A 57,671-nucleotide genomic window follows, 5' to 3' on the forward strand; every position below is an offset into this window, starting at 1 on the left:
CAAAAAAAACGCGCCCATGCACAAGAAAGTTTTATTTTACACGATGGTCCACCCTATGCTAATGGGCATTTACACATCGGGCATGCTCTCAATAAGATTTTAAAAGATGTGATTTTCAAACACCAGTATTTTTTAGGCAAGTGCGCTAATTATGTACCCGGCTGGGATTGCCATGGCTTGCCTATTGAGCAACAGGTAGAAAAAGATTTTAAAACAGAGCAGCATAAATTGCCCCCAGAAAAGCGCCGCAATTTGAACGCTTTAGAATTTAGGGATCGTTGCTACAAACACGCGCAAAAATTTATCCATATCCAGCGCGCTGAGTTTTTAGAGTTAGGGGTGGTGGGCGATTATGATCACCCTTATAAAACTTACCAATATGCCTTTGAAGCAAGCATTTATGAAATGCTTTGTATTGCCGCACAAAAGGGCTTACTCAAACAGCGCTTTAAGCCGGTTTATTGGAGTTGGGCGTGTCAAAGCGCGCTAGCAGAAGCAGAGGTAGAATACCAAGATAAACAATCTGATTCGATCTTTGTAGCTTTCAGATTAGAGGAGCAGGCGGGGCAATTTTTAAAAGAGGAGGCGCATTTTAGCACGCAAAATATCCCCAGCCATTTTTCTGTAGTAATCTGGACGACTACGCCTTGGACTTTGCCGGCCAATGTTGCCCTTGCGCTTAAACCAAAAACCACCTACGCAATCACCTCCAAAGGGCATATCATCGCTTTAGAGTTAGCCCAAAAACTACTTGATCAAGGCATTTTAGAGGGCGAAATTATCGGTAGTTTTGCTAGCGATCTTTTAGAGCACAAGCGCGCTATCAACCCGCTTAACCAACGCTTTTCTTTAGTGGTGCTAGGCGATCATGTGAGTTTAGAGGAGGGCAGCGGGGCTGTACATACTGCCCCTGGGCATGGGGAGGAGGATTATCATTTAGGCTTGCTTTATAATTTAGAGGTACTGGTGCCGGTAGATGATAGGGGTTGTTATAATGAGGAGATTTTGCAAAAAAAGCTTCTGCCGGAGGCCTTTTTAGGCAAACATGTTTTAAAAAGCCAGCCCCAAATTTTAGAACTCTTAGGAGAGCATTTATTACACCACAAGATCATCACGCACTCTTACCCGCATTGTTGGCGTACGCACGAACCCATTTTATACCGCGCTACCACCCAGTGGTTTATTTTAATGGATACGCCTTTTTTACAAGCAGATGGGAGTTTGAAAACTTTAAGAGAGGTGGCGCTAGAGGCATTAGAAAGTGTGGATTTTTATCCAAAGCAAGGCAAAAACCGCTTAAAAGCCATGATTGAGCAGCGCCCGGATTGGTGCGTGAGCAGACAGCGCAACTGGGGCGTACCTATGGCTTTTTTTTTAGATAAGAAAACCCAAGAGCCCTTGTTAGAGGAGGCAATTTTAAAGCACATTAAACAGACCTTTAAAGAGCAGGGTTGTAATGTGTGGTGGGAGTTAAGCATTGCAGAACTTTTACCCCCTGAGTTTAAACATTTAGCCCCAACTTTAGAAAAAAACACGCATATTTTAGATGTGTGGTTTGATAGCGGGAGTACTTTTAAGGCAGTGTGTGAGGAGCGCTTGGGGGTTTATCCTAGCGATTTGGTACTAGAGGGAAGCGATCAGCACCGCGGGTGGTTTCAAAGTTCACTACTGCTTAGTTGCATCAAACACTCTAAAGCGCCCTTTAAAGCAGTGCTAACACATGGTTTTACCGTAGATGCTAAAGGGCATAAGATGAGTAAATCTAAGGGCAATGTCTTTTCTTTAGAGGAAGTGCTTAAAACCTATGGGAGTGATATTTTACGCCTGTGGGTGGTGATGAATGACTATCAGGATAATTTAAGTGTCTCTAGTGCCTTTTTCAAACAAACCTCTGAGAGTTATAAAAAAGTGCGTAACACCCTGCGCTTTTTACTAGCCAACATGGAAGGGCTACAAACTCTAACTCCCATGCAAGATTTAGGTTTGATTGATCGCTGGATTTTAGCGCTAAGCTCTAAGGTTTTTACACAAGTACAAGGTCATTTTAAAAACTTTGATTTTGTAAAGGGTTTACAAAAACTTCTCTCTTTCATGGCTAATGAACTCAGTGGCATTTATTTAGATATTTGTAAGGATAGCCTCTACTGCGCCTTTGAAAAAGATCCTAAACGACTCGCGATTCAAACTACAATGTTACACCTTGCCCACCAGCTTTGTTTTACCCTAGCCCCCATTTTGACCTACACCATAGAGGAGGTTTTCACACATGCTAGTGATCTGTTTAAAGAGGTAGCGCTAGAGGGAGGCGGGGTGTTTGATCTAAAAGAGCCCTTGTTATTTGAGGGGGATCAAGCCTTAAAAATTTTAGAGAATTTTAAACGCCCCTTAGAAGTACGCGCCCTCTTTAGCGAGGCTTTGGATAGCCTTAAAAAAGAGAAAAAGATCAAAACTTCTTTAGAATTGGAGTTAGGCTTTAAAAACCCTAAAGATTTAAAATTTCCCTACTATGAGGAGTGGCTTATGGTCAGTGCAGTAGGGAGTTTGCAGACAAAAGAGCCGCTTTTAGAAGGTGAGGGCTTTAGCCTTTATCTTGCTAGCAAGCATAAATGCCCGCGTTGTTGGCAGTTTAGCAGTGTGGATCAAGAAAATATCTGCCCGCGTTGTACAGAAGTCTTAAAAAAAAGCGCATGCAAGGTTTAAGCCATCTGGGGCATAAAACCCCCTATATTGACAAATATGACCCCAGTCTTTTAGAAGCCTTTGACAACCCCCACCCGCATTTAGATATTTTCACCCGCCTCTACACAGAGGAATTTACAAGCCTTTGTCCTATCACTTCCCAACCAGATTTTGCTAGCTTAAGCATTAATTACATCGCCCATTTAAAAATGGTAGAGAGCAAGTCGCTTAAACTCTATCTTTTTAGTTTCCGCAATGAGGGTATGTTTGGCGAGGATTGTGCGGGCAAGATTTTAAACGATTTGGTTGCCCTTTTAAAGCCTAAATATTTAGAGGTGCAAGCTAAGTTTAGTAAACGCGGGAGTATTGCCTTAGAACCTTTTGTGAGTTATGCAATAAAGGACTACCAAACTTTAAAGCAACAAAGACTTGCAAGGATTTATTAGGTCTTTTTAAGATTTTCATCAGCCTATGCGTAAACTTCTATTCTTTAGGCGTGGCTGGTTATTTAGCGGTTGCTAAGCAGATTAGTACGCCTGTACTATCTGTTAAAAAGGGCATTTTAGAAACTCTGCAAGAAATTATAACCTAGAGAACCTACGGTTCTTTTCCAGAACGAATCGTATCTGTTAAACCGGGGTAGGGGGCTTTGTTAATCACGGCCTCATTATTTTGCCCCCTATTTTTGGCATAGGTGATCGTGGCAAATTCAGAGACAAGGTATTTAGGGTAGGTGGCGTAAGTATCACGCGATTTTTCCATTAAAGGGATATGCTCGTTTTGAAAACACACTGTGATTTCTGGGTGTTCATGTACCCAGTTTAGGGAAGAAAATCATGCCATGGACGCGCTTTTCACAGGGCATAAAATCCAGAGCTACATCTGTACCTGTGGGTTCTGTCCAAGTGATCTTAAACACGCCCTCTATTAGCTGTACTAAATCCACCTCCTGATTTTTAACCCAGCGCCCCGCCACCATGCCCCCATGGATACGATAATCAATGGTGTGGCTGTTTTTCACATACAATTCATACTCCCACCCATTATCATAAGTGTAAATAAAATGCATGCCCAGAAAATCGGCTAAAGTCCTGCAATCCATTTTTATCCCTTATTTTTCTTTTTATTATAGCCAAGTAGATTTAAGGGCTTTGTGTTATCAATTAGTAATTTTTTGCTAAAGTTGAGGCCTGTATTTTCAGCCTAGCTAACAAAAGTTAGAAAGATTGAGATTGCAGCAATATTTTTAAACAAGGAGTTTATGATGACAACAACTGTAGGCCAGTATCTGCTGGATCGCTTGAAGGATTATGGGGTACGCCATGTTTTTGGAGTACCCGGGGATTATAATTTGGAGTTTTTAGATCTAATTGAAGATGATCCGGGCTTAGAGTGGGTGGGCAATTGTAACGAGCTTAATGGCGCATATGCTAGCGATGGCTATGGGCGTATTAACTCTATGGCTGCTCTAGTAACTACCTTTGGTGTAGGCGAACTAAGCGCTATTAATGGAATCGCGGGCTCTTATGCTGAAAGTGTACCTGTGGTTAAGATTGTGGGCATGCCCTCCAGAAATGCCTCTATCAATCGCCGCTACATGCACCACACTTTAGGCGATGGGGAGTTTATGAAGTTTTATGATATGTATCGTGCTATCACGGTTGCCCGCACGGTGCTTAACAAACAAAATGCCAAAAGCGAGATCGATCGCGTGTTGGCTGAATGTGCTTTGCATAAAAAACCGGTTTATATTGGTATCCCTGCTGATGTAGCACACCTCTCTATTGATGTTTCTACGCCCATGATTTATAAACCTAAAAGTGATAAAAAAATCTTAGACTCTTTTATAGAGGCGGTCGAACAAATCATTAAAAACGCCAAAGCGCCTCTTGTGCTAGCCGATTATGAGATCAAACGGTATAAACTCCAAGATGAATTGCTTGAATTCATTCAAAAGGCTAACCTCCCTATCGCCACGCTTGCTATGGGTAAGGGGGCTTTTCCTGAAACACACCCTAATTTTATAGGGATTTATAGCGGTATTTTAAGTGATGAGCGGGTTACTTCTATGGCAAGAGAGAAAGATTGTTTAATTCTTCTTGGGGTTAAATTTACAGACTTTTTAACGGCCGGATTTCACTATATCAACACAACCCCAAACTTTGGTGTGCCCGTTATAGAAGTCCACCCTCTTTATAGCCAAATAGGCCAGAAAGTTTATAGCGATATTTTAATGGCAGATGTGCTTAAAAAACTAGCCACCCTCAAATACAGCGCTAAAATGCCCCCCGCTGAAAAACGCGAACACACTAAACTAAGCGGCAAACTCACCCAGCATAAATTTTTCCAAGTCATTGAACAACATTTGCGCCCTAAAGACGTGTTGCTTACCGAAACAGGAACTTCCTTTTTTGGATCAATTGCAATCCATCTCCCTGAAAAAGTTACTTTTGTAGGGCAACCACTCTGGGGTTCTATTGGCTTTACCTTTGGGGCTTTGCTTGGGACTTGTCTTGCAGATAGAGAACGGCGCAATATTCTTATAATTGGCGATGGTTCTTTCCAGCTTACCGCCCAAGAATTATCCACAATGCTACGAGAAAACCTCACGCCTATTATCATCGTGATTAATAACGATGGCTACACTGTGGAGCGTTGTATCCATGGACCCAATCGCAAATACAATGATATTAATATGTGGCATTACACTAAATTAGTTGAAGTATTTGATGTACATCTCAAACGGCATGCCTTTAGCGCCACTGCCTCTTCTGTAGAGGAACTCAACCACGCCCTAGAGGAAGCGGATAAATCTAAAAAGCTCTCTTTTATAGAGGTGATTATGGATCGCGACGACGCCCCCGTTCTTTTAAAGAAATTAGGCGAAATTGCCTCCAAAAACAACCAACAATAAGGATCAATAGCGGGCGCTACCCTCTAAAAAATCAAAGCGTCCGCGCCATACTCAGAAGCGCTAGCTTCTTTTAAGATCACAAAATTTTGGGGGGTGAGTTTGAGTAGATTTTCAGCGTCTCTAGCAAGAAAAAGCGCCCTAGCTCTAGCAAAAACGGCTCTTTGTAAATCCTTACTACTGCTAACTTGTACAATAACAAGCAAGCCTAAATGCGTGCTATACTCCACCATTTGCTTTAAATTCTTTTCTAAAAATTGCGCTTCTAAAAGCAAAGCATCAGCCCCATACACTAGCGCCTCTAAAACTTGGTAGCGATCCATGAAAAGGTCTTTTTGGATAATAGGCTTACTACTTAAACGGCGGATATAACCTAATAAATCAAGCATTTCTAAAGACGGGGGGCTTTGATAGATTTGGCTAAAATCTAGCAAAAGGGCGGAGTAATTACTCTGCTGAGCCTCTTGTACTCTTTGTACTAATGTTTCTAAATCGTGGGTAGCGTTGAGGGTAAGGATTTTATGAGGTTTTTCAAAGCGCCTAAGACTTTCTAAATCAAGTCTTGGCAAATGCGGGTTATAGGCTAAACTTCTGCCCAACATCTCAAAGGGGCGTAAAGTTTGCCTTAGTTCAAGGGATTGCTTTAAATATTCTACCGACACTTTGCAATAGATTTAGAATGGGCTTTAAGCTCGGATTGAGAATTAATCGCCTCCTCAGAGATAGTTAAAAAGAGCTTTTTAGCCTCAGCACAATTACCCAGTTTATAATATCCCCAAGCTAGAGAATCAATATAAAACACCGAATCGGGTTCTATTTTTAAGGCCATTTTGACATAGTCAATACCCTTACGGATATTTAAATTATATTCAATCAGAGAGTAACCCAAGAAATTATAAAAGAAAGCATCTTGGGCGTCTAAATTGCCTTTACTGCGCCTTAATTGGTACTGGCGTTCTGCAATGGCTTGTTCTAATTTACGGGTTATGGGGAGAATTTCAGCCCTTTTAGGGGGTTTTTTAGCGCTTATATCCTCATAAGAATAAACAGCCTCTAGGGCTAAAAACTTGGGGTCTTTGCGCTCATTATAAAGTAACCCCGCCTGTTTAGAAGCAAGGGCAAATTTCTTTTGCGCTGTGTATAGATCAAGTAACAGCCGTCTATCAAAGGGATAATTTGAAGCAATTTTTTCTGCTTTATCAAATTCTTTAAGCATGGTCAAAATCCCGATATAAAGCTGGGCATTTTGCACCACTGGATCTTTTTCATAAAGAGTAGCAGAAGCTTCTTTGGCCTTTTGTAATTGGTGGAGTTGGATTAAAGTATTAAAACTTTTTTGGCACAACTCAGGCGAACAGCCATATTCCTCCAAATGCGAGGCGATCAAATCAGCGGCCTCTTGTTGGTTATTTTGAATCAAATAGAGGGTAATGAGTTTTTCTAGACTATCCTCGTCGTGTACTTGGTTATAAAGCTTACTTAAAACATCAAAGGCTTTGGTGTATTTTTTCTGGCTAATATAAAGCGATCCAAGTACATTATCTAGCATTAAAGACTTATCTTCTTTGCGGATTTTCTCTAATAGCGCAACCGCTTTATCTAGTTGACCGGTTTTAATATAGCCATCTACTAAATTACTAACCATCACAAAAAAGCGCGCATGTTCTAAAGTGGCGTAGATAACGATATTATCCTCTAACATGGGTTTGATAAAACTATACATCAATAAAAAAGGGAAAAAGAGATAATCAAATTCGCGCAAATCAGAATTAAAAGTGTTGACTTCTTGTTCTAAAGCCCTTTTAGTGATGAAAAAACAATAACCCGTCAATTTCAAGGATTATTAAATCCTTATAAGTAGTTTCAGGAGGCAAATGCCGCTCTAAATCTGTTTTTTTACACATGCCTTGTTCTGTACTCTTTGGCATGCCACATAAATAGGTGAAGGGATAGGTTGTAAAAAAAACACTCGCATCTTTGAGGGCTCTAATTGTAACAAGGCCATACAATCCATTAATCACAACACCCGGGCATAGCGCGGCTAGCTTTTCTAATTGTTGCTTTGATTTAAAACACTCCCAAAAGGGAAAAGTTACGCATTGCTTGGGGCGTACTGGATAAATGCGACACCGCTTGGTTTCTTCTTCTAAAAACACACAAGCCCACCCGTCTTTTAAATTATGGGCGGGTTTTTCTAAAAGGCTATAGGCATTTTGGACTTTTCTAATGTATTTTAAAGTGAAAGTTTCAAAGGGTAGATTCAAAAAGGCGCTAATGGCGCGCATTTGATCCACACTCACAAAAACATACCCCCTTTTGCCTAAACAACACCTAGCCCCACAGGCGCTACAAGCATTTGGATTAAAAGAAAAGGATCTCAACGCTCAATGGCTCCATAGTCAATGTGGATTCCAAAGGCTAGTATAAAGGCTTTTTTGGTTTTAGTAATGCTAAGGGGGAAATCTACTTGTACATGGGCACTCATACCCACGATACTATCTAAAAACTTATACAAATCATCTAAATGGTTAGCCATAGCCTTAATCTGTAATTCTTCATGGAAAAAACGCCCTGAGGGGTCTATTTTGCGGTTTTTCTCTTGGATTTGTACTTGGCTAAAATGCTGGTTTAAAATAGCGCTAATGGTATCAGCAACTCTTTCATAGCTAGGGGGTTTGAGTACATCGCTATTTTCTTGTCTAATGGCGTAGTAAGATCGAAATACACTAGCAAAGTTCTTTTGCCAGCGCATTTCAATGATTCGTTGTTGCTTGGCATCTATATCTTGAGTTCTAAAGTCTTTAATTTTAGGATAAAGCACCATGCTTATGCCCCCTGCTGCCACAATAACAAACAACGCGCCAAAGATGAGGTTTTTAACCATGCCTTGAAAGGCGATGTCTTTGTGGTAGTGGGTTTTAAAGAGGGCTTCTAGTTTTTGTGCTTCTTGCATCAGTTAACCTTTTTTGCAATGAAGGGTAAAACAGATGAATTAATAGAAACAAAGCTAAACCAGCCATTGCTTAGCGGGTAAAATTCTACATGGCTATTTTCAAAGATTGAGTCTAGTCTTTGTTGGATAGTTAATTCAAAAGATTGTTTGGAGGGGACAATTCCTTTTAGAGTGAGGCTAGAATAATCAATGGTGATAGATTGAATCGTAATGCTATCTGGAATCATCTCTAAAACGCCCTTGATAGACTCTTTAATGTTGACAATGTAGTTAGATTTATCCTGAACACCTTGTAAAGTTTGCATGGTGTTTGTAATGTCTTCTTTAAGCCGCAAAGTTTCATGGTTATAGATACTGCTTTGTACTTTTAAAATTTCTACATTACGGGCAACTAGCCAAGTGTATTTTTGTAAAGCATAAGCTGTAGCATAGATTACCAACATAGAAAGTACAATATAAAAAATCCAGATTTTGGTAAGCGAACTTACCATGCGCTTAACAACTGGATTTCTATAACTCAGTTTCACGATACTGCTCTTTTTTAGCCAAAATGCTCATTTGCTCCGTAAGAGACATGGGGATATTCACCACATCTAACATGATCTCTTCTGCAAGCGTTTCAATGAGTTGGTGGGAAATTTCATAAGTGTTTAAAATAACAACTTTCTCAATAAAATCATTGACACGGCAACTAGGATCGTCATAAACCGCTTTAATAGACTCTTGTAAGAACTGGACAATACTATTTACATGGAGCATGTTATCTACTAATGTCTCTGGATCGTCTGAGGGCTGTTCTTTAGTGGATACAGGTTGGCCAAAATCCATATTCATCAAATTTGCTTCAATGGATTTTAAAAAAGATTGGAGTTTATATTCCTCTCGTTCATAAGCTTCTTTATCCTCTTGTTGCATCTGCAACCCTAATTTAACGTATGTTTCAAAATGATAATATTTACTGTAACAAATCTCTTTTTGATTACTAACCATCACAAAAAAGCGCGCATGTTCTAAAGTGGCGTAGATAACGATATTATCCTCTAACATGGGTTTGATAAAACTATACATCAATAAAAAAGGGGAAAAGAGATAATCAAATTCGCGCAAATCAGAATTAAAAGTGTTGACTTCTTGTTCTAAAGCCCTTTTAGTGATGAAAAAACAATAACCGTCAATTTCAAGGATTATTAAATCCTTATAAGTAGTTTCAGGAGGCAAATGCCGCTCTAAATCTGTTTTTTTACACATGCCTTGTTCTGTACTCTTTGGCATGCCACATAAATAGGTGAAGGGATAGGTTGTAAAAAAAACACTCGCATCTTTGAGGGCTCTAATTGTAACAAGGCCATTTTTTACCGGGTAGATTTTATCCACAACTTCGCGGGTTTTCTTCCATTTTAAACGCTCAGCACGGCTCATAAAAATATCATGATCGTAGTTAAAGCATAAAAACACATCAGAGAAAAACAAACCCCGTATATTGTCATAAAAAGCATCTTTAAGAGATTGCCACACCCCCACTATTTAACAACCTCCATGTGTGCTGCAACCAAAGCCTTAGCCTCTGATAAACCCATGTCTTTTGGGATAAAGAAAGGCTCTAACATGTAATAATGGACTTTAGAAAAGGGTTTGGGTAGTTTAAAGCGATCCCAAGTGTTAAAAGTAAAGGCATTAGTAAAGATCACACGGCAAACCACAACCCCCACCCCGGTTTTTTGTGCTAAAGCCACCACCCCATCGGCGATACTATGATAAGGCCCTTTAGGGCCATCTGGTGTGAGCCCTACATCTGCTCCCTCTTTTAAATGTTTCATGCCCTCAACTAACACCCGCACACCTCCCCTTTTAGAAGAGCCTCTAATAGACATAAACCCAAAGCATTCATAAAGTTTTGCGGCTAAACTCCCGTCAAAATGTTGGCTAGCCACCACATACAAATTAGGCTTTTTTTTCAAACGCAAATAAGCAAAGGGCAACATCGCAATTTCTCCATGCCAAAAACTGGCGATAAAAGATTGTTTTTCTAACCCTTGAGCCAAATAAAAGCGGTTTCTACAGGTTTTAAAAAGGCATGTTAAAACCCAATAAATAAGCACCGGTACAGCCCGCAAAACAAAGCCATTTCTAAAGCGTTTTAACAAGATTTAAGCCCCATTAAACACCCCTTTAACCTGCCTTTATGATGCGCTACTACTTGCACGCGCACTAAATCCCCCACCCGTGCACTCAGCGCCTCAAAGCTTAATAGTCGTCCATTATCGCTACGGCCTTCTGCTAGGGGTTCTGTGATATTTTCTACCAACACTTGGTGGATTTTGCCTACCTCATCTCTTGCTTTTTGTTCTAAAATCTCTCTATGGCGGCTTTGTAACCGTTCTAAATTATGGTGGGCGATGTTTTCTGGTACTTTTTCTAAATGATAGGCAGGGGTGAGGGGGCGTGCTGAATAAATAAAACTATAAAGTGTATCAAAACGCACCTGTTCTAACACCTCTAAAGTTTGTTCAAAATCCTGCTGTGTCTCGCCCGGAAAACCTACGATAATATCTGTGCTAATCCCTACATTTGGTACAAGACTCTTTAAACGGGTGATGCGATCTAAATACCACTCTTTGCTATATCCTCTTTTCATCGCCTTTAAAATAGCATTTGATCCACTCTGCAAAGGGATATGAATACTCTTACACACTTTAGGATTTCTAGCAAAGCATTCTAAAAAGGCATTATCCATATGCAAAGGGTGGGGGGAGGTAAAACGGATGCGTTTTAAACCCTCTATCTGGCTAAGATTTTCTAAAAGGGCGCTAAAATTAACCTTTGGGTGCTTGATACTAAAGCGCACCCCATAATTGTTCACATTCTGCCCTAAAAGTAAAATCTCTTTAACCCCCTGTTTGGTTAGTTTTTCTGCCTCTTTTAAAATCAAATCCATAGGGATAGAAATTTCTTTACCCCTTGTATGGGGCACAATGCAATAAGTACAATGTTTATCACAGCCAATAGAAATATTTAAAAGAGCTTTAATTTGGCTAGGGGCGTGGGTGTTAAAAACATAGGTGCTATCATCATGATCTAAAGAAATCTCAACGGCTTTTTCTCGTTTAATAATATCTGTGATCTTAGAAACATTGCGCGCCCCTAAAACAAAATCCACACTCGGGGCTTTTTGTAGAATTTGTACGCCCATATGGCTTGCACTGCACCCACACACGCCAATTTTGGCATTAGGCTTTTTAATCTTAGCAAACTGCCCGATCTCAGAAAAAAGTTTTCTTTCAGGTTTTTCGCGTACGCTACAGGTATTAATTAAGATCAAATCAGCTTCTTTAGCCTCTTTTACCTCTACATAACCTATTTTACTTAACTCGCCTATTAAATGCTGGCTATCGCGGGTATTCATCGCACAGCCCATTGTTTCTATATAGACTTTTTGGTTTTGCATGGTTTAGATGATGTGGAGTTGGTAGATAAAATCCTTCTCATCTGAACTAACCTGTACTTCAGATAAATGCACACGGCAATTTTGCTTCTCTAAAAAAGCCACAGCTTGTAGCATATCTTTATGGGAGTTGGTGGGTGCAAAGTAAAAGATATGCTCTTTCTTAAGGGCTTTTTGGTAGAGTTCCTCTAGGCTAATGCTATAAAGTTTGCTTTGTTTTCTATCCATCTTAGCTAAACGCAATTCCATAAAACACCTCCAATAAACTAGCCGCCTAGCTTAGCGCATGTTGGCTTAAAAGCGTTTTTAAGCGCCTGCTATAACCACTCTCTCCCCCTGCACCCATAAATCCTTCACACGGCGCGCATGTAAAAGCCAGTTGAGAATATAAGGAAGTGTGGGCTCTATTTGTCCAGAGAGTGGAAAGAGTGCTAAATCTGCATCCTTGCCCTTTTCTAAACTCCCAGTATTTAGCCCTAAGGCTTTACTAGCATGCAAAGTTGCATCTAATAAAACCTCTGGTAATAAATCTAATAAGGGCTTTTGAAATGACCATAGGGCTATGCGCAATTCCTCTAAAAAATTGATATTGTAATTAGAACTCTCTCCGTCAGTAGCAATAGCTATAGGCATGTTTAGTTGCTTAGCTAATCCTGTTTTTAAAATCTTGCCACTTAAAAGGCGGTTAGAGCGCGGGCAAGTGATAAGGGTGGTTTGTGCGCTAATGCGTTTGGCATGTTTTAAATGCTGGCGGTTTGCAAATAAAGCATGCACAAGTAATAAGCGCTGGTTTTTAAAGAGATCTAAAAATTCAAAAGGGCTTGAAAAACTAGGTGAGGGTACAACTTTTAAAATCTCTCTGTAAAAATAATTAAACCAACCTTGTTGGCTTTCTAGCCATTCTAATTCGGCCTGTGATTCTAAAAAGTGGGTGGAGATCACAGAACTTTTAAAGGTGTGTAAAACCTGTTTGGCCAAATCTTTATGCACTGAATAGGGCGCATGGATAGCAATAGCCGGGATAAAACGCGCACTTTTAAGCTGATTAGTAAGGGTATGGCGCTGGCTAAAAGCTTTAAAATTAGAAGAAGTGGCCTGCCCTCCGATGAGCTCATCAAAAAAGACTACCCGCAAGGGCGAATCTCTAAGGCAATATCGATCCAGCCCATAACTGCTAATAGCCCCCACACTACCTACGCCGCTAAGCAGTTGGGCATTAATAGCCTTTTGCATAGAAATTTGTGATTTTTCTAAAACCCCTGTACGCTTTTTAAGCACAGAACTTAACCACCCCTCAAAACTCCCATACTCAAAACATCTTTGGCCGCTAAATTCAAAGTGCACATGCGGGTTTATAAAAGCAGGGAGTAAAAGCGCTTTTTTATCAAAGAAAACAGGGGCATTTGGATAGGTTTTACAAAGATATGCCATATCGCCCAATTCTATAATTGTGCCTTTCTGCATCACCACACCCGCATTTGTTAAAATATCAAAGTTAGGGTTACAGGTTAAAACAAGCCCTGCGCCAATGATTTTAGCAGGCATAAAGCACCCTTTCTCCTTGTAAAACTTGGCACACGCGCCCCTTTAAAACTTCCCCTTCATAAATGCTTAAGGGGTTATTTACGCGGGTATTCCCTTTCAAGTCTACTAACATCAAACGGGCTTCTTTTCCTAGCGCAACTTCTCCATAATTAGCTTTCAAAAAGCAAGCAGGATTAGTTGCCATTAAAGTGATTAATTGCTTGAGTGTGAGGGTTTTATTTTGCACAAGATGAGTATAAGCCAAAGGAAAGAGATAATCAATGCTTTGCATGCCAAAGGGGGCTTCTTCAAATATTTTTAAAGAGGGCGTGTGGGTGTAGTGTAGTGAGGTGAGCATGTCTATTTGGTCATTTTGCAAAGCGTGTTTGAGTGCCTCTTGTTGATCTTTGCTTTTTAGGGGGGGCAAAATTTTAGCGCGTGAATCATAGCGCCTATAAATTTGCTCCTCTAAAATTAAATGGTGCAGGGGGGTTTGTACCAAAAGAGGCGCGCCTAGAGATTTAAAAGCCTGCGTAATTTTAAGCGCTTCTAATTCCACTATACTATCTAACATGGTGGGTAGTTGGGTGTGTAAAGCCATAGCTGCATACTTGCCCACTTCTTTAATTTGAATCAAGGGGCTTACACTAGGCAAGCCTAATTCATAAGCTAAAGGGCTAGAGTCCATGATAGCAAGAGTAGGCCGCCCCTCATAGCCACGCACCCCGCATACCAAAGACAAATCAAGCATTTTGGCATAATCTAAAGCGGGTAAGAGTTTTTGCCCCTCTAAGTTATAAATATACAAACAAGCCGGGCTATTTGGGGGCAACTGTCCATGTAACATGGCTAGATTTTGTAACCGTTCTTTCGCATTTAAAGGGTGAAAACAAATGGGGTCTTTAAAGGTAATGGCTTGTTCTAATGCGGCTTCTAGGGGACTAGGGCTCTCTTGTTCTAAGCTTAGGGGTTGCATATCAGGTTCATTCAAAGAATACAAGGGGGTTAGATCAATGCCCATTAAAGTCCCCACACCCCCTCTTAAAGCCTGTTTCTTAAGTTTGAGATAGGTTTGGGCTTGCAAATTATGTAAAAACACGCCTAAATCTACAAAGCTAGGTAAGAGGGTATGTTGCTGGCAATCTATCACGATCTCATGCTGACTAGGGCTTAAAAAATTTTCTATTGCCACAATATAATCCCCCACTACCCGCACATCTACTCTCTCCCCCTCTGCTAATCTTGCATTTTTTAATACCAAAAAAATCTCCTATAATCGCAATAAAAAAGCGCCCAAACGATCCATCTGTCCGCTTATAATTAAAATCCCCATTAAAAGTAGTACCAACCCTGAAATCTTTTCAATCCAGTAAGCATATTGTCTAATTTTTTTAAGAAACCCTAAAGCTTGATTGATTACCAAAGCTACAATTAAAAAAGGCACACCAAAGCCTAGCACAAATACCCCTAATAATGCCATGCCATAGACATGCTGTGCCCCGCTTAATAATATAATGCTAGTAAAAATGGGGCCAATACAAGGAGTCCACCCTAGCGCAAAACTCATTCCAAGTACTAAGGGCACTAAACTTTGTAAAAACGGGTTTTTAAATTCCAAACGCATATCCCAAGTTTTACTTTGATACAACAATTTAATAGGTAAAATCCCTAAAAAGTGTAGCCCAAATAAAATCACTAAAGATCCAGAAATTACCCGTGTCCATGTGCCATTTAAGTAAGCATGCATGATTTTAGCCATAGAAACCCCAATGAGCCAAAAGATAAGCCCAAAACCTAGTACAAACAAACTAGCCTTAATCAAGATAGAAAAACGGCTAGCTTGGCCGTTTTTAAGGTCTTCTAGGGAGGTTTGGGAGATATAAGACATGTAGGCTGGAATGAGGGGTAAAATACAGGGGCTTAAAAAGGCTAAAATCCCGGCAAAAAACGAGGCCACTAGGGGCATGTGATCAAAAATAGATAATAAAGTATCCTCCAACATTTCAGTTATCCTAAGTGTTTTTTGCTATAATAACAAATCTTTAAGGATACTTAGCACTAAAAAATTAAGGACACTGACATACACCACATGCCAACAAATAACCCTGAAGAATCCCCCGTTTGTTCTTTTAAAGATTTGGGTTTACACTCTAAAATCTTAAAATCTATTGCTGATGCGGGTTTTACTGGCCCTAGCCCTATCCAAGAAAAGGCCATTCCTGTTATTTTAGAGGGTAAAGATGTGATCGCCCAAGCCCAAACCGGTACCGGCAAAACCGCCGCCTTTGCTTTGCCCATTATCCAAAACTTGCAAAATGATAAAAGTATAGAGGCGCTTATCATCACCCCCACGCGTGAGTTAGCTATGCAAATTAGCGATGAAATTTTTAAGCTAGGTAAAAGTTCACGCACCCGCACTATTTGTGTTTATGGAGGGCAAAGTATTAAAAAGCAATGCGATCTTTTAGAGAGAAACCCACAAGTCATGATTGCTACCCCCGGACGACTCTTAGATCATCTAAAAAATAAACGGCTTAAGCGTTTTGCTCCTAGAGTGGTGGTGTTAGATGAGAGCGATGAAATGCTAGACATGGGTTTTTTAGATGATATTGAAGAGATTTTTAATTACTTGCCCGAAGATGCCCAAATTTTGCTCTTCTCAGCAACCATGCCCGCTCCCATTAAAGACTTAGCCAATAAAATACTACAAGATCCGGTATCCATTCACATCGCCCCTACCCATGTAACCAATGCAGATATTTCCCAGCGTTTTTATGTGATCAATGAACATGAGCGCAATGAGGCAATCATGCGCTTACTAGATAAAGAAAATCACAGCAAAAGCATTATTTTTATGCGCATGAAAAGAGAAGTAGATGAGTTACACCAATTTTTAAGTGCTAAGGGCTATAAAACCACGCCCTTACATGGCGATATGGAGCAACGCGCCCGCCGCGAATCTATTAAGGCCTTTAAATCTAAACTCGCTGATGTCTTGGTGGCTACTGATGTGGCGAGTCGTGGTTTAGATATTAGTGATGTGAGCCATGTTTTTAATTATCATCTACCCTTAAACACAGAGAGCTATATCCACCGTATCGGGCGCACTGGGCGCGCGGGTAAAAAGGGTGTGGCTATCACTCTAGTAACGCCCCTAGAATATAAAGAACTCCAACGCATGCAAAAAGACATCGGTTCTTCTATTGAGCTTTATGAAATCCCTAACATGAATGAAGATCGCTTGATTCAGGCTATCTCTAAGGTAGAAGTAGATGCGGAGGTGGTGAGTTTATACGAACAACTCACCGAGCAATTTGAGCCTTCTCAGTTAGTGCTTAAACTCTTGAGTTTACAATTTAAAAGCTATAAAGTTGATTTAAATCAAATTTTAGTAGAACCCAAGCCGGTTACGCGCCCTAAAAAACATATTTCTAAAACTTATAAAAGTGGGCGTTTTAAAGACTCTAGACGCAGGTATTAAGGTTAGATATGAATCATCCCTACATTTGGCAAGATAACGCCGTTGTTCCATTTGATAAGGCTACAGTGCATGTGCTGAGTTATAGTCTGCACTATGCAAATGCTGTCTTTGAGGGTATCCGCGCCTATAAAGGTAGCGATGGACTCTATGTTTTTAGATTACACGATCACATGCAAAGACTCTTAGATTCTTGTAAAACTTTGATGCTTGATCAGGTTTATAGTTTAGAGGCCTTAAAACAAGCTACTTTAGATCTTTTGAAAGCCAATGCCTGCAAAGAGGATACTTATATCCGCCCGCTTGTATTCATGGGGCTTGGTAGTTTAGGAATTTGTAGTGGTGATTCTCCTATCCACACTATCATCGCCACAGTAACATGGAAACACAATCCTATAGAGGGCATTAAGGTTAAAACCAGTTCTTTTAGAAAAAACGATGTACAATCTAGCCCTAATAAAACTAAGGCCAGCGCGCATTATCTTAGCTCCCAACTAGCCAAACAGGAGGCACTTCTGTGTGGGTTTGAAGATGCGTTATTACTAGATAATCAAGGTTTTGTGGCTGAAGGCTCTGCTGAGAGCTTTTTTATGGTTTATCGCGATCATCTCATCGTTCCTCCCCTAGATTATGCTCTAGATTCTATCACCCGCCAAACTGTTTTAGAATTAGCCGCGCATTTACAAATCCCTACCATAGAGCGCCATATAGCACGGGAGGAAATTTATAGCGCCCAAGAGGCTTTTTTTGCAGGTACAGGCGCAGAGATTTTACCCATTCAATCTTTAGATTTTAGACCCATAGGTGGCCAAGAAAAACCCATTACCCAAGCTTTAACAGAGGCGTATATGCAATTAGTTAGAGGCGAGCTTAGCGCGCTTAAACACCATATAACGAAGGTGTAGGGGAGAGCCATGCCCATTGATCTAAACGAGCATTTGAAAAAAAAACAATCCAATCAATCAGAACCCCCTAAGATTCCTCCCAAAAACACCACCCCTCTTAAACCCCCATTCCCTCCCGTGTTGCAATCTAGAAAAATCACTTATTTAATTATCTTTTTTATTCTTTTAGCTTTTTTGTTGATCGCCAAACCTTTTACGGTGATTCAATCCGGCGAAATTGGAATTAAGATCACAGCAGGTAAATACGATCCCATTCCCTTACAACCGGGCATTCACTTTTTTGTCCCCATTGTGCAAGATATTTTAGTGATTGACACACGCGTACGCACCATTAATTTTTCGCGTATAGAAGACATGGGCATTGTGGGCAAAAATCAGGGGATTTTTAGAAACGATGCGATCAATGTAATGGATTCTAGAGGGCTCACCGTTTCTATTGAACTCACCGTGCAATACCGCTTAAATGCTAAAACCACTCCCCAAACTATTGCTACCTATGGGCTAAGCTGGGAACAAAAGATCATTAATCCAGTGGTGCGCGATGTGGTGCGATCGGTGGTGGGGCGCTATCCGGCTGAGGATTTGCCCATTAAACGCAATGAAATTGCCGCTTTGATCAATACAGACATTAATAAAGAAGTTTCTAAGTTGCCTAATTCTCCAGTAGAGTTAAGTTCGATTCAACTTAGAGAAATTGTACTACCCCAAAAAATTAAAGAACAAATTGAAAAGGTACAAATTGCGCGCCAAGAATCTGAGCGGGTTAAATATGAGGTAGAGCGCGCCAAACAAGAAGCCCAAAAACTTGCGGCTTTAGCAAAAGGTGAGGCTGATGCTAACCGCATTAAAGCACAAGGGGTAGCTGATGCAATCGTAATTGAGGCTAAGGCTAAATCTGCGGCTAATTTAAGTATCGGGCAGAGTCTTAATGATCGGCTCTTACAACTGCGCCAAATTGAGGTGCAAGGGCAATTTAACGAAGCGCTTAAGGCTAATAAAGATGCTCAGATTTTGCTAACCCCCGGGGGGGCAGTGCCTAATATTTGGCTAGATACAAAAAGCAAGCAGAAAGCCTTAGCAGGGCATGGAAACCAACATTAAGATTACATGCTCATCTCTACTCTTTTACAAACAGTTTTAGATCACCTAAAAATATTCTGGGAACAGGCTAGCCTTTTTGCTTTGGTGATCTTTGGGTTGCATTGTGCTTTTTTTCTTGGCTTTTTTATTCTAGGATTATATTTTAGGGGATTTACATCTACTCTATTCCATTTAATCGCTCTTCTCTTTTTATTCGCAACGCCCTTTGGAGTGCGCTATATTTTAGAACAACAGCTTTTTAAAATCCAAGCCACCGTACAACAAGCTTTTTCCTTTACTTATACGAGTGCTTTTGTTGCTAAGGTGCGGATTAAAAATGAGGGTTATTTGCCCATTCGCAAATGTTTTTTACGCCTAGATGTGTTGTTGCCCTCTACTAATAAATTCCAGAGTTTTTTACACCAGTGGATTTTTGCACATTCTTATGTCCAACCTTTCCAACTTTTTTTACCACCCCACAAAGAACAAAATCTGGTTATGAATATAGAACCCTATCCTTATAAACAAGCCTCTTTCAAACTTTCTAGTACCTGCCACTAATTGCTCCATTAACTAAACTTAGTTAAAATTGCCAAATCTACTTTTAAAGGATATGGCATGGCAGTTGGTATTTTCTATGGCACAGATAGCGGGAATGCAGAAACAGTGAGCAATAAAATTGCAACACATTTTAGTGGCGCAAAAGTCTTAGATGTGAGCAAGGCTAGCAAAAGCGATTTTGATGGCTTTAGTTCTGTGATTTTGGTTGCGCCTACAGCAGGGGCTGGGGATTTACAAAGCGACTGGGAAGAATTTTTAGGAACACTAGATGCGTCTAATTTTGCTAATAAAACCATTGCTCTGGTAGGGCTAGGTGATCAAGATACTTACTCTGAAACCTTTGCTGAAGGCATTTTTCATATCTATGAAAAAGCTAAGGCTGGTAAAGTTGTGGGCTTTACTTCTACAGATGGGTATACCTTTGAGGGGTCTAAATCTGTAGAGGGTGGTAAATTTGTAGGGCTTGTGCTAGATGTGGATAACCAAGATGAGTTAACAGATGGGCGCATTAGTGCTTGGGTTAATGAAATTAAGGGTCAGTTGAATTAGCCTTTTTAAAAACTTGTGGGGAGGAGGGGTTTTTCTCAGGTTTGTTTATCATGAGTATGTGTAACAACCTTTTGATCTCATTATAAGGAAACCTATGCAACCTAGACGGTGTTATTTACACCCTGAAATGATCTTCTTAGCCCTTCTAGGAGTTTTGGGCTTTTCTGCTTGTGGTTCTAATCCCCATAAAAAAGATGTTTTTTTGCAAAACATGCCAGCTTGGATGGTAGAAGATCGTAGCATGTTTGTTACTCAAGGCATTGATAGCTCCCATGTCATTGACGGGCAAGTGGAGCGCTCAGAGGGAATAGCTAGAGAACGGGCGCGTTTCCGTGTAGCTGAGCATATCGCTAATAAGATTAAGGGAATTTATACAAAAGATCAAAATGCCGACCAAAAATCCTATGATAGCGAAGTCTTTTCAGAGATCACGCAGGCAATCGCTGCTAGTTTTGATAAATGGGTACAATTAGGGGAGTACATTAACCCTAATAACCAAGAGGTGTTTATGCTCATGCGAGTAGATGGCTATAGCCCCGGTGTTTTACAAGATAGACTTGAAAAAATAGAGTCTCTAAGTACACAAACCATTAAGGACATTATACAATCTGTAAAAACTATCTTTAAAGAGGCCATAGATTATGGTGATGTTAAGGTTCCACAAAGCATGTAAGCACTATCTAATGGGTGGTGTGCTTAGAGGTTTCACTTGGTAGGGCGCAGTTGGATTTGATTCTATTTGCGCTTCATTACTTACATTGAGTTATTCCTATGTTAGACTACCCCCCAGCCTATTAAACGAGGGTGTGTTGTACTTTTTAAAATCGTGGTATGCGCGGCCTATTGTGTCTATGATTTTGCTTGTTTGGGGGTGGGCTGGGGCTGATAATTTGCAAATACAACACCTCAAAGAAGAATATAAGCGTATTGAGCACCAGATTAATTCTAGCAATAGCATTTGGTTGAAAAAATTTAGTAATGCTGAAAGTTATGAGGAAATTTATGCGGAGATCCAAAGCGTCCAGCGCCAGCTCAAAACTCTTAACAGCAAGAAAGATAGCGATACGCTTAAAATTAATACACTAAAGCATGTTTTACAAGCCCTTAAACACCAAGAGGAATTACTCGAACGCTATAAGATGAATCCCTTTAAAGACCTTGTAGAAAAACCCAGTATCCCCAATATCCCCAGTATCACTAACCCTATTGCAATCGTGGAGGGGATTTCCTTTATTAAAAAAATCAAAGCCCAGTATGCGACCATGAAGTCTCACCAAAAAAGTTTACAGGCTATTTTGGTCTTGATCAACCACGAATTAAATATCCTAACCCAATTAGAATCCCAAAAAGAGGGTGAAGACGCTTCTAATAGAGAGAAACTTTCTAAGCAAATCTACCAAGAACAGATCAAAAAGATTGAATTACAAGGCGCACAAAATCTTTTAAAAATTAGCATTGATGTTTTTGCTAAGGATATTGAAGAGGCAAGTTCTAATATTCTTTTAACGCGCTTTTGCATTCTGATAAAATCCAAAGTATTAAGATTGATAGCCACTATATTTATCTTAAGATTAATTTTAAGATTTATAAAACCGCGCGGCTAGGTTGGAAAGATTCCATGCAATTTCCTACAAATAAAGGCGATTAACTTTGTTAACGCTAATGTTGTGGTGTTGATTTTTTTATTTGCCTATCTTGAAAATGTTTCTTATTTAGTTACCGTGCTAGGTTTTGCTAGTGCCGGGCTAGCCATTGCCATGCGCGATTTATTCATGAGTCTTTTAGGGTGGTTTACAATTATTATAGACGGCAATATCCATGTAGGCGATCGAATCAAAGTGTCTAAAGATGGAAACACCTATGTAGGAGATGTACTAGATATTTCTGCGCTTTACATTACAATCTTAGAGGAAGTAACCCTTACAAGTTCTAAGGAGAATAGTTACCGCGCGGGGCGGATTATTTTTATCCCCAATAATTATATTTTCACTAATCTACTTTCAAACTATAGCCATGCTGGCATGAAAACTGTGTGGGACGGGATTGATTTTTTTGTTACCTTTGATTCTAATTATAAAAAGGCTATGGAAATTGCCCTTAGCATTGCTAATGTCCATGCCAAGCAATATACCGAGATGACCTATAAACAAATGAGTAACATGCGTACGAGGTATTCTTTGCGCAACACCAGCGCTAACCCGCGCGTCTTCATGGCTTTAGAAAAGGACGGGGTTCATATCAGTATATGGTATCAAACAAATTCATACGCCACTTTAGTGCTCAAGTCTAAGATTTCAGCCGACATTTTAGATGCGCTCCTTAAAGAACCCGATATTTTTGTAGCCTACAACACAACCAAATTTATTAAAGAAGGTGGAGATGGTTTTGCTAATAAAGAGCATAGGATTTTATGATGAAACAAAAAGTTTATTTTAAAACCTTTGGATGCCGCACTAATCTATTTGATACTCAAGTTATGCTAGCGCATTTAAAGGATTTTGAAACTACAAATCATGAGGAAGAGGCACAGATCATTATTCTTAACTCTTGCACGGTTACTAATGATGCAGATTATAGCGCTAGAAGTTATGCTAAAAAAGCCACTCGTTTAGGTAAAAAGGTGTATTTTACCGGCTGCGGGGCAAATACACAGGGGCTACAACTCTTTCAAAACGGGCATGTTTTTGGAGTTTTTGGACACGATCATAAAGAAGAAATTAATGCCTTACTCCAAGAAAAACAGGGATTTTTTCATGAAGACAAACAAGAATGCTTAGATCAAATCCTTTTATCTAATTTTGTTGGTAAAACACGCGCATTTGTCAAAATTCAAGAGGGCTGTGATTTTCGCTGTAGTTATTGTATTATCCCAACTGTGAGGGGACAATCCAGAAGTTTGAATCAAGATCATGTTTTAAAACAAATTGAGATGTTATCCCAAGCAGGCGTATTAGAAGTGGTGCTTACAGGGACTAATGTAGGCAGTTATGGGCTTGATAGAGGCACTAATTTAGCCCATTTAATTCTTAAAATTGCGGATTTAACCCCTATTAAACGGGTGCGTATTGGTAGTTTAGAGCCTAGCCAAATCAATACAGAATTTTTAGAACTTTTAGATCACCCCATTTTAGAGCGGCATTTACATATCGCACTCCAACACAGCCATGACAACATGTTAAGGCGCATGCGGCGGCGTAACCGCGTTGGTAGCGATATTAAGCTTTTAGAAAAGATAGCTTCTAAAGGTTTTGCAATTGGTACAGATTTTATTGTAGGCCATCCTTATGAAGATGAATTAACTTGGCAAGAAGCGTTATTAAACTTTAAACAACTCCCCCTAACCCATATCCACCCCTTTATCTATAGCGTGCGTGATAATACCCCCTCTAGTAAAATGCCTTTAAATGCGCGCGTTCCGGGCAATATTGCTAAAACTAGATTAGATCAAATCAAAACCCATGTCATCGCGCAAAATCTGGCTTTTAGGCAACAACTTAAAGCAAATAGAGAGGTTTTAGAGGTGATCGTGGAAAATTTTAAAGCCCCTTATTATCGTGGTTATGATCAATATTTTAACCCGGTTAAAATCCTCTCTAAGCAAAATTTACAAGGGCTTGTATACTTAAATACCTATGAAGTGAGGGCTGATGCCAACTATGCCACGCTCTAAAAAAGCCTTGATTGGGGGGTTTGCCTTATTAGTAGGGGTAATTTTTATTGCCTTTTTATTGTTTAGAGAACCTACAGAGCTTGTGAGTATCCGCGATTTTAACGCGCTTTTGCATTCTGATAAAATCCAAAGTATTAAGATTGATAGCCACTATATTTATCTTAAGATTAATTTTAAGATTTATAAAACCGCGCGGCTAGGTTGGAAAGATTCCATGCAATTTCCTACAAATATCCCCATTGAAGTGTTACAAGAGAGCAAAACAACAGAGCAATTATTAGATCTAGTCATTATTTTCTTCTTTCTGGTGCTTTTGGCTATTTTATTGCGTTTTGTGTGGAATAGAAAAACTTTACTACAACCCTCTTATGAAACCCCCAAGCTACAAAACACCCCCCTACCCTCTTTACACGCAACCTTGCCCAATGTAAGATTTGCAGATGTAGCCGGCACTAAGGAGGTTAAAGAGGAGCTGTATGAAATTGTGGATTATCTTAAAAATCCTAAAAAATACCAAGAGCTTAAGATCAAATTGCCTAAGGGTGTATTGTTAGTGGGCCCTCCGGGTGTGGGCAAAACCATGATTGCTAAGGCTTTAGCCTCTGAAGCCAAAGTGCCTTTTTTTTATCATAGTGGGAGCGCATTTGTACAAATTTATGTGGGTGTGGGGGCTAAGCGGGTGCGCGAATTGTTTGCTAAAGCCAAAGCCTTTAGCCCCTCCATTGTTTTTATTGATGAAATTGATGCAGTGGGTAAGGCTAGAGGAGCTCAGCGCAACGATGAAAGAGAAGCCACACTCAACCAACTTTTAACAGAAATGGATGGCTTTGAGGAAAGCGCGCAAGTGATTGTGATTGGCGCGACTAATAAAATAGATGTGATTGATGAAGCGCTTTTAAGAAGTGGCCGTTTTGATCGGCGCATTTTTATCTCTCTACCCGATTTAGAGGAAAGAGTTCAGATTTTACAATCTTATTTGAAAGATAAAAACCACACCCTAGATTGCATGGAGGTGGCTAAAATCTGTGTGGGCTTTAGCGGGGCGATGTTAGCCTCTTTAGTGAATGAAAGCGCGCTTAATGCATTAAGGCATAATACACAGGTTATTACCATGAGAGATATTTTAGAAGTAAAAGATAAGATCGCCTTTGGCAAAAAGAAAAATGTCGCTCTAAGCGAACAAGAAAAAAATCTCTATGCACTTTATCAGAGTGCTAAGGCACTTAGTGCTTATTGGTTAGAGGTGGCGTTTGATAAAGTTTTATTAGTAGGGGATTTTCTCATCGCTAGCGATCAAAGGATTTTGAGCAAAAGCGAGATGAATAATAATATCAAAGTCTATTTAAGTGGCATGATCATTTTAGAACTTTTCTTCCAAGAACACTACACTTTAGCCAAAGACGATCTTAAACATGCCCTTGAGATAGCCAAACGCATGTGTGAGGAATATGGCATGGGGGATAAGTTTATCGGGGATAGAGCGGATATGGAGGCTTTATTAAGCACGCTTTATAAAGAACAGCGAGATTTTCTCAGTAATTCTAGAATGCAGGTAGAGGCTATGGCTAAGATTTTATTAGAAAAAGAAAAACTCTCCAAAACCCAAATGCAAGAAATTTTGCGTTCCTTTGTCTGATGCATTATTTCAGTGGCTTTTGTTTTAGAGGGGAAAAATGGCTCTTTGATTGGATTTTAAAACCTTATAGGCTTTATAACATTGCTGGCTTTAGCTATGGGGCTATCAATGCCCTTGAGTTTGCCTATAAACAGGTAAAACAAGGATTACGGGTACAAAAACTCTTTTTAATTTCGCCTTGCATGTTAGCCTTTAAACCTAAAGCCTTTAAGCGGTTACAAATCTTAAGCTATCAAAAAAATCCGTCTCTTTATGTGCGCTCTTTTTTAGAAAACATTGGTTGGAATAGCTTACTTAATCTTAACCCTAATTTAGCGCGCTTCACACATTTAGGCAGTTTGGAGGATTTAAAAATTCTCTTAGAATACAGCTACAGCGCGGAAAAATTAGCTTTCTTGTGCGATGAAGGCATCTTCATTAGTGTATTTTTAGGGTTAGAAGATAATTTGCTAGATGTTAAAGAAGCCCTGCATTGTTTTAAACCCTATGCAAGTGTGTGGCAGTTTAAGGGGGCTAATCATTTACTACAAAAGTCGCCAATTGTTTACTAGGCCACCTTATTTTTTTGCTACAATCTGCGTTTTTTGTACACAGGTCTTTATGAATTTTTCGTTTTAATGGATTTTCATGACTTTTAAAAGCAAAATTATTCTTTCGCTGATAGTTCTTATCAGCTTATCTTCTATCGTGATTACCGCCGTTGCCACTTATCAAATACGCAAAGGGATTATGCAACGCACCCAGCGATCTCTTTCTATGACGGCTCATATTCTTTCTAATTCTTTAGAGGAGTGGGATAATAATATCCGCACAACTTTAGAAAGAACAGTCAAAACCTTTAACAATGTGGATTTAAGCGATGCGCCACGACTTAAAAAAATTCTAAGTTTTGTACAAGATGGCCTTAGATCAGCAGATGTACATGTGGCCTTTGAAAATGGGAGTATTATTAAACTTGTTGGAGAAGCGCCTGAAGGATATGATCCTAGAACTAGGGAGTGGTATCAATACACCAAAGAGCATAAAAGGCTTTTTGTTACCCAGCCTTATATGGAGCTTTTTACAAAAAAGATGGTGATCACCTATGCCCTACCAATTATCCAACATGGAGTTTTTAAAGGTGTTTTAGCCTCTGATATTTATCTAGCTGATGTGTTTCACTCTATCCGCAGGTCCTTTAAGCCTAACCAACGGATACACCTCATAGATCAAAATGGCACTATTTTAAGTTCCTCTGTTTATAAAGAAGGTTCAAAATACCATGCCAACGATTCGCAATTTTTACAACGCATTCTATCCACCAAATCTGGCTTTTTTGAACAGCAAGAGAAAGAAGGAGAAGTAAAATTTTATATCTATGATACGATTAAGGGTTTAAATTGGAAATTTATCACCACAGTCATTAAAAAAGATGCCCTTAAAGATCTATCAAGTATCCAGTTTTCTATGCTCAGTACCGCATTTATTTTTTTAATCATCGCTTTGGCTGTCCTTTATAGTGTGATTCAAATCCTATTTAGACCCTTAGTTCAATTGCGTGATCTTATTGTTGAGCTTGCGTCCCAAGAGGGGGATTTAACCAAAAGATTAGCGGTTAAGGGAAAGGGCGAGATTGCAACTATCTCTGAAAATGTCAATAAACTTTTGGCTAAAATACAAGGGATTATCTCTAAAATTAAAGAAGTGAGTTCTGAGAACACTAAAATTGCTAACACCTTGCATGCTAGCTCTGTGAGTGTGCAAAAGCAAACCCAAGAGGAAAGTAAACTTATTGGGGTGGCTATGGAAAGTAGTAATAATATCATTAACACGATTCTAACTAGTGTTGCTAATGCAGATAACAACAATAAAAATCTATTACAAACCGATAACACCCTAGAGGAGATTCGATCTAAAATCCAAATCTTGAGTAAGGATTTAGCCAATAACGCCCAACTCAGTGTAGAATTTTCTAATAACCTAGAAGAAACCTCTAAAAATACCGAGAATATCAAGACAGTTCTAACAATTATCTCTGATATTGCTGATCAAACTAACTTACTTGCCCTCAATGCAGCAATTGAGGCCGCACGGGCGGGTGAACATGGGCGCGGGTTTGCGGTGGTGGCTGATGAAGTCAGAAAGTTAGCTGAAAAAACCCAAAAAAGTTTAACTGAAATCCATAGTACGATTAATGAAGTGGTGCAAAGTGTGGGCGATATTAGCCAAAATCTACACACCAACTCCCAAGAAATCCTTAAAACTTCTGAGCTTACGCATTCCTTACAAGAAATGGTAGATTCTAATGTAAAAAATATTCAAGCTGTGATTAGTGCCACAACTCAAGATGTAGAGGAATTTAAAGGGGTGGCTAGTGCGGCTAAAGTGATTGTGAATGAAATTTCAGAGATTAATAAATTAGCTAGTTTGAGTTATGAGAATGTACAAGATGTAAGCAAGGCTAGCACTTCTTTAAATGAAATGGCTAAAATCTTTGATACAGAACTGGGTAAATTTAAGGTTTAATGTGTATGTAAAAAATCCTATAGCTTATTTGCGCGTTATTTTATTAGGGGTGTTACTTATCTTAGGGGGGTGCTCAGATCATAAAAAGAAAAAGCAAGCACCAGCAGAGAGAGTAGAAAAACAAACCCCGCCGATTTTCCACTTTTTAGATCAACAACACCAAGAAATCCATTTTAAAACCGTTAAACAAACTCTAAAAATTGAACCCTCTAAAGCCATGCCAACTTTGATCATGGTTTTAGATTTAAGTCCGCAAATGTCCCCCTACACCCTTTTATTAGAGCATTTACAAAACCATTTTAAACAGGTGCGTTTTTTTGCTATCCTTAATAAGGCCTATCCTCAAGATCAATTAGATAGCTATGTCAAAGATCACGCCTTACACATTTCTTTACTTAATCCTATGGAATCACCTTCTTTTAGCGCGCGTTTTTCTTGGCCGCTGCCTTACTTTTTACTCTATGACGCTAAAGGAGAGCTTTTACAAAACTACCACGGGGCTATTGTGGAGGAAATGTTATCTAAAGACCTCCAAGATTTATTAGATAATGAGGGAAAATAATGTTTAACTTTTTTAAAAAGACAATCCAAAATGTCGCCTCTTTGCTTAAAAATAAAGATGCCACTTTTAGCAAAGAAAGTATAGAGGAAATTTTAATTGGTTTTGATGTGCAATATGATTTGGTTGAAAAATTATTAGAACACCTACCTGAGCAAATCAAACGCAACCATTTAGAAGTAGCTTTAATGCGTTTTTTGCGCAAAGAAAGTTATTACGATAAGGTTAGTTTAAAACCCATTGAGAGCAAACCCTTAGTGTCTTTAATTTTAGGGGTCAATGGAGCGGGCAAGACCACTACCATTGCTAAGCTAGCTAAAAAATATCTTTTAAACGGGCAAAAGGTGATCTTAGGAGCGGGGGATACTTTTAGGGCGGCTGCGGTTAAACAACTCCAACTTTGGGGGGAAAAGTTACAGCTAGAAGTTATTAGTGCGGGGCAAAATAGCGATCCTAGTGCACTGGCTTATAACACCATAGAAGCCGGCACAGCAAGAGGCATGGATCAAATCATTATTGATACTGCCGGGAGATTACATAACCAAACCAATCTTAAAAACGAGTTATTAAAAATCTCTAAAGTTTGTTCTAAGGCTTTAAAAGGCGCGCCTTATTATAAAATCTTGATTTTAGATGGCACGCAAGGCAGTTCAGCTTTAGAGCAGGCTAAAATTTTCCATGAGAGTTTAGAATTAGACGGGGTGATTGTAACTAAGCTTGATGGCACAAGTAAAGGGGGGTGTATTTTAAGTATTCTTTATGAATTACAATTACCCATTTTGTATTTAGGTGTGGGGGAGAAAGAAGATGATTTAATTGTTTTTGAGGAAAGAGAATATATTAAAAGCCTCTTAGATGCGATCTTTAAAACCGATGGCTAAAAAATCCCGTGTTTTTGAGTGCCAACATTGCGGGTTTATTAGCCCTAAATGGCTGGGTAAATGCAATAATTGTAACCAATGGGAAAGTTTTGTAGAACACAGCACAGAGAAAATTAAAAGCTCTTCTTCTAAAGATGTATCTATGCCTGTTTCTATTGCTAGTATAGAACATGAAAGAATTAGCGCCTTTAGCTCTACCCAACTAGAATTAGACATTGTTTTAGGTGGGGGAATTGTACCCGGTGGGTTATATTTAATTGGAGGTAGTCCGGGGGTGGGTAAATCTACCTTATTATTAAAAGTAGCTGGCGGGTTAGCTAAAGAGGGTTATTCAGTCTTATATGTGAGTGGGGAGGAGAGTGCAGGACAGATTCGTTTAAGAGCGGAGCGCTTACAATGCGTGCAAGAAAAGCTATATTTACTCAATGAAATTAATTTAGATGTGATCAAAACTAGTTTATGCGCTAAGAATTATGCTATCTGTGTGATTGATTCGATTCAAACCCTCTATTCAAATGCCATTAGCGCAGCCCCGGGCTCTATTTCTCAGGTACGCGAAATCACCTTTGAACTCATGCGTTTAGCCAAACAAGAACAAATCGCGATTTTTATTATCGGACATATCACCAAAGAGGGCTCTATTGCCGGACCTAGAGTGCTTGAACACATGGTAGATAGTGTGCTTTACTTTGAGGGCGATCCAAGTAGAGAATTACGCATTTTACGCAGTTTTAAAAACCGCTTTGGCGCGACTAGTGAGGTGGGTATTTTTCAGATGCATCAAGAGGGTTTAATCAGCGCTAAAGAGGCTTCTAGACTTTTTTTTTCACAAAAAGAGAGTTTGGCGGGTAGTGCGCTAAGTGTTGTTTTAGAGGGTTCACGCGCGCTTATCTTAGAAATACAAGCCCTTGTATGCGAAAGCTCTTTGAATAATCCTAAACGCCTAGCCACTAGCTTTGATACTAACCGTTTGCACATGCTCTTAGCTTTATTAGAGAAAAAATTAGAAATCCCACTTAATCGTTACGATGTTTTTATTAATGTCTCTGGAGGGATTAAAATTAGCGAAACAAGCGCGGATTTAGCCGTGATTGCAAGTATTCTTTCTAGTTTTAGAAACCGCCCCATTAGCAATAAAACAGCCTTTATTGGAGAAGTAGGTTTAACTGGATCTTTACAAGAAGTGCCTAATTTGAATGTGCGTTTAAAAGAGATGGAAAACTATGGTTTTTTAAAAGCCATTGTGCCTAAAAGGCCTAATATCACAACCTCCATTGCTTGCTATGAAGCTAAAGATGTTTCTAAAATCATTGAGTGGATGTAAAACCACCCTTTTAAATTCTAAACAAAACGCGCTTGTTTTTTGGTTGGCTATAGCTATGAAGCGCCTATTTGTAGACAAACTGCATTAATGCTAAAGCTAACCACTTTTACCGTTGTGGGGGTGATTGGGGCTTACATAGACCCTGAACAGCGCATTGGGGCTTATGCGACTTAGGCATTTGACATACTCCCACGCTCAAAGCTAGGAAATTGATAGAATTCAAAGCCAACTAAAGCTGTGGCTCTTCTCTTTAGAATGTAGCCCTTACTCTGGTGATTTATAGTAAAAAACTTCTAGCAGGCTCTTTAATCTGCCTAGTTAAAACTTGTAGGCTTTTAGCGCTGGTGGTAGCATATGATTAGGGTGTTTGTTTAAAATTTATGCCTAGCATTTGCTAATTTGACAAAAGCCTTTGTTCCTCTGTAAAAATCTCCATTCTTGGGGATTCTGTAAAAGAGGCAACTAAGGCTGTTGTAAATAGATTTGATCTTGTTTTAGGGGTGATTGATGGCTGCTATCTATCCTTATGTCTTGATCGTCCATTTGATTTGTGCCATTATTTTTATTGGCTATTTGTTTTTTGATGTGGTGATTTTCCCCAATGTTAAACGGCTTTTTGGCGAGGAGATTGCACAAAAGGCCTCTCAAGGCATTAGTCAGAGAGCCATTAAAATCATGCCTCTTTGTGTGCTGTTACTCTTAATAACAGGGGGTATGATGGTAAGCCAGTATATGGGCGGGGATAAGGGATTTTTTAGCACTCCTTTTCAAAAACTTCTGATGCTTAAAATCTTTTTAGCTTGTTTAATTTTTGCAATGGTAGGCACTGCCCTTACTTGTAAATTTCTAGGTAAGCCCAATCCTTTAGGCTCAGTTATCCATCCGGCGGTTTTAACTCTAGGCGCTTTGATTATCATTTGTGCTAAACTCATGTGGTTTGTTTGATGCGTTTTACTGACATAACTTTCCCCTTGTATCTTAAACTTTCCATTCACACATTTTTGAGGCGCTGTATTTAAGTGGTTTTAGTGGCGGTGTGAGAGGAGAGGGTGAAAGGAAACTTGTGGAAAATGAAACATTAAAACGCGATATTAAACTACGGCAATTACTCATGATTGCCTTGGGCGGGACGATTGGAACGGGTTTATTTGTAGGGACAGGGGGCAATATTGCTAATGCTGGACCCTTGGGGACTTTGATTGCCTATTTAATAGGGGGTGTGATTGTCTACTCCATTGTTTTATCTTTAGGGGAGTTAGCCAGTGTCTACCCTTCAACCGGAAGTTTTGGGGATTATGCGAGTCGTTTTATTGGACCCGCAACAGGCTACATGGTGTTTTGGGTGTATTGGGTGGGCTGGATCATCTCTGTAGCTGTGGAATATATCGCAGTGGGGTTTTTAATGCAAAGATGGTTTCCCCATGTCCCTGTTTATTACTGGGTAAGTGCTTGCTTTGTACTCATCTTTGTACTGAATTCTTTATCTGTGCGTATTTTTGCTGAAGGGGAGTTTTTTTTAGCCTCTATTAAAGTTTTAGCTGTCTTTATTTTTATTGTTTTAGGCGTGATTGGGATTTTATACCAAGTGTATTTGCATGGTTTAGGCAGTGTTTTACATAATTTTTATTTCAGTGCCGATTCCATCCACCACCTCAGCCCCGGATTTTTCCCTAAGGGGAGTTATGCCATTTTTGGGGTTGTTTTAGCCGTGATCTTTGCTTATACAGGCACAGAAATTATTGGCGTAGCTGTGGGCGAAACCAAAGATCCAAGTTCTGTGATGCCAAAGGCAATTAAAGCCACATTATGGCGCATTGTCTTTTTCTTTCTAGGCTCTGTTTTTATCATTTCTGTTTTTTTACCCATGACTAATTCAAGTATTTCACAAAGCCCCTTTGTTAGCACACTAGAGCGTATCCCTTTGCCATTTTTAGGTACGGGTATTCCCTATGCAGCAGATATTATGAATTTTGTCATCATTACTGCTATTCTCTCTACGGCTAACTCCGGTGTTTATGCCTCTAGCCGCATGATTTATGGTTTAGCCCAAAAAAAGATGTTTTTCCCTCTTTTTGCTAAACTCAATAACAAAGGGACGCCTGTTTATGCGGTTTATCTTTCTATGGCATTTACTTGTCTGGGCATGCTCACTAAAATTTATGCACCCGAGAAAATCATTGAAGCCCTTATTAATCTTATTAGTTTTACCGTTATTATCGTCTGGATTAGTGTGAGTATAGCGCAGTATAATTTCCGCAAACAATTCATCGCCTCAGGCAAATCTTTAAACGATTTACCCTACCGCGCTCCATTTTTACCTTTGATTCAATTTGTAGGGATTAGCGGGTGTGTTGTGGGGGTGATTGGGGCTTACATAGACCCTGAACAGCGCATTGGGGCTTATGCGACTTTAATCTATGTGTTTTTCTGCTATATTGCCTATTATGCAACCAAGAATAGATGGGGGTATTGCCCTCAAATGGGGCTAGATTAAACAAAGTTTAGCTATACTGGGGCGGTTTGTGTGTAAAAACAATTTAAAGGATGTTTGATGAGGTTTATGGCGTTAAGTACAGCACTAGCCGTAGCACTAGGGGCTGCTACGATTAATATCCAAAACATGCCACCGGGTACAAAAGCGCGTAGGTGCAGATAGTGGGAATAGTACTATCTATTCTTACCACGATTCTGTAAAAGAGGCAACTAAGGCTGTTGTAAATATTTCTACCCAAAAGAAAATCAAGAGCAATTTCATGGGTGGGGGAATGTTTAACGATCCTTTCTTCCAGCAATTCTTTGGGGATTTATACAACGCTATCCCTAAAGATCGCATAGAAAGGGCTTTAGGAAGTGGGGTGGTCATTTCTAAAAATGGCTACATTGTTACTAATAACCATGTCATTGATGGGGCTGATAAAATCTCTGTAACTATCCCGGGGAGCAATAAAGAATATTCCGCTACTTTAGTGGGTACAGATGCAGATAGCGATTTGGCCGTCATTAAAATCAATAAAGAAAACCTACCTGTGATCCAGTTTTCAGATAGCAGTACAACTTTAGTAGGGGATTTAGTTTTTGCTATTGGTAATCCTTTTGGGGTGGGTGAAACCGTAACTCAAGGCATTGTCTCAGCTTTAAACAAAACCGGAATTGGGATTAATAATTATGAAAACTTTATCCAAACCGATGCGGCGATTAATCCGGGTAATTCCGGCGGAGCTTTGATTGATAGTCGCGGGGGATTGGTGGGCATTAATACCGCTATTTTATCTCGCACAGGGGGTAATCACGGCGTAGGTTTTGCTATTCCTTCTAACACGGTTAAACACATTGCAACCCAGCTTATTAGAACCGGTACGATTCATAGAGGTTATTTGGGTGTAGGGATTCAAGATGTGAGTAGCGAATTACAAGATAGCTATAACGGTAAAGAGGGGGCTGTTGTGATTAGCATTGAAAAAGACTCACCGGCTAAAAAAGCGGGCTTGATGATCTGGGATTTGATCATTGAGGTAAATGGCAAAAGGGTTAAAAATGCGGCTGAATTGCGCAATCTCATTGGCTCTCTTGCACCTAACCAACACATCACCATTAAATACATACGCAACAAAAGAGAGTACACGACAAGCCTTGTATTAGCTGAACGCAAAAATCCCAATAGAAGAGAAACCAGTACAACCCATGAGGGCGTAAATGGCCAATTAAGCGGCATTAAAGTTGAAACCCTCACACCTAGATTACGCAAAGAAGCGCACATTCCTGAAAATATCCATGGCGTGTTTATCCAAGATGTCAAGGATAATTCTAAAGCCCAAGAATTAGGCTTTAGACAAGGAGATGTGATCATGCAAATTGAAAATGTCAGCATTAGAAATATTGAGGACTTCAACCGTGCGCTCACACGCTATAGAAATATAACCAAACGCTTCTTAGTCTTTGATCCAAATAGAGGCTATAAACAAATTGTGGCTAAGTGAGTGTTTTAACTCAGGAGGGGATTTCTGAAGAAAAAATAGGGGCGTGTTTTAGAGATAATTTAACCTTCTTTAAAGCGCATTTGCCCGAGCTTTACGCCAAACTTTTACCCCCACCCACTCTTTATAATCTCCTCTATGATGCGGGTGGGGTTAATATTCTTAATCTCACAAGTGGTACTTTACTCTTCCCTTGTTTAGGGGGCGAGCACCAGATGTTAGCCATCTCAAAAGACTGGGCACAGCATATTTTAAATAACCCAAAATGGCAACTCCATGATAATGGGGTGAGTTTAGGCTCAAGCACGCTTTCTTTAACCACTCAGGCCTGCTACGCCTTAATTGAAACGGTTAGTACCTATCCTTGTAGCCAAGAATACCATTTAGGAAAAAATTTTTACCCGCCTACGGCCATTTATGGGCTAGCTGGAGGGCTATTTTTGGCTTTATTGTTAGAACAGGGGGCTTTTTTCCACGCGCTTTATCTTTTTGAAGAGCATATAGATTTACTGCGTATTAGCTGTTACTTTATCAATTATAGGCATTTATTTAACACAACCCCCCCAAATAGCTGTGTGATTAGCCTTGAAAAGCTCAATGTTAATCTGTTCCAGCATATTTTTACCCATAAAAAAATCACGCATAGTTTTTTACATTTGGAATTTGACCCCTACAAAGATGAGATAAGCCAAGAAATAGCCCACCGCTTTAACATGGCTAAAAAAAGCGCCTTAAGGGGTTGGGGTAGCTTTGAAGACGAGATGTTAGGTTTAAACAACACTTTAGAAAATTTCAAGTTCAACCCTTCTTTACTCCATCCCAAAAAAATTAAACGCATAGAAATGCCTATTTGTGTTGTGGGTAATGGGCCTAGTTTAAATAATCTACTCCCCTTTTTAAAAGAGCATGCTAAAGAAATGGTGATCTTTAGTTGCGGTACAGCGCTTAAGGTACTTAAATCGCATGGGATTTTGGTAGATTTTCAAGTTGAAATTGAACGCATCGGTTACTTAAAAGAAGTGTTATTAAACGCTCCCTTAGGCAATACCCCTTTGATGTGTGCTAATATGATCAATCCAGAAGCGTTCAAATTAGCCAAAGAATCTTATATGTTCATGCGTGGAGGGAGCGCTAGCGGGTATATTTGGCCTCATTTAAGCGTAGAATATAGCGCGCCCTTTGTAGGCAATGCTGGGGTAGCGCTAGCTAGCCTATTTAGTTCTACTTTAATTTTATGCGGGTTAGATTGTGGTTATATAGAAGGACAGAGTAAACACGCCAAAGGCTCTTATTATGGGGTTGAAAAACCTTCTATCCCCCCTGATACCCTAGAAGTGCCTTCTAACTTTAAAGACACAAGGGTATTTAGCGATGGGTTATTTTTACTCTCTCAAATGCAAATGTCTGCGCTATTTGCCAAACAAAAAACACGAGTCTATAATCTTTCTAGCGGGGCTTTTATCAAACACACAATCCCCACCCGCCCACAAGATTTACATTTTAAGCCTTATCAAAAATCCAAAGCTATCCGGCACATCAAACAAGCCTTTAAAAAGAGTCAATCCCCCACTCTTTGCATAACTCCCCTAGAAACTTTTCAAGCAAAACTAAAGGCTCTCTTACAAACCTCTATTACAAGTAAAAAAGACTTGTATCACTTAATAGATTGTATCAGTACTCTGAGTGTAAAAAGTATCCAAGAAGAACCTTTAGCCGGTATTCTGTTAGAGGGCTCTTTGTCGCACATATGTTTACACATGCTTGTCTCTTCTTTACACCTCAAACAAAGCGACATCCCTAGTTTTTATGCACAGGCTAAAGAAATTCTATTATCCACTTTAGAGAAAATGATAGGGCGCTACCGCTGGCAAGTTTTGCAACACAAAAGCAAAATCTAGGGCATGTTTTCAATATTGTATTTGTAGCGCTGTTTTTCTAACTCAAGCTCAAGGCGGTGTTTTTCCTCTTGAAGTAATTCTTTTTGGCTAGATAACTTTTGAATCACGCGACTAGTGTAATAAATGTTATTGGTTAAATAAATTTTAGGGGTAAAAAGAATCAAAGCAATAAATAACATGCCCAAAACTACCGCTAAAGAGGCAGGGGAGAGTCCTTGTTGCTCCTTTTCCTGTGCAATCAAAGCCTCCCGCTCTTTATTACTAGTTCTAAGACGCCTCTCCTCTGTCTCTTCAATCACCCTTAAGCCCCTTTGAAATAAAACGCGCGCATTTTAGCACTACGGGCACGCCTATTCTCTTGTATCGCCTTTTTGCTAGGAATGATGGGCTTTTTAAAGAGCAATACCCCCCTGTTTTGCGCCCACTCTTTAAAGGCGTGCTTGACTTTTCTATCCTCTAAAGAGTGGAAAGAGATAATGCATACAATCGCCTCCTTTAAACTTTGCACACACTCTAAAAGCTGATCTAAATTGTGCATTTCTGAGTTCACTTCCATTCTAATAGCCTGAAAGATCAAGGTAGCAGGGTGGTGCTTGCTATGGCGGCTATGCTGGCTTATAAAATCTGCAAAGTCTTTGGCGCTATAAAAGGGTCTATTTTGTACAATCAAGTTAGCCATTTTCTTAGGCGCATATACCTCTCCTGCTTGTAAAATCTTTTCTAGGGCATAGGCGCTATAGGTATTAATCACTTTAGAGGCATCTAAACTCTGATCTATATCCATGCGCATATCTAAAGTGGGGGCGTTAAAACTAAAGCCACGATCTAAATGATCTAATTGTAAAGAACTCACCCCCAAATCTGCTAAAACCCCACAAATACGATTTTCCTTTAAAAGAGAGGGTAGAATAGTTGCAAAATTCCCGCTTTTAAAAGAAAAACGATGTGCAAAGGGTGTAAGCTTTTCTAAGGCTTGCTCACTAGCCTCTTTATCTCTTTCTATGCCAACAACGCGCAGATTTGGATAAGTTTGAAGTAAGGCTAGGGTATGCCCGCCTAAACCTAAGGTGCAATCTATCAAAACAGGCTCTGAATGGGATTGAATCACTTCTTGGAAAATAGCAACAACTTCTTCTAATAAAACACTTTGGTGCAGAAACTTTCCTTTTATGGGTTGCATGGGCATAAGCCGAGTTCTGTCGTGGGTGGTTATTTATCTGTGGATGGGTTTTACAACCCACCTCTTGCGAAGTGCCGCATTTAAGACTCTACCATGCACTTCTTGCTACGGATTGGGTTTACCTAAGCCAGCCCCAATTACTTGGAGTGCGGTGGGCTCTTACCCCACCTTTTCACCCTTACTCTAAAAAGAGCGGTTCTTTTCTGTGGCACTTTCCCTTAGCTTACGCTAGCCATCCGTTAAATGGAATCCTGTCTTGAGTAGCTCGGACTTTCCTCTTTGGTTTGACCCAAAGCAACCACCGCCCATGCAAGGGCGCATTATAAAGTAAAATTTCTTAGAAAACAAGCATTATAATTCACTTTCTGGCAAAATTTTAGACCAATTTTTAATAAAGCGCAAAAAAGGCGAAGTGTCCGGAGGCTTGATATGGCGCACCACCTGCCCATCCTCCACCCCCTCCCACGCTAAGCGCGAATGCAAGGCATGTTTTTCTAAAAGCAAATGCCAACTAGCGCGCATTTGATCTTGCATGCGCTGCTGTAAATAGGTAGCAAAATCGCCATTGTCAAACACCACCACCGATTCGGTATTGATATTAGCCGAGCGCGCATCTAGATTAAAACTGCCTATCCAAGTTTTTTGCCCATCAAAAATTAAAGTCTTGCTATGCAAAGAATTTTTTAAACGGCCTTTGATCTTAGATTTAAGCCCCCTGCGGGTGTATTTAACATAGTGGAAAAAATCACTCTTAATCTCATAAACATTAGCCCCTGCCTTAACCAGTTTTTTAGCATATCGTTCCCACGCCCCATAAACCACAATAGCATCTGTAGAGGCCAGCGAGTTAGTTAAGATATTTACCTCTAGGCCTTGATCAAGCTTTTCTGTTAAAAGTTTAAGAAGAGTGGGGCCGGGGATAAGATAGGAGGAGGCGATGTATAAAGAATTAGTGGTGTGTTTGAGAATATCTTGGAGGGCTTGATTAATGGGCGAGTGGGGTTTAAGATCATGGATTTTAAAAGGGCTATCGGCAATAAAAGAGGCTTGACCCTCATAAGCTTTATTTCTCTTATGAATGAGTTTTTCTATAAAGGCCTCTACCTGCTCATCATAGCTATTTTGCTCGCCTAAAAGCAATTTAGAGAGGCTGTGGCTGTAGTTTTTGGCGTATTTTTTTAACTTGGCATGGCTTGGTAGCAGGTTAGCAGGGACAGCATCTTTAAAATTCCAGTAGTCTAAAAAACTTTTCTTAGCCTGCAAACTCACAGCCCCCAAAAACAGCGCATCAGTATCTAAAAAGTTTTCTTCTAAATCATTATCAAAGTAAACATCTGCAATATTGCGCCCCCCAATAACCAAAGCCACATTATCCACAATAAAGATTTTGTTGTGCATTCGTTTTTCAATCTGATCGTAATTGGCCATGATTTCAAAATAGCGCAGGCCTCTATTGCGGATATGATAGGGGTTAAAGATTTTAACATCAATATTAGGGTGGGTATTTAGCATAATAATATCTGACATGTCTGAATCTAGCCCATTATCATCAATGAGTAGCCGCACTTTCACGCCTCTATTAGCTGCCTTATAAAGCTCAGACATCATCACCCGCGAAGAGATGTCATTTTTATATAAATAAGTTTGGATATCTATATTGTGCACAGCTAAACGAATCAGCGCGATGCGTTGTAGAAGGGCTTTATCACCTTCTTGTAAAATAAAACCTAAGCTTTTGAGTGGATCTTTTTGTAAAGTTTTTGCATAAATCTGCCCTAAAGGAGTTTGCAAAGGGTCATAGGTTTCTAAGCTTTTGTAGGGTTCTTTTAATGTTCTAAGAGAGAGACAGCCACTTAACAAAAGGCTTATACAGATACATAAAAACCGCCACAACTAACTAACCTATTTTACCCCTATTAATCCAGCAACTCTTTTTTGGGTAAACACATGGCCGCAATAAACATAAGAACCATTAAAACCGCCACATACACAAAAAAGCCATTTTCTAAGTGGGCGTTTTTAAACTGCAAGGCTACATAGGGAGTTGAGCCCCCACACAGCGCATTACCCAAAGCAAAACTAAAACCTGTACCTAAAGCGCGGACATGCTCAGGAAAAAGCGAGGCTTTAAAAATGCCCGCAATAGAGGTATAAAAACTCAAAATCAAAAAGAGCGCAATCACGATAGAAAAGGCCATAACCGGATTGTGCGCATAAACAGGCAAGAGTTTAAAGAGAGGATAAATACCAAAGAAGGCTAGAACGGTAAAGACTAAAATTGCGTTTTTATGCCCGATCTTATCCCCTATGATGCCAAAGAGGGGTTGGATAACCATTAAAACAAAGAGCGCCCCCATAAAAATTTGATTCACAATAGGCTTAGCCATACCCGCGTTTTCTAAATAAGTTTTAGCGTAGGTGGTAATGGTATAAAAGGCTAAAGATCCGCCTGCACTAATAATAAAAACAATGAGGCATAAATTCCAGTAAGGTAGTAATCCTCTTAAAGTCCCGCGATCGCTATGCTCTTCAAGATCGCTTGAACTCTCATCCATTACCCGCCGTGCCAGCAAAGACCCCAAAGCCAAGAGTCCGCCCAGTACAAAAAGAATCCGCCACGCAAAAGCCCCCATTTGCTCCACACTAAAAAATAATAACACCAGTTCAATAGAAGCCACCGCTAAAAACTGCCCCCCAATTAGCGTACTATATTGAAAGGAACAGTAAAACCCGCGTTTGCCTTTAGAACCTAGTTCAGATAAATAAGTGGCTACAATGCCATATTCTCCACCCACGCTTAAGCCTTGAATCATGCGGGCTAATAACAAAAGTAAAATCGCCAAATCGCCCACCTTTTCTTTAGTAGGCAAAGCCGCGATGAGAAAAGACCCGGCAGCCATTAAGCACACAGACAAAATCATGGATTTTTTGCGCCCGATTCTATCAGCTAGCGATCCAAAGAGCCAAGAACCTATAGGACGGATAAAAAAACCGGCAGCAAAAATCCCAAAGACTTGGATTTGCTGGATAATAGGATTGCTCGATTCTGAAAAAGAATGGGCAAAATAAGTAGCGCTAAAGGCATAAATATAAAAATCAAACCATTCAACTAAATTCCCACTCGCTGCTGCGATGATAGACCTAATTTTTTGGGCACGGCTTAGATTTTGCATTAGCGTCTCCACAACCCTCTAGCCTTCTCAAGCAGGCTAGGTTTTTGCCCCTTCACAAAACGCCTCAGCGTGGCTAAAAAGTGATGCCACTCGTGAATCTCCATTGCTGGAATGGCTCCGGCATAATTGGTATGTGGGGGTAAATCCTTACCCACAGCCCCCTTACCCCCAATTTGGCTAAACTCACCAATGTGCATATGCCCTCCTGTGCCTACTTGCCCGCCTAAAACCACATTGCGCCCCATAGTCGTAGAACCTGAAAGTCCCACCTGCGCTACAATAATAGAATGTTCGCCTAAAACGCAGTTATGCCCCACTTGTACAAGATTATCAATTTTAACACCTTCTTTAATATGGGTGATGCCAAAGACAGCGCGATCGATAGTGGTACTAGCCCCAATTTCTACCCAGTTATCAATGCGTACACAGCCGGTATGCTCAATTTTAACATGCGCGCCCTCTTTGGTGTGGGCATATCCAAAGCCGTCGCTACCAATCACGCTATTAGCATGGATATAGACATGATCGCCAATGGTGGTGTTTTGATAGATAGTAACATTAGGATAAATCTTACAATGCGCGCCAATTTTGACATGATCGCCAATCACTACATTAGCCATGATCACGCTGTGATCACCAATTTCTACGCCTTCGCCCACTACAACATGTGGCATTAAGATCACGCCCTCGCCTAGTTTGGGGATGTGCTTAGCTTGTGGGTTTGCAAACATTTCTACTTTAAAGGCATCTGAAATAAGGGCAAAGGCAAGGTGGGGGTTTTCTACGATAAGGGCTTGGCTCATTGAGGGGACTTTGTTTGCATGCTCGGCGCGGATAAAAACAGCCCCGGCCTTAGTATCTTTAAGCTTTTTGACATAGGATTTTTGATCTACATAGCTAATATGCTGCTGCGTGGCTGATTCTAAAGGCGCAACCCCTTCTACCTCAAAGTCTTTAAAATTGAGAGGGAGGGTGATTTCTAATCCATAGGTTTTAAGCAAATGTTGCAAGGTCATGCAAACTCCTTAGTAGAACTGATTTTTATTATTTCAAGTAGGTCTTTGGCTTTCAAAGAGGCTTTACCAACAAGCACACCATCTACAGCGGGAATATTTAAGATTTCTTCTACATTGTTTAGTTGTACACTCCCGCCATAGACAATAAAGGGTGTAACGCCTTGCGTGCTTTTTAAAACTCCCTTAAGGTGCTCTAAAGTCTGCTCAATCTCTTTTATTTGCGCGCTAACCCCTGTGCCAATTGCCCAAATAGGCTCATAGGCTAAAATGAGTTTAGGATAAGACACATCAATACCGGCTAGTTGGTTGGTTAAAAATTCTAAAAGTGTTTCTAAACCTTTTTGGCGCACCTCTAAAGACTCCCCTACACAAAAGACGATTCTAAAACCTTGATCTTTATAAAAATCAAATTTAGCACGGCACATTTCTAAACTTTCTTTTAAAAGTAAGCGCCTCTCGCTATGCCCGATTAAAACAGTTTCTATTTTTTGATCCTGCAGGGCTTTTAGCGTGATCTCTCCAGTAAAAGCGCCCTCTAAAGCGGGGTAGGCATTTTGTACGCCTAGTTGGAAGTGTTGGGAGGAACGAAATTTTTCTAGTGTAAGCAGGGGAGGAAAAAGCGTGATAAAGGGGGCTAATCTAGAATCTAAATTTTGCTCTAAATAATTCACATAGGGCAAAACATCTAACGCGTACGATTTTAAATTAGCCAAAACATACTTCACACCACACTCCAAAAAGTTTCTCAAACATCTTAACCTACAAATCCTAATTCAAAGTTTACTCAAAAATATCATAAATGCGCTACTATTTGGGCAAAATTTTTACAAAGTACGAGGCAGGCATGCAGCAAGAGGAAATCATTGAAGGGTATTATGGGGTTAGTACAGAACGCAGAAAAAGCGGAATCTATGCCAAACTAGATTTTTTACAAAGCGCCACCGGGCTTATTTTAGCGCTTTTTATGATCGCGCATATGTTTTTAGTGAGCAGTATTTTAATTAGCGATAAGGCAATGGAAACTGTGACTAAGTTTTTCGAAGGGAGTTTTTTAATCAAGGCAGGGGAGCCAGCAATTGTAAGCGTGGTGGCAGCAGGGGTGATTGTGATTTTAGTTGCCCACGCGTTTTTAGCCATGCGCAAATTCCCCATTAATTATCGCCAATACCAAATTTTTAAAACCCATAAACACCTCATGGCTCATGGTGATACAAGTTTGTGGATGGTGCAAGCAGGAACGGGTTTTGCGATGTTTTTTCTAGCTAGTATCCACCTTTTTGTCATGCTCACCCAGCCTAGTAGCATTGGCCCGCATGCCTCCTCTTATCGTTTTGTAACCCAGCATTTTTGGTTGCTCTATATTTTTCTACTCATCTCTGTAGAGTTACACGGCTCTATTGGGCTTTACCGTTTGGCTATTAAATGGGGGTGGTTTAAAGATTTAGGCATTGAACAATTGCGCAAAATTAAATGGGGCATGAGTGTGTTTTTCATCGTGCTAGGCTTACTCACCTACGCAGCTTATATCAAAAAAGGCATAGCCGGAAAAGAGGCGGGCATTACAACCATGCAACAGGCTAAACAGGCCGATGAAAAACTCCATAAAGACTAAAAAGGATTTGAAATGAAGATTGTTTATTGCGATGCGTTGGTGGTGGGGGGCGGTTTAGCGGGTTTGCGCGCCAGTATTGCCTGCCGTCAAGTGGGTTTAGATGTGGTGGTGCTAAGTTTAGTACCTGTCAGACGCAGCCACTCAGCTGCCGCACAAGGGGGTATGCAGGCAAGCTTAGGCAATGCTAAAATGAGCGAGGGGGATAATGAGGATCTGCATTTTTTAGATACAGTCAAGGGGAGCGACTGGGGGTGTGATCAACAAGTGGCGCGCATGTTTGTAACCACCGCACCTAAGGCTATCCGTGAGTTAGCTAGTTGGGGCGTGCCTTGGACTCGCATTAAAAAGGGCGATCGACCGGCTGTGATTAATGGCGAACATGTAACCATTACCGAGCGCGAGGATCGGCACGGCTATATTTTGAGCCGTGATTTTGGGGGGACTAAAAAGTGGCGTACTTGTTTTACTGCCGATGCAACTGGGCATACCATGCTTTACACTGTAGCTAATGAAGCCTTGCATCATAATGTTAAAATTGAAGATCGCAAAGAGGTGATCGCGCTTATCCACCATGGGGGTAAATGTTATGGCGCTGTGGTGCGCGATCTTATCACTGGGGAGTTAGCCGGCTATGTCTCTAAAGGCACACTTCTAGCCACAGGGGGATATGGACGGGTTTATAAACACACCACAAACGCTGTAATTTGTGATGGCTCCGGGATAGCTAGCGCTTTAGAAACAGGGATTGCTAAGCTAGGTAACATGGAGGCGGTACAATTTCACCCTACCGCGCTTGTGCCAAGTGGGATTTTGATGACTGAGGGGTGCAGAGGCGATGGGGGGGTTTTGCGCGATAAAGATGGCTACCGTTTTATGCCTGATTATGAACCAGAGAAAAAAGAGTTAGCCAGCCGTGATGTGGTGAGTCGCCGCATGCTAGAGCATATTAAAAAAGGCAAAGGCGTACCTTCACCTTATGGGGAACATTTATGGTTAGATATTTCCATTCTAGGGCGTGCGCATATTGAAAAGAACTTGCGCGATGTGCAAGGCATTGCTAAAACCTTTGCAGGAATCGATCCAGCTGATGAGGGGAGCAAGGGTTGGGTGCCTGTTAAGCCCATGCAACACTATTCAATGGGGGGTTTGCGCACCGATTGTAAGGGGCATACCCACCTTAAGGGGCTTTTTTGTGCCGGCGAGGCGGCATGCTGGGATTTACACGGGTTTAACAGACTGGGGGGTAATTCAGTAAGTGAGGCTGTGGTAGCAGGAATGATCATCGGAGATTATTTTGCCCAACACTGTAAAAGCGCGGAATTAGATATTAGTACCCACATTGTAGAAAATTTCATTCACGCAAGCGAGGATTATTTACACCATTTGTTACACAATGAGGGTAAGGAAGATGTGTATGTGATTAGAGAGCGCATGCGCGAAATCATGGATGAAAAAGTGGGCGTGTTTAGAGAGGGTAAAGTTTTAGAGGAGGCTTTAAATGAACTTGAAGATCTCTATAAACGCTCTAAAAATATCCAAGTGAAAAATAAAAAGCTACACAATAACCCCGAGTTGGAGGATACTTATCGCACCCAAAAAATGCTTAAAATCGCGCTTTGTGTTGCCAAAGGCGCGTTAGATCGCACCGAAAGTCGCGGGGCGCATACGCGAATTGATCACCCTAAAAGAGATGATGCTAATTGGCTAAACCGCACTTTGGCCTCTTGGCCTGATCCTAACCAAACCTTGCCCACACTAGAGTATGAGCCATTAGACATTATGAAAATGGAAATTAGTCCGGATTTTAGGGGATATGGCGCGAAGGGTAATTTTATCCCCCACCCTCTTAAAGAAAAAAGAGATGCAGAAATTGCTCAGATTACAGAGGAGATCAAGGCTAAGGGAGGGAATCGCTACGATTTACAAGAGGCATTAATGCCCTTTGAGTTGCAGGAAAAATACAAAGCTAAAAATATCAGACTAGGAGAAGAGTCATGAGCCGCACTATCACCATTAGAGTTTTAAAATTTGACCCCCAAAGCGCGGTGTCTAAGCCCCATTTTAAAGAATATAAACTTGAAGAAATCCCCTCTATGACGCTTTTTATTGCGCTAGGTATTATCCGCGAAAAGATGGATCCAGATTTGAGCTTTGATTTTGTGTGCCGTGCGGGGATTTGTGGGAGCTGTGCGATGATGATTAATGGCCGTCCACGCCTGGCTTGTAAGACTTTAACCTCTAATTTTAGCGAGGATACAATTACGCTTATGCCCATGCCCTCTTTTCCTCTCATTAAAGATTTAAGCGTAAATACAGGCGAATGGTTTGCACAAATGGATGCACGCGTACAAAGTTGGGCACACCATAAGAAAGAGGTGGATATTACCCGCCCAGAGGAGCGCATTGATCCAGATGAAGCGCAGAATGTTTTTGAGCTTGATCGCTGTATCGAGTGTGGGTGTTGTATTGCAGCTTGTGGGACTAAATTAATGCGGCCTAATTTTATCGGGGCAGCAGGAATGAATCGCGCGGTGCGTTTTATGCTTGATTCGCATGATGAGCGTAGCGATGATGATTTTTACGAGTTGGTAGGCGATGATGATGGGGTTTTTGGGTGCATGAGTTTGATTGGTTGCCATGACACTTGCCCTAAAGAATTGCCCTTACAAGGCACTTTAGCCGATTTACGCAACCGTATGTCTAAAGTCGGGCGTAACCGCTGATTTAACCTCTAAAGCCCCCAATGCCACTAGCCCTACAAAAAAACTGCCCTCAATAAAGAAAGAAAAGGGATCAAAGCCAATCCCTAGCACAATATAAAAACAAAGCATGCTAAGCATGAGTAAAGAAGTGGCGGTGTGGGTTTTAAGGGTGCGCCAAAAGAGAGTAAAAATAACCCCCCAAAGCAGCAAAAGCACCCCTAGTCCAAAAAACCCCGTGCGAGCAAGGGTGTTAAAAATCTGGTTATCGTATTTTTCGGTACAATCAATGGTGTTTGCTTTTCTGTAGGAATGGGCTAGTTTTACAATTTCTTCTAAATGCTTGCACTTGGTACTTAAACTCATGCCAAAGAGGGGTGAGAGGCGCACAATAGCCATTGCCTCCCTCCAACGCGCAAGCCGTGCCCCAATACTAGAATCGGGGTTTTTATGCTCATAGAGCTCTAAATCTTGTTTAAAAGATTGGCTAATTGCTCTTGGGGCTTGGATCAAATGTTTGGTTTCTAATACTTGGTTACAAAAAAACATACCCGTAAACATGAAAGTGAGAACAAGCATATAGGGCAGGGCATGCAAGGATTTTTGCAGGGTTAAAATACAAATAGAGAGGATTAAAAAAGTACAGACAAAGGCAATCCATGCGCTTCTAGTGGCACTAAAGAGCAGTACAAAAAAGCCTAAAAGCATGGCCAAAGTAAAGGCGATTTTTTCATTTTTACTAGCATAATAGATTGCATAAATATAACAGCCCAAGATTGCAATAGAGCTCAGAGTTGCAAAACCTACAATGGTGCTAAATCCATCTGTACGCGCGATTGCTAAGCCTATTTTTTGAATCAGCGCAATAACGCCATTGATTACACAAGTAAAGGCCATGCTATAAAAAATAGGTTTGTAATTAAGTTGCAAAGAGATTGCGCTCAAGCAAATAAGAATAACTGCGCCTAAAAGATAGATTAAAGGCATGTTGAGTACGCGTAAATTATAGCGCCAAGTTTGTAGATCGCTTTGTACAAATAAGTTAGGCAGTACGCAAAGGAAAGAAAGCAAAAGGGCAACAACAAGCCATTTAAGAGGTTTATTCAACGCTAAGGGGGGTTTGTATTTGAAATAATAAATCAACGATGTTAAGGCCAAAAGCACCAATAAAATCTGTGCCATTGGCTTTTTAAAGGAAGTGAGGAAAAAGAGAGCAAAAAAGAGGGTGGCTACCCGATTAAAGGCGGATAGCTGCATTACTAGCGGGTTTTAATGCCTAAGGCGCTAGTTAGATCAGTGTAGCGATCGTGGTGGGTGCGTTTTAAATAATTTAGTAAACTTTTGCGTTGCCCCACCATTTTTAAAAGCCCTAAACGGCTGGAATGATCTTTGGGATTACTTTTTAGATGCGTAGTTAAATCAGCAATTCTTTGGCTTAAAAGCGCGATTTGTACCTCACAAGAACCCGTATCGTTTTCCTGTCTTGCAAAGCGTTTAGTGATTTCCTGTTTTTTCTCCATACTCAAAGCCACAGCTTTCTCCTTAACAATTTAAAATTGATATTGTGGTGCTTAGCCACGCGGAATTAGACACCAACGCTAAGTATGAGGCTTTTATTTCTCAAAATTAGAGGTGATGATAGTCTGTGGCTAGCAATAAGCAAAAGAGCATTCTTAAAAGAACCTTTCCCTTCTTAAGACAACTCACCCAGTCTAAAGATTTAACGGTTGTGGCTTTTGTGATTGCTATTTTAGGCATCATCATCGTGCCCCTGCCCCCTTTTTTACTTGATTTTTTACTCACCATTTCTATTGCCCTCTCTGTGCTTATTATCCTAATTGGGCTTTATATCACCAAACCTACCGATTTTAGTGCCTTCCCTACTTTGCTTTTAATTGTAACTTTGTATCGCCTTGCTCTTAATGTCGCCACCACGCGCATGATTTTAACGCAAGGGTATAAAGGCCCTAGTGCGGTGAGTGATATTATTAGCGCCTTTGGGGAATTTACTGTCAGCGGGAATTATGTCATTGGCACGATTATTTTTAGTATTTTGGTGCTAGTTAATCTTTTAGTTGTTACCAACGGCTCAACCCGTGTTACAGAGGTACGCGCCCGTTTTGCACTAGATGCCATGCCGGGTAAACAAATGGCCATTGATGCGGATTTAAACTCCGGGTTAATTGATAGCGAAGAGGCAAAAAGAAGGCGCGCAAGCTTAACACAAGAGGCAGATTTTTACGGCGCAATGGATGGAGCTAGCAAATTTGTTAAAGGCGATGCGATTGCCTCCATTATCATCACGCTGATTAATATCATCGGGGGTTTTTTAGTGGGGGTGTTTCAAAGAGATATGAGTGTGAGTTTTAGCGCCTCTACTTTTACAATTTTAACGATTGGCGATGGGCTAGTAGGACAGATTCCAGCCCTCATTATTGCCACCGCAACCGGTATTGTCGCCACGCGTACCACCCAGCATGAAGAAGAAAATTTTGCCAGTAAGCTTATCACCCAGTTAACCGATAAAAGCAAGACTCTAGTGATCGTGGGTTGCGTGCTTTTGCTTTTTGCTAGTATCCCCGGATTGCCTACTTTTTCTATGGCCTTTGTGGGGAGCTTGTTTTTATTTATTGCATGGCTGATCTCAAGGGAGGGTAAAGACAATCTTTTTACTAAGTTTGAAAGGTGGCTTGGTAAAAAAACAGGGATAGATTTAATGCCAAAAGAATCCACCCCCCTTGATCAAGCCCCCAGCCGCACCCAAAAGAGTGCAGAAGAGATTAAAAAAGAAGAAGAGCAGGCCATTAATGAGGTACTTAAAATTGAATTTTTAGAGCTTGCGCTAGGTTATCAGCTTATTTCTTTAGCCGATGTCAAGCAGGGCGGGGATTTACTTGAGCGCATTAGAGGTATTAGAAAGAAAATTGCAAGCGATTATGGCTTTTTAATGCCTCAGATTCGTATCCGTGATAATTTACAACTCCCCCCTACTCACTATGAGATCAAACTTAAAGGAATCACAATCGGAGATGGGAGCGTGATGCCCGATCGTTTCCTAGCGATGAATACAGGTTTTGCGGGTAAGCAAATAGAGGGCATTGCTACTAAAGAGCCGGCCTTTGGAATGGATGCGCTTTGGATTGAGCCAAAAGATAAAGAGGAGGCGATCATTCAGGGTTATACCATTATCGATCCTTCTACCGTAATTGCCACACACACTAGCGAACTGGTTAAAAGTTACGCGGAGGAATTCATCACCAAAGATGAGGTTAAATCGCTTTTAGATCGTTTAAGCAATGACTACCCGGCCATTGTAGAGGAGGCTAAAAAAGTCCCAACAGGGGTAATTCGATCTGTCCTACAAGAACTCTTGCATGAAAAAATCCCGATTAAAGACATGCTCACCATTTTAGAAACCATCACCGATATTGCCCCGAGTGTGCAAAATGATATTGGCATTTTAACCGAACAGGTGCGCGCTAGACTTTCACGCGTGATCACTAATATTTTTAAATCCGAAGATGGAACGCTTAAACTCCTCACTTTAAGTACAGCTACCGAACAATTTTTACTCAATAAACTCAAAGATCAACCCTCCGGGAAATTTTTGCTTTTAAACGCAACAGAGATGCAGCAATTAATAGAAAATGTCTCAGCAGAATCGATGAAAATTTTACAACGCGGGATTGCCCCAGTTATTTTAATTGTTGATCCAGAGTTGCGCCGTCCGCTCTCAACTAAAATGGAACAATTTAAAATTGATATTGTGGTGCTTAGCCACGCGGAATTAGACACCAACGCTAAGTATGAGGTATTGGGTACAATTAACATCAACTTTTAAGGAATGGCATGCAGGTTTTTCATTTATCCCACATTGATTTAGATGGTTATGGTTGCCAGTTTGTTAGCCGTTGTTTTTTCAGTGAAATCAAGTTTTATAATGCTAATTATGGGCGCGAGGTAGGGGCTAGATTGCATGAGATCATCACCGATACTAAAAAGGCTATCAAAATGATTGCCATTGGGCATACTTTCAGGCGCGATCACGACACCACCCACACGCCTATGTTTTCTCAAGTAGAGGGGCTAGTGGTGGATAAAGGGGTGCATTTTGGGCATCTTAAGCATATTTTAGAGGAGTTTTTACAGGCCGGTTTAGAAGCTTCTAAGGTTTATACATGGTCCTTTTTACTCACGGAGCGCAGCGCTTCTAAGATCACTTGGGAAACTCTAAAGGCGCAATATCCACTCAAAGAGGGGAGCAATAAAGAAAAATTAGAGCTATTAGTGGCGATGATTAATTCTATTGATATTTGGAAAGAAGGAGAATTTGGCTTTGATTTGGGTAAGGTGTGCATGCGCATGATTGCTAGCACCCATGATTGCTATGCTCTCCTGTGGAATTAATGATTTGCGTAGTTTCTTTGAAACGGATTTGCGCTTTTTAAAGGCTTTTTGATGTTACTACACACCGCCCACCTAGATTATTTTTTAGATACAAAGACGCTAGATATTTTACAGCTTAGTGAGGATTTAGCCCGTGTGGGGCTAGATATTGCCTCTAATGCGCAGGTGGCTTTACTTTCGCGTAAAAAAGAGGAGTGTAAGGTCTCTTGTGGGGATAAAGTAGGGTTTATGAGTTATGCAATGGGGGGCATTAGCGTGCTAGCCAATCTCTTTTTAACCCAAAATCCTGAGTTTGATTTTTATATTGATGTTGGGTTTAAGGGTTCGGTGAGTTTGCGCTCCAATGGAAAATGCGATGTGAGTCAGTTAAGGCAGCATTCGCGGGGTGGCGGGGGGCATAAAAACGCCAGCGGAGGAAAAATTGAGGATTTTAAAGAGAGTTTTAGTTACTATGATATTAAAGAGCAACTGGAGAGGGCTTTTAGCAAAGAAAAGGAGAGCAAGGGGTTTTTTACCAACCGCTTTAACTTTTGAGCTTTTTAAACTTTAGGAAGGGGAGATGGTGCGTTTATCTGTTTTTTTGTCTTTTTTGCTAGGAGCTTTTTTTCTAACCGGGTGTGCGAGTTATCAAATCAGGCCAGAGAATATTACCAGTTATAACAATGGAATTAAAGTTCTCACATCAGGCAAGGCCAAATCTAAGGTACAAATTGAAGTCGCACAAAAGAAACTTAAGGGGCTAGATAACCCGCCTTTAGTTTTATATGTGGGAGCACAACTTATAGGGGGTAGCCCGGTGGATTTTGACACTTCTAATATTTCTGCGAGCGAAAATGGGGTAGAGTTGCCGGTATTGACTTTCCAACAAATGTTTAAATCCAGTTATGATTTTGAACCCATTTTACAAAGTTATAATATCGCCACCCCGGATAGCAATATCGCAACAAGTGGCATAGGTCCTTCTATGTTTTACTATGGACAAGGGGGTTTTTTAGCCTATGACATGATGTTTGGCCCCTTTATGATGATGGATGATGTACAAACCCAAGAGATTATGCAAGAGGAAAGACAGGCCTTTAAAATCATGGCAATTAACTACCTTAAACGCTCTACTCTAAGAGTAAATGGGAAGGCAAAGGGTGGCTTTGTGGTGATTAACTCTAGGGGGATTACACCCGGAGTTGTCATGATCAAAGTGTCTTTAGAGGGGGAAACACACACCTTTAAACTAGATGTACGCTAAAGGAAAGTCTTTGCAAAATTTAAAAGACCAACTGGAATATCTTAAAAAGGTTGATTCTCTTAAAGACCTTGAGGATTTGCGCCTAAAGATTTTAGGCAAAAAGGGTATCTTGGCTCAAGCCTTTAGTGATTTAAAAAGCCTTGATCCTGAGGCAAAAGGTAAGCAAGCAGCTAAGCTTAACCAATTTAAAGAAAGCTTTATTACCCTGCATGCTAGAAAAAAGCAAGAGTTACAGGCTTTAGAGTTAGAGGAGAGGTTATTCTCTGAAAAGCTTGATCCTAGCCTAGCTCATACCCATTTTAGCGCAAGTTTAGGCCATCCGCTTAACTACACTAAAGAGCGCATCATCGCCCACTTCATTCAGCGGGGCTTTAAACTCCATTTAGGAAAGCTAATAGAAGATGATTTTTATAATTTTAGCGCGCTAAATATCCCCCCACATCACCCCGCCCGCGCCATGCAAGATACTTTCTATTTTAAAGATGCTAAGCTTTTGCGTACCCATACCTCACCCGCACAAATCCATGCCATGCAAAGTCAAAACCCTCCGCTTAAAATGATTGCCATTGGGCATACTTTCAGGCGCGATCACGACACCACCCACACGCCTATGTTTTCTCAAGTAGAGGGGCTAGTGGTGGATAAAGGGGTGCATTTTGGGCATCTTAAGCATATTTTAGAGGAGTTTTTACAGGCCTTTTTTGGAGAAATTAAGGTGCGTTGGCGCGCAAGCTTCTTTCCCTTTACAGAGCCTAGCGCAGAGGTAGATATTAGCTGTGTCTTTTGCAAACAAAAGGGGTGTAAGGTGTGCAAACAAAGCGGCTGGCTTGAGGTTTTAGGAGCAGGCTGTGTACACCCTGCTGTCTTTAAGAATGTGGGCTTGAAAAATGTTAGCGGGTATGCCTTTGGGCTAGGAATAGAACGGCTTGCTATGCTCTCCTGTGGAATTAATGATTTGCGTAGTTTCTTTGAAACGGATTTGCGCTTTTTAAAGGCTTTTTGATGTTACTACACACCGCCCACCTAGATTATTTTTTAGATACAAAGACGCTAGATATTTTACAGCTTAGTGAGGATTTAGCCCGTGTGGGGCTAGAGGTGGAGAGTATTTGCAGGTTTAACTGGCCACAAGTTGTGGTTGCAAAGGTGCTGACAAAAGAAAAACACCCCAACGCTGAGAAATTAAGCCTTTGTCAGGTTGATAGCGGATCGCAGGTTTTAGAAATTGTGTGCGGGGCGCATAATGTAGAGGCGGGGCAATTTGTGGCCCTAGCGCTAGAGGGGGCGTATCTGCCAGCTATTAACACACACATTAAACCTAGCATAATTCGCGGGGTAGAGAGTTTTGGCATGATCTGCTCAGCCAAAGAATTAGGTTTGCCTTCCATTTATGAGGGGATTTTAATCTTAGATGATAGTCTACATAAAAGCCCTCTAATTCCCGGTATAGCTCTTGATCAACTTGACTTTTTTCAAGGCGCGCTTTTAGACATTGCCATTACACCTAATCGTGGGGATTGTTTAAGTGTTTTAGGCCTAGCTAAAGAGATCGCAGCCCTATATTCTTTAAAACTCACCCTGCCTAAAATCCCCCCTTTGCAAAACCCGCTTTCCTTAAACCTTCCACAAGACCTGCCCCTTGTTTTAGGCTATGCCTCCTTTAAGTTAGAAAAGTCGCACCTGCCCTTAGAAATTTTACTCACTTTAGCCCTGCAAAATAACCTACAAAAAAACCCTCTCTCTAATCTTTTAGAGTACACCACCTATTTAAGTGGTGTGATTATGCACGCCTACCCCGCGCATATTTCTTTAAATATCCAAAAAGATTCTTTAGGTTTTGTACGGGTTTTTGACGCTTATAAAGAGCTCTCTAACATCGCTATTTCCTCCCCTCAAACACAAGATTTAGATTGTTTATTAGAGGCTAGTTTTTTAGACCCTAACTACATAGCCACTAGATTACACGCGCACAATCTAAAACACAACGCCCTAACCCAGCGCACCACACGCGGGAGCAATCCTGATGTGGGTTTAGCTTTTGGGATTTTACAGACTCTTTTAAAGCGCTTTAATATTCCCTTTTCTTTACATTTGCGCTTTTTAAGCCCTCCACTAAATCCTAAAACTCTAGAGATAAGCGCTGTAAAAATTGCCAAGATTTTAGGCCTAAGGCTTTCTAGTAAGAAAATCCAAAATGTCTTAGAAGCTTTGGGTTTTAAGGTGCAATCTCAAAATTCTAGTTTAATTGTACAAATCCCACTAGATCGCCATGACATCACGCTTGAGGAGGATATTGCAGAGGAAGTACTGCGCTTTATAGGCCTAGATAAAATCCCCTCTACCCCCCTGCTTCTTTTTGAAAAAGAAATTAACAACCCCCACTACACCCGTTTTCTCTTTGAGCGCCAGCTAGCCTATAAAGCCCTAGCCTTACAATTTAATGAGGTGGTGCACTATCTTTTTACCAAAAAAGAAAATTTAGAAAAGCTAGGTTATCCAACTTTGCAAGAACATTTAGACTTGCTTAATCCTATCAGTAGCGATCTTAACACCCTGCGCACCTCTTTAATCCCCGGGCTTTTAGAAGCCAGCAAACGCAATAAAAACTTGGGCTTTAAAAGTATCGCTCTTTTTGAGTTAGGCAGTGTCTACAATGCACAAAGAGAGGAGGGGCAAAGTTTGGCTTTTCTAGCATGTGGATTACAAATTACCCCCCACTACCCAAACCCTAAAGGAACACCTTGGGATTTTTATAGCTTTGCGCGTACACTCTCCCAAATCATAGGCCCTTTTGATCTCAAACCCCTTAGTACAAAAGAGTATCAAGACCACCCCTTTTTAAACACCACCTACCACCCCCACCAAAGCGCGCGTATCTTTAAAGATGGGTGCTCTTTAGGCTTTTTAGGTGCGATTCACCCAGCAATTATCCAACAAGAAGATCTGTTAGAGGGCTTTATTGCTGAGATTAATAGCGCTTTACTCGTTGCTAAAGCCTATCAAGCTGAGGCGTTTTCTAAATTGCCCACTAGTTTACGGGATTTAACAGTGATAGTGGCTAAAGATTGTATCTTTGCAGAGATTAAAGATAAACTTTTAAAAGCAAATATTGCTCACTTACAAGAAGTCTTTCCTTTAGATATTTACCCAGAAAATGCCCACGAAATAGCTCTGAGTTTGCGCCTAAAAATCCAATCTCAAGAGGCTTTAAACGATGTTGCCATAGAAGAAGTAGTTAGGCATACCCTACGCGTACTTGAACAACACTTTCAGGCCAAACTCAAATGATCTTGCATATTAGCCCGGCTAAAAGTTTTGATCTAGAGTTAAAAGAGCTAAGCACGGATAAATCTTTGAGTCATCGCGTACTTTTATGCGCCCTTTTTACTAATAAACCCTGTTTTGTACAGGACCTACTCATGGGGCAGGATTGTTTGAGTACATTAAGCATTGTGAGGGCCTTAGGGCTTAGAGTGCAAAAAGAAGCGCCTAATATACTTAAACTCACTCCCCCTAAACAATTCTTGCGCTTTAACGAGCCTAAAAAGGTGCTTCATTGCCATAATTCGGGTACAACTATGCGCCTTTTAAGCGGTCTATTAAGTAGCAGTACAACCCAGCAAAACCACTATATTTTAATAGGCGATGTTTCTTTGAGTGAGCGGCCTATGGGGCGTGTGGTTGTGCCTTTAAAACAAATGGGCGCACAGATAAGAGGTAGGGCACATAATACCTTAGCCCCTCTAAGCATTGTAAGTACACCTCTACAAGGGATTAACTATGTCAGCCCGCTTGCTTCTGCCCAGCTTAAAAGCGCTCTTTTGTTGGCCACTTTACAGGCTAAAAGTGCTAGCACCTTAAGCGAGCCATCTTTGAGCCGCAACCACACCGAATTAATGCTACAAACTTTAGGGGCTAATCTTAAAATGAATAAACAGACAATCTTTTTAGAGCCCTTAGATAAACCCTTAGAATCTTTTTCTTGGCACATTCCAAACGATCCTTCTAGTGCCTTTTATTTTGCCCTAGCGGTGATGCTTGTGCCTCAAAGTGCAGTGCTTTTAAAACGGGTACTTTTAAACCCCACGCGTATAGAGGCCTTCAAGGTCTTAGAAAAAATGGGCGCACAGATAAGCTACACCCCCACAGAATACATGGGCGCAGAAGAAGTAGGAGATATTTATGTTAAACATGCCAGCCTTAAAGCTATTAACTTAGAGAGTAATATTGCCTTTTTAATTGATGAATTGCCCGCTTTGGCGGTGGCCATGGCGGTGGCTAAGGGGGTGAGTGTGGTTAAGAATGCGCAGGAGCTACGCGTTAAAGAGAGCGATCGCATCACAACTATCCTAGCCAATCTAAAAAAAATGGGAATAGAATGCCAAGCTTTTAAAGATGGCTTTAGTATTCAAGGGGGGACTTTAAAAAGCCCTCAAGAACCCCTAGAGAGTTTTAACGATCATCGAATCGCTTTGAGTTTTGCAATAGCGCTTTTAGCCTGTGGAGGAGAGATTAAAAATACAGAGTGCATGGCTATTTCTTTCCCTAAGTTTGAAGAGATTTTAAACCAAATCACTCCCATTAAGGCAGTACATGCAAGTTAAAATGGCTAAAAATTATGGTTTTTGTTTTGGAGTTAAGCGGGCTATTGAGATTGCCCAAAAGAATAAAAATAGTGTAACTCTAGGGTCTTTGATTCATAATCCTAAAGAAATTAAGAGGCTTGAGCAAAATTTTAATGTCAAGGTACAAGAAAATGTGAGCGCCATTGAATCTAATAGCCATGTGATTATCCGCACCCATGGCATTCCTAAAAACGATTTGACTTTGCTTAAAGAAAAGGGCGCGCATATTATTGATGCCACATGCCCTTATGTGATCAAACCCCAGCAAATTGTAGAAAAAATGAGTGCTAAAGGCTATCAGATTGTAATCTTTGGCGATGCTAACCACCCTGAGGTTAAGGGGGTGATTAGTTATGCACACACCCCGCCCTTAGTGATCAATTCTTTAGAGCAACTTTACACCCAAAAACTTTCTAAAAGAGTAGCGCTTGTTTCTCAAACCACCAAACAGACCCCCCAACTCTTAGAAATTGCCTCTTTTTTAATTGTCCGTTGTGCTGAAGTGCGCATTTTTAACACGATCTGTAATGCCACCTTTGAAAACCAAGAAGCCGTAAGAGAGTTAAGTCAGGAGGTAGATATTATGGTCGTAGTAGGGGGTAAGACCTCTTCAAACACCAAACAGCTCTTTAACATCGCTAAAGAATTTTGTACAGATAGCTACTTAGTAGAGGACTTTAAAGATTTAGATCCCACTTGGTTTATGGGCAAAAAGCTCTGTGGCATTAGTGCAGGGGCTTCTACTCCTGATTGGATCATTGAGGGGGTAAGAGAAAAGATTTTGGGGTTTTAGGACTATTTGTGTTTTTTAAGAATTTGGAGGTCTTTTTTACAAGCTAAATATATTTAGATCAAAAGCAGGCTTGGTGGTCAAAAGGCTTGTTGCACAGTTCAAAGGCTAGGCCACTAAGAAAGCCAACGAACCCTAACGAACTAATTTTTAAAAGCGATGATTTTAAAATAGACGGCGCATAGCCATCATTTTAAGTAGGGTACTTATCCTGTGATCATGCAACTTAATATAAACTTAGAACGGCTTAGCTAGTTTGTTGCATAGTTCAAAGGGTCAAAAAATCCGCCAAAAACTTAGCAAAAAACGCTTATTGTATAAAAGTCCCCAGTTTGATTGGTGAAGCGTCCGGGCTGCAGCACCAGAATTACTAACCCATGTTAGACGGATAGGGCTC

At 40.5% G+C, this 57,671-nt stretch carries 52 protein-coding genes, 1 other RNA gene and 4 pseudogenes (1 of these 57 cut by a window edge); 34 read left to right on the forward strand and 23 right to left on the reverse strand.

Translation table 11 applies throughout. From position 1 onward, the window contains the following. Positions 1-2,700: the 3' portion of an isoleucine--tRNA ligase gene (ileS, locus tag OO773_RS05645; RefSeq protein ID WP_006564798.1), read on the forward strand. It extends 126 nt beyond the left edge of the window; 2,700 of the gene's 2,826 nt are visible here — the last part of the coding sequence; its start codon lies beyond the left edge, outside the window; its stop codon occupies positions 2,698-2,700. Further along, positions 2,688-3,125 carry a preQ(1) synthase gene (gene queF / locus OO773_RS05650; protein ID WP_176485085.1) on the forward strand — a complete coding sequence of 146 codons (438 nt, stop codon included), beginning with the start codon at positions 2,688-2,690 and terminating at the stop codon, positions 3,123-3,125. The genes ileS and queF overlap by 13 nt, the downstream gene beginning before the upstream one ends. 151 nt (positions 3,126-3,276) lie before the next feature. Here queF and OO773_RS09825 read toward each other — a convergent pair whose 3' ends face one another. Together OO773_RS09825 and OO773_RS09830 are read right to left on the reverse strand one after the other, a co-directional pair. Next, positions 3,277-3,471, reverse strand: coding sequence for a phenolic acid decarboxylase (locus OO773_RS09825; protein ID WP_158650263.1), 195 nt, complete (start codon positions 3,469-3,471; stop codon positions 3,277-3,279). A gap of 16 nt (positions 3,472-3,487) precedes the next feature. Then, positions 3,488-3,781, reverse strand: a complete 294-nt coding sequence (locus OO773_RS09830) for a phenolic acid decarboxylase (protein WP_269150112.1) — start codon at positions 3,779-3,781, stop codon at positions 3,488-3,490. Between the two features lie 162 nt (positions 3,782-3,943). Here OO773_RS09830 and OO773_RS05660 point away from each other — a divergent pair, with 162 nt between their 5' ends. Next, a complete protein-coding gene (locus OO773_RS05660; RefSeq protein WP_034377036.1) occupies positions 3,944-5,593 on the forward strand; it encodes an alpha-keto acid decarboxylase family protein in 1,650 nt (549 codons plus the stop codon). 23 nt (positions 5,594-5,616) lie between these two features. Here the strand turns inward: OO773_RS05660 and OO773_RS05665 are convergent, their stop codons facing one another. The 12 genes and pseudogenes from OO773_RS05665 to OO773_RS05720 form a co-directional block, all read right to left on the reverse strand. Beyond that, positions 5,617-6,192 carry a beta/alpha barrel domain-containing protein gene (locus tag OO773_RS05665; RefSeq protein WP_233710579.1) on the reverse strand — a complete coding sequence of 192 codons (576 nt, stop codon included), beginning with the start codon at positions 6,190-6,192 and terminating at the stop codon, positions 5,617-5,619. A 50-nt stretch (positions 6,193-6,242) separates the two neighbouring features. Next, positions 6,243-7,274 (reverse strand): annotated as a pseudogene (locus tag OO773_RS05670) (tetratricopeptide repeat protein); the annotation flags it as partial. Positions 7,275-7,608: 334 nt separating this feature from the next. Further along, positions 7,609-7,971: pseudogene (locus OO773_RS05675) on the reverse strand (YkgJ family cysteine cluster protein); the annotation flags it as partial. Next, on the reverse strand, positions 7,968-8,543 hold the full coding sequence (locus OO773_RS05680) for a hypothetical protein (RefSeq protein WP_006564805.1): 576 nt from the start codon (positions 8,541-8,543) through the stop codon (positions 7,968-7,970). The pseudogene OO773_RS05675 and the gene OO773_RS05680, both read right to left, overlap by 4 nt. Next, on the reverse strand, positions 8,543-9,070 hold the full coding sequence (locus tag OO773_RS05685; RefSeq protein WP_233424218.1) for a hypothetical protein: 528 nt from the start codon (positions 9,068-9,070) through the stop codon (positions 8,543-8,545). Before OO773_RS05685 ends, OO773_RS05680 begins: the two co-directional genes overlap by 1 nt. Then, positions 9,054-10,064, reverse strand: a complete 1,011-nt coding sequence (locus tag OO773_RS05690; RefSeq protein ID WP_233424217.1) for a hypothetical protein — start codon at positions 10,062-10,064, stop codon at positions 9,054-9,056. Before OO773_RS05690 ends, OO773_RS05685 begins: the two co-directional genes overlap by 17 nt. Next, positions 10,064-10,690, reverse strand: coding sequence for a lysophospholipid acyltransferase family protein (locus OO773_RS05695; protein ID WP_231102875.1), 627 nt, complete (start codon positions 10,688-10,690; stop codon positions 10,064-10,066). The genes OO773_RS05690 and OO773_RS05695 overlap by 1 nt, the downstream gene beginning before the upstream one ends. Beyond that, on the reverse strand, positions 10,681-11,988 hold the full coding sequence (gene miaB, locus OO773_RS05700) for a tRNA (N6-isopentenyl adenosine(37)-C2)-methylthiotransferase MiaB (RefSeq protein ID WP_006564809.1): 1,308 nt from the start codon (positions 11,986-11,988) through the stop codon (positions 10,681-10,683). The genes OO773_RS05695 and miaB overlap by 10 nt, the downstream gene beginning before the upstream one ends. A 3-nt stretch (positions 11,989-11,991) precedes the next feature. Continuing rightward, entirely contained in the window at positions 11,992-12,234 is a 243-nt protein-coding gene (locus OO773_RS05705; RefSeq protein ID WP_006564810.1) for an HP0268 family nuclease, read from the reverse strand. Positions 12,235-12,291: 57 nt separating this feature from the next. Then, positions 12,292-13,530 (reverse strand): aminofutalosine deaminase family hydrolase, encoded by a 1,239-nt coding sequence (gene mqnF, locus OO773_RS05710; RefSeq protein ID WP_006564811.1) that lies wholly within the window; start codon positions 13,528-13,530, stop codon positions 12,292-12,294. Then, positions 13,520-14,770, reverse strand: coding sequence for an amidohydrolase family protein (locus tag OO773_RS05715; RefSeq protein WP_006564812.1), 1,251 nt, complete (start codon positions 14,768-14,770; stop codon positions 13,520-13,522). The genes mqnF and OO773_RS05715 overlap by 11 nt, the downstream gene beginning before the upstream one ends. Before the next feature lie 9 nt (positions 14,771-14,779). Continuing rightward, a complete protein-coding gene (locus OO773_RS05720; RefSeq protein ID WP_006564813.1) occupies positions 14,780-15,511 on the reverse strand; it encodes a cytochrome c biogenesis protein CcdA in 732 nt (243 codons plus the stop codon). A gap of 87 nt (positions 15,512-15,598) precedes the next feature. Here OO773_RS05720 and OO773_RS05725 point away from each other — a divergent pair, with 87 nt between their 5' ends. From OO773_RS05725 to OO773_RS05815, 19 genes and pseudogenes are all read left to right on the forward strand, one after another. Further along, the gene (locus tag OO773_RS05725; protein ID WP_100069287.1) at positions 15,599-16,990 is read left to right on the forward strand and encodes a DEAD/DEAH box helicase; all 1,392 of its coding nucleotides are present in this window, start codon (positions 15,599-15,601) and stop codon (positions 16,988-16,990) included. 8 nt (positions 16,991-16,998) lie between these two features. Continuing rightward, complete coding sequence (locus OO773_RS05730) at positions 16,999-17,892, forward strand: branched-chain amino acid transaminase (RefSeq protein WP_006564815.1); 894 nt, start codon at positions 16,999-17,001, stop codon at positions 17,890-17,892. A gap of 9 nt (positions 17,893-17,901) precedes the next feature. After that, the gene (locus OO773_RS05735; protein ID WP_006564816.1) at positions 17,902-18,993 is read left to right on the forward strand and encodes a prohibitin family protein; all 1,092 of its coding nucleotides are present in this window, start codon (positions 17,902-17,904) and stop codon (positions 18,991-18,993) included. 6 nt (positions 18,994-18,999) lie between these two features. Continuing rightward, complete coding sequence (locus OO773_RS05740; protein WP_231102862.1) at positions 19,000-19,533, forward strand: DUF2393 family protein; 534 nt, start codon at positions 19,000-19,002, stop codon at positions 19,531-19,533. Between the two features lie 57 nt (positions 19,534-19,590). Continuing rightward, positions 19,591-20,082: a flavodoxin gene (locus OO773_RS05745; protein ID WP_040499293.1), complete on the forward strand. Its 492-nt coding sequence runs from the start codon at positions 19,591-19,593 to the stop codon at positions 20,080-20,082. Positions 20,083-20,176: 94 nt separating this feature from the next. Continuing rightward, complete coding sequence (locus tag OO773_RS05750; RefSeq protein ID WP_006564819.1) at positions 20,177-20,755, forward strand: tumor necrosis factor alpha-inducing protein; 579 nt, start codon at positions 20,177-20,179, stop codon at positions 20,753-20,755. Between the two features lie 178 nt (positions 20,756-20,933). Further along, positions 20,934-22,490: pseudogene (locus tag OO773_RS05755) on the forward strand (mechanosensitive ion channel domain-containing protein); the annotation flags it as partial. 2 nt (positions 22,491-22,492) lie between these two features. Next, the gene (gene mtaB, locus OO773_RS05760) at positions 22,493-23,752 is read left to right on the forward strand and encodes a tRNA (N(6)-L-threonylcarbamoyladenosine(37)-C(2))-methylthiotransferase MtaB (protein ID WP_006564821.1); all 1,260 of its coding nucleotides are present in this window, start codon (positions 22,493-22,495) and stop codon (positions 23,750-23,752) included. Next, positions 23,739-25,388, forward strand: coding sequence for an AAA family ATPase (locus OO773_RS05765; RefSeq protein ID WP_176602005.1), 1,650 nt, complete (start codon positions 23,739-23,741; stop codon positions 25,386-25,388). The genes mtaB and OO773_RS05765 overlap by 14 nt, the downstream gene beginning before the upstream one ends. Next, positions 25,388-25,939, forward strand: coding sequence for a pimelyl-ACP methyl ester esterase BioV (gene bioV, locus OO773_RS05770; protein WP_006564823.1), 552 nt, complete (start codon positions 25,388-25,390; stop codon positions 25,937-25,939). The genes OO773_RS05765 and bioV overlap by 1 nt, the downstream gene beginning before the upstream one ends. 76 nt (positions 25,940-26,015) lie before the next feature. After that, complete coding sequence (locus OO773_RS05775; RefSeq protein ID WP_219330350.1) at positions 26,016-27,893, forward strand: methyl-accepting chemotaxis protein; 1,878 nt, start codon at positions 26,016-26,018, stop codon at positions 27,891-27,893. Position 27,894: 1 nt separating this feature from the next. After that, entirely contained in the window at positions 27,895-28,455 is a 561-nt protein-coding gene (locus tag OO773_RS05780) for a hypothetical protein (RefSeq protein WP_231102860.1), read from the forward strand. Continuing rightward, positions 28,455-29,333: a signal recognition particle-docking protein FtsY gene (gene ftsY, locus OO773_RS05785; protein WP_034377075.1), complete on the forward strand. Its 879-nt coding sequence runs from the start codon at positions 28,455-28,457 to the stop codon at positions 29,331-29,333. Before OO773_RS05780 ends, ftsY begins: the two co-directional genes overlap by 1 nt. Continuing rightward, positions 29,326-30,657, forward strand: a complete 1,332-nt coding sequence (radA, locus tag OO773_RS05790; protein WP_006564826.1) for a DNA repair protein RadA — start codon at positions 29,326-29,328, stop codon at positions 30,655-30,657. The genes ftsY and radA overlap by 8 nt, the downstream gene beginning before the upstream one ends. Positions 30,658-30,696: 39 nt before the next feature. Next, a complete protein-coding gene (locus tag OO773_RS05795) occupies positions 30,697-30,831 on the forward strand; it encodes a hypothetical protein (RefSeq protein WP_264828471.1) in 135 nt (44 codons plus the stop codon). 333 nt (positions 30,832-31,164) lie between these two features. Continuing rightward, complete coding sequence (locus OO773_RS05800) at positions 31,165-31,602, forward strand: CopD family copper resistance protein (protein ID WP_176485948.1); 438 nt, start codon at positions 31,165-31,167, stop codon at positions 31,600-31,602. A 166-nt stretch (positions 31,603-31,768) separates the two neighbouring features. Continuing rightward, on the forward strand, positions 31,769-33,151 hold the full coding sequence (locus OO773_RS05805) for an amino acid permease (protein WP_231102873.1): 1,383 nt from the start codon (positions 31,769-31,771) through the stop codon (positions 33,149-33,151). A 57-nt stretch (positions 33,152-33,208) separates the two neighbouring features. Beyond that, positions 33,209-34,634, forward strand: a pseudogene (locus OO773_RS05810) (Do family serine endopeptidase). Further along, complete coding sequence (locus tag OO773_RS05815; RefSeq protein ID WP_006564830.1) at positions 34,631-36,529, forward strand: 6-hydroxymethylpterin diphosphokinase MptE-like protein; 1,899 nt, start codon at positions 34,631-34,633, stop codon at positions 36,527-36,529. Before OO773_RS05810 ends, OO773_RS05815 begins: the two are co-directional and overlap by 4 nt. Here OO773_RS05815 and OO773_RS05820 read toward each other — a convergent pair. From OO773_RS05820 to OO773_RS05850, 7 genes are all read right to left on the reverse strand, one after another. Next, positions 36,526-36,828 carry a hypothetical protein gene (locus OO773_RS05820; RefSeq protein ID WP_006564831.1) on the reverse strand — a complete coding sequence of 101 codons (303 nt, stop codon included), beginning with the start codon at positions 36,826-36,828 and terminating at the stop codon, positions 36,526-36,528. The genes OO773_RS05815 and OO773_RS05820 overlap by 4 nt on opposite strands. A gap of 2 nt (positions 36,829-36,830) precedes the next feature. Continuing rightward, on the reverse strand, positions 36,831-37,709 hold the full coding sequence (gene rsmH, locus OO773_RS05825; RefSeq protein WP_034377077.1) for a 16S rRNA (cytosine(1402)-N(4))-methyltransferase RsmH: 879 nt from the start codon (positions 37,707-37,709) through the stop codon (positions 36,831-36,833). Beyond that, an RNA gene (gene rnpB / locus OO773_RS05830) (RNase P RNA component class A) lies at positions 37,700-38,022 on the reverse strand. Before rnpB ends, rsmH begins: the two co-directional genes overlap by 10 nt. A 38-nt stretch (positions 38,023-38,060) precedes the next feature. After that, positions 38,061-39,602: a phospholipase D family protein gene (locus tag OO773_RS05835; protein WP_006564833.1), complete on the reverse strand. Its 1,542-nt coding sequence runs from the start codon at positions 39,600-39,602 to the stop codon at positions 38,061-38,063. 23 nt (positions 39,603-39,625) lie between these two features. After that, a complete protein-coding gene (locus tag OO773_RS05840; protein WP_034377074.1) occupies positions 39,626-40,882 on the reverse strand; it encodes an MFS transporter in 1,257 nt (418 codons plus the stop codon). Beyond that, entirely contained in the window at positions 40,882-41,898 is a 1,017-nt protein-coding gene (gene lpxD / locus OO773_RS05845; RefSeq protein WP_006564835.1) for a UDP-3-O-(3-hydroxymyristoyl)glucosamine N-acyltransferase, read from the reverse strand. Before lpxD ends, OO773_RS05840 begins: the two co-directional genes overlap by 1 nt. Next, positions 41,895-42,623, reverse strand: coding sequence for a triose-phosphate isomerase (locus OO773_RS05850; protein ID WP_006564836.1), 729 nt, complete (start codon positions 42,621-42,623; stop codon positions 41,895-41,897). The genes lpxD and OO773_RS05850 overlap by 4 nt, the downstream gene beginning before the upstream one ends. A 119-nt stretch (positions 42,624-42,742) precedes the next feature. Between OO773_RS05850 and OO773_RS05855 the strand changes: the two genes are divergently transcribed. The 3 genes from OO773_RS05855 to OO773_RS05865 are packed head-to-tail and all read left to right on the forward strand — an operon-like array spanning position 42,743 to position 46,233. Further along, positions 42,743-43,510 (forward strand): fumarate reductase cytochrome b subunit, encoded by a 768-nt coding sequence (locus tag OO773_RS05855; protein ID WP_006564837.1) that lies wholly within the window; start codon positions 42,743-42,745, stop codon positions 43,508-43,510. Between the two features lie 12 nt (positions 43,511-43,522). Next, positions 43,523-45,508 carry a fumarate reductase flavoprotein subunit gene (locus OO773_RS05860; protein WP_006564838.1) on the forward strand — a complete coding sequence of 662 codons (1,986 nt, stop codon included), beginning with the start codon at positions 43,523-43,525 and terminating at the stop codon, positions 45,506-45,508. Continuing rightward, on the forward strand, positions 45,505-46,233 hold the full coding sequence (locus OO773_RS05865) for a fumarate reductase iron-sulfur subunit (RefSeq protein WP_006564839.1): 729 nt from the start codon (positions 45,505-45,507) through the stop codon (positions 46,231-46,233). The genes OO773_RS05860 and OO773_RS05865 overlap by 4 nt, the downstream gene beginning before the upstream one ends. On the opposite strand, the gene OO773_RS05870 is transcribed toward OO773_RS05865, so the two are convergent. Both OO773_RS05870 and rpsO read right to left on the reverse strand, forming a co-directional pair. Continuing rightward, positions 46,195-47,391: an O-antigen ligase family protein gene (locus tag OO773_RS05870; RefSeq protein WP_006565330.1), complete on the reverse strand. Its 1,197-nt coding sequence runs from the start codon at positions 47,389-47,391 to the stop codon at positions 46,195-46,197. The two genes, OO773_RS05865 and OO773_RS05870, sit on opposite strands and share 39 nt — an antisense overlap. Before the next feature lie 77 nt (positions 47,392-47,468). Continuing rightward, positions 47,469-47,741, reverse strand: a complete 273-nt coding sequence (gene rpsO / locus OO773_RS05875) for a 30S ribosomal protein S15 (protein ID WP_034376968.1) — start codon at positions 47,739-47,741, stop codon at positions 47,469-47,471. Positions 47,742-47,854: 113 nt separating this feature from the next. Here rpsO and flhA point away from each other — a divergent pair, with 113 nt between their 5' ends. The 9 genes from flhA to OO773_RS05915 are packed head-to-tail and all read left to right on the forward strand — an operon-like array spanning position 47,855 to position 57,277. Further along, entirely contained in the window at positions 47,855-50,050 is a 2,196-nt protein-coding gene (gene flhA, locus OO773_RS05880) for a flagellar biosynthesis protein FlhA (RefSeq protein WP_006564842.1), read from the forward strand. 8 nt (positions 50,051-50,058) lie between these two features. Next, positions 50,059-50,616, forward strand: a complete 558-nt coding sequence (locus OO773_RS10005; protein ID WP_406600071.1) for a tRNA ligase subunit PheS family protein — start codon at positions 50,059-50,061, stop codon at positions 50,614-50,616. Beyond that, positions 50,597-50,668 carry a tRNA ligase subunit PheS family protein gene (locus OO773_RS10010; protein ID WP_406600084.1) on the forward strand — a complete coding sequence of 24 codons (72 nt, stop codon included), beginning with the start codon at positions 50,597-50,599 and terminating at the stop codon, positions 50,666-50,668. The genes OO773_RS10005 and OO773_RS10010 overlap by 20 nt, the downstream gene beginning before the upstream one ends. Beyond that, entirely contained in the window at positions 50,668-51,150 is a 483-nt protein-coding gene (locus tag OO773_RS05890) for a hypothetical protein (protein ID WP_264828472.1), read from the forward strand. The genes OO773_RS10010 and OO773_RS05890 overlap by 1 nt, the downstream gene beginning before the upstream one ends. Before the next feature lie 25 nt (positions 51,151-51,175). Next, the gene (locus OO773_RS05895) at positions 51,176-51,859 is read left to right on the forward strand and encodes a hypothetical protein (RefSeq protein ID WP_006564844.1); all 684 of its coding nucleotides are present in this window, start codon (positions 51,176-51,178) and stop codon (positions 51,857-51,859) included. Beyond that, a complete protein-coding gene (gene pheS / locus OO773_RS05900; protein WP_050780233.1) occupies positions 51,849-52,862 on the forward strand; it encodes a phenylalanine--tRNA ligase subunit alpha in 1,014 nt (337 codons plus the stop codon). Before OO773_RS05895 ends, pheS begins: the two co-directional genes overlap by 11 nt. Further along, complete coding sequence (gene ytpR / locus OO773_RS05905; protein ID WP_231102859.1) at positions 52,862-55,147, forward strand: YtpR family tRNA-binding protein; 2,286 nt, start codon at positions 52,862-52,864, stop codon at positions 55,145-55,147. Before pheS ends, ytpR begins: the two co-directional genes overlap by 1 nt. Then, a complete protein-coding gene (gene aroA, locus OO773_RS05910) occupies positions 55,144-56,463 on the forward strand; it encodes a 3-phosphoshikimate 1-carboxyvinyltransferase (RefSeq protein WP_178137331.1) in 1,320 nt (439 codons plus the stop codon). The genes ytpR and aroA overlap by 4 nt, the downstream gene beginning before the upstream one ends. Then, complete coding sequence (locus OO773_RS05915) at positions 56,453-57,277, forward strand: 4-hydroxy-3-methylbut-2-enyl diphosphate reductase (RefSeq protein WP_006564848.1); 825 nt, start codon at positions 56,453-56,455, stop codon at positions 57,275-57,277. The genes aroA and OO773_RS05915 overlap by 11 nt, the downstream gene beginning before the upstream one ends. Positions 57,278-57,671: the final 394 nt, after the last annotated feature.

This window comes from Helicobacter suis HS1 (assembly GCF_026000295.1).
In the GTDB taxonomy this organism is placed as follows: Bacteria; Campylobacterota; Campylobacteria; order Campylobacterales; family Helicobacteraceae; genus Helicobacter; species Helicobacter suis.

Excerpts from the sequence above, each read along its gene's own strand:
- OO773_RS05740 (WP_231102862.1), top strand. The coding sequence starts at position 19,000 with ATGCTCATCTCTACTCTTTTACAAACAGTTTTAGATCACCTAAAAATA.
- OO773_RS05870 (WP_006565330.1), bottom strand. The coding sequence starts at position 47,391 with ATGGCACAGATTTTATTGGTGCTTTTGGCCTTAACATCGTTGATTTAT.
- OO773_RS05855 (WP_006564837.1), top strand. The coding sequence starts at position 42,743 with ATGCAGCAAGAGGAAATCATTGAAGGGTATTATGGGGTTAGTACAGAA.
- OO773_RS05660 (WP_034377036.1), top strand. The coding sequence starts at position 3,944 with ATGACAACAACTGTAGGCCAGTATCTGCTGGATCGCTTGAAGGATTAT.
- mtaB (WP_006564821.1), top strand. The coding sequence starts at position 22,493 with ATGATGAAACAAAAAGTTTATTTTAAAACCTTTGGATGCCGCACTAAT.
- OO773_RS05750 (WP_006564819.1), top strand. The coding sequence starts at position 20,177 with ATGCAACCTAGACGGTGTTATTTACACCCTGAAATGATCTTCTTAGCC.
- miaB (WP_006564809.1), bottom strand. The coding sequence starts at position 11,988 with ATGCAAAACCAAAAAGTCTATATAGAAACAATGGGCTGTGCGATGAAT.
- OO773_RS05865 (WP_006564839.1), top strand. The coding sequence starts at position 45,505 with ATGAGCCGCACTATCACCATTAGAGTTTTAAAATTTGACCCCCAAAGC.
- OO773_RS05665 (WP_233710579.1), bottom strand. The coding sequence starts at position 6,192 with ATGTTGGGCAGAAGTTTAGCCTATAACCCGCATTTGCCAAGACTTGAT.
- radA (WP_006564826.1), top strand. The coding sequence starts at position 29,326 with ATGGCTAAAAAATCCCGTGTTTTTGAGTGCCAACATTGCGGGTTTATT.
- ftsY (WP_034377075.1), top strand. The coding sequence starts at position 28,455 with ATGTTTAACTTTTTTAAAAAGACAATCCAAAATGTCGCCTCTTTGCTT.
- OO773_RS05775 (WP_219330350.1), top strand. The coding sequence starts at position 26,016 with ATGACTTTTAAAAGCAAAATTATTCTTTCGCTGATAGTTCTTATCAGC.
- ytpR (WP_231102859.1), top strand. The coding sequence starts at position 52,862 with ATGTTACTACACACCGCCCACCTAGATTATTTTTTAGATACAAAGACG.
- OO773_RS05890 (WP_264828472.1), top strand. The coding sequence starts at position 50,668 with ATGTTACTACACACCGCCCACCTAGATTATTTTTTAGATACAAAGACG.
- OO773_RS05800 (WP_176485948.1), top strand. The coding sequence starts at position 31,165 with ATGGCTGCTATCTATCCTTATGTCTTGATCGTCCATTTGATTTGTGCC.
- OO773_RS09830 (WP_269150112.1), bottom strand. The coding sequence starts at position 3,781 with ATGGATTGCAGGACTTTAGCCGATTTTCTGGGCATGCATTTTATTTAC.
- OO773_RS05840 (WP_034377074.1), bottom strand. The coding sequence starts at position 40,882 with ATGCAAAATCTAAGCCGTGCCCAAAAAATTAGGTCTATCATCGCAGCA.
- OO773_RS10005 (WP_406600071.1), top strand. The coding sequence starts at position 50,059 with ATGCAGGTTTTTCATTTATCCCACATTGATTTAGATGGTTATGGTTGC.
- OO773_RS05805 (WP_231102873.1), top strand. The coding sequence starts at position 31,769 with ATGATTGCCTTGGGCGGGACGATTGGAACGGGTTTATTTGTAGGGACA.
- OO773_RS05745 (WP_040499293.1), top strand. The coding sequence starts at position 19,591 with ATGGCAGTTGGTATTTTCTATGGCACAGATAGCGGGAATGCAGAAACA.
- OO773_RS05730 (WP_006564815.1), top strand. The coding sequence starts at position 16,999 with ATGAATCATCCCTACATTTGGCAAGATAACGCCGTTGTTCCATTTGAT.
- OO773_RS05895 (WP_006564844.1), top strand. The coding sequence starts at position 51,176 with ATGGTGCGTTTATCTGTTTTTTTGTCTTTTTTGCTAGGAGCTTTTTTT.
- pheS (WP_050780233.1), top strand. The coding sequence starts at position 51,849 with ATGTACGCTAAAGGAAAGTCTTTGCAAAATTTAAAAGACCAACTGGAA.
- OO773_RS05725 (WP_100069287.1), top strand. The coding sequence starts at position 15,599 with ATGCCAACAAATAACCCTGAAGAATCCCCCGTTTGTTCTTTTAAAGAT.
- OO773_RS05860 (WP_006564838.1), top strand. The coding sequence starts at position 43,523 with ATGAAGATTGTTTATTGCGATGCGTTGGTGGTGGGGGGCGGTTTAGCG.
- lpxD (WP_006564835.1), bottom strand. The coding sequence starts at position 41,898 with ATGACCTTGCAACATTTGCTTAAAACCTATGGATTAGAAATCACCCTC.
- queF (WP_176485085.1), top strand. The coding sequence starts at position 2,688 with ATGCAAGGTTTAAGCCATCTGGGGCATAAAACCCCCTATATTGACAAA.
- OO773_RS05915 (WP_006564848.1), top strand. The coding sequence starts at position 56,453 with ATGCAAGTTAAAATGGCTAAAAATTATGGTTTTTGTTTTGGAGTTAAG.
- OO773_RS05765 (WP_176602005.1), top strand. The coding sequence starts at position 23,739 with ATGCCACGCTCTAAAAAAGCCTTGATTGGGGGGTTTGCCTTATTAGTA.
- OO773_RS05680 (WP_006564805.1), bottom strand. The coding sequence starts at position 8,543 with ATGCAAGAAGCACAAAAACTAGAAGCCCTCTTTAAAACCCACTACCAC.
- OO773_RS05705 (WP_006564810.1), bottom strand. The coding sequence starts at position 12,234 with ATGGAATTGCGTTTAGCTAAGATGGATAGAAAACAAAGCAAACTTTAT.
- aroA (WP_178137331.1), top strand. The coding sequence starts at position 55,144 with ATGATCTTGCATATTAGCCCGGCTAAAAGTTTTGATCTAGAGTTAAAA.
- OO773_RS05735 (WP_006564816.1), top strand. The coding sequence starts at position 17,902 with ATGCCCATTGATCTAAACGAGCATTTGAAAAAAAAACAATCCAATCAA.
- bioV (WP_006564823.1), top strand. The coding sequence starts at position 25,388 with ATGCATTATTTCAGTGGCTTTTGTTTTAGAGGGGAAAAATGGCTCTTT.
- rsmH (WP_034377077.1), bottom strand. The coding sequence starts at position 37,709 with ATGCAACCCATAAAAGGAAAGTTTCTGCACCAAAGTGTTTTATTAGAA.
- OO773_RS05720 (WP_006564813.1), bottom strand. The coding sequence starts at position 15,511 with ATGTTGGAGGATACTTTATTATCTATTTTTGATCACATGCCCCTAGTG.
- mqnF (WP_006564811.1), bottom strand. The coding sequence starts at position 13,530 with ATGCCTGCTAAAATCATTGGCGCAGGGCTTGTTTTAACCTGTAACCCT.